Raw genomic sequence first — 56,166 nt, 5'->3', positions numbered from 1 at the left:
TCACCGTCGCCTTTCCCTCGCGCTGGGGCTTATCGACGCCCCCAGGCATGCGGCGCCACACCACCGCGGCGGCCACGAGCAGCGTGGCCCCATAGATCACAAAAGGTATGCGCAGCCCCAGGGGTGCGAGCGCCGCACCCACCAGCGGGCCGATGATGCTGCCCAGGAGAAAGGCCGAGGCGTAGGCCGAAGAACAGCGGCCCCGGATCTGCGGCGGGGCGAGCGCCACGATGAGGCTCATGGCCGAGACCGTGAACATCGTGGACCCCACCCCGGCGAGGCCTCGAAGCGCGAGGATCTGCCAGTACTCCCGGGCCAGAGAGAGCGCAGCGGTGGTCAGCGCCACCAGCACGAGGCCGGTGATATACACGGCGCGGGAGCCCAGGGCGTCGATAAGCCTGCCGGAGGCCGGGGCGAAGATCAGCCGAAAGAACGCGAAGATGGAGACCACCGCGCTCGCGGCCGCCATACCCACGTCAAAGGTCTGGGCATATTGCGGGATGATCGGGGCGATGAGGCCGTACCCCAGAGCGATGAGGAAGGCGGCGCTGACGAGCACCCGGATTTCCCCGGGAATCGTGATGATTTTTTTGGCCATAGCGCCTCTAACCCTAGACCTTCGCGCCATAGCACGGTATTATTAGAACATAAGTTCCCCAATTCTCTCCTTCCCGTCCCCTCCTCCCCCTATGGTTCATCTCATGAAGAAAATCGGCACCGTCACCCCCCTCACCCATCCCGACCTCAGCGTCACGCTGGCGCAATACCTGCGGGAGCACCACAGCGATCTCCTCGCCCGCCTCCGCGCTATCATGCGCCATCCGCGCTGCCTCGCCCGCAGGCAATCCGGGCAATCGTTGTGGCGGCCGCCGGTGCAGCGTCTGCCCGATCCCCTCTCCGGCGGGGAACTCAACGTGGCGTTGAGCCGGCATCGCATGGGGCCGCGCGCCCGCGCCCGGATTCGCGGTTTCAATCCCCACCACGAGGCCGCCTACCTACTCAGCCTGCGGTTTAGCCGGGCCGACGGCCTCCCCGTCCACCCCGCCGCCGCGGAGGCGTGGGTACGCGCGCTTCTGCCCGAGGGGACGATCACGGCGGTGCATGAATTCCCCGGGGAATCCGCGCCCACCTACCGCTGGTGCGTGGACGGCCGCTTCTTCCCGCTCGACTCCCCGTCCTCCCTCTTCACCGAGGCCTCCGCTGCCTGATCCGGCCGCTCCTCACAGATCGTAGGTTTCCACCTGGGCGTAGCGGGCCACCTGCTCCATGAAGGCGCTATCGTGGCAGGTCATCACCACCGCCATTCCGGCACCAATATACTCGGCCACGATCTGATGCAGGCGCTGCTTGCCTGGGCCGTCACACCCCACGTCCGGTTCGTCCAGGGCAAGCACCCGGCGGCCCAACTCCGCCGCCCCCAGCACCTGCACGCAACGCAGATCGCTGGCGCCCAGGTCGAGGGGGTGCACCTGCGGGTCTATTCCCCAGCGCTCACACACCCGGGCCCGCCCCACCATGCGCTCCGCCTGCGTATCCAGCACCTGATCCCGGCTGCACTGAACGGCCAGGGCCACCCTGCCCGTAGGAACGGTGGGCGAGCCGCCATCGAGCCCGGCGATGGCCCGCAACAGGGAGGTCTTTCCCGCCCCGTTGGGGCCGCGCACCCAGGTCACCCCGCCACAGAGCACGGAGAGATCGTGAGGACCGCTGCGGAAGCGCTCTCCGCGCCGCACCTGCACGCCCCGAAAGCGCTCGCGCCGAGAACCCGGCGCCACGGAAGGCGGAAGCGTGAGGCTTCGCTGCGGAGCCCGGTCATGCAACTCCGCTCCATCCCACCACAGCACCGGCCCCGGCAACTCCGGCGCCGCCTCATATCCCACCAGCAGGAGGGCCCGGCCACGGCGCGCCAGATCACGGCACAGCCGCACCACGGCCCGGCGCGATTGTGCATCGAGCCCGGCCAGGGGATCATCGCAGATCATGGCCGTGATCCCCGTGGTGTCCTCGGCCGCGAGCACCGCCGTCCTCGCCAGCGCCAGCCTGCGTGTCTGCCCACCCGATAGCGTCTCCGGGTTCGCCCACGCCAGATCGCTCAACCCCAGGCGCGCCAGCACCTCTTCCACCGCGTTGCTCATGCGCTCTCGGGACACCCCGCGCTGCTCCAGGCCAAAGGCCACCTCTTCCCTCACGGTCTCGCGCAGGCCGCTCAGGGCCCCTTCCACGTCCTGCGCCACCAGCACCCCCGCCCCCTGCGCAGCGGTGACCTCGCGCGCCAGCGTGGTCAGGCCGCTACCGGAATCCCCCACCACCTGCGTGATTCTCCCCGGAAGCAGGTATCGCTCCGCTAATTCCCCAGCCGCCGCGCTCATAGTAGGTATCCTCCCGCCACCACGGCGACGCACACCCACGGGGCGAGCCACCGGATGAGCCGCTGCGCCCCGGAATCCGGCACCGGGCACAGCACCGTTCGCGGCCCCTTGCGCCCTACCCCGAGCGTTTCTAGGGTCTCCGCGCTGTGCGCGGCCCGCACCATCAGGGTGGTCATCAGCGGCACCACCACCCGAGGAAAGATCGCCCACCCCCGCGTGGATCGCCCCGCCAGGGCGTTAGCCTCCCTGATTCTTCTTATCGAGGCGCGAGCCTCCGGGGCCAGGTGGAGCGTGGCCCCCACCACGTATCCGAGGGAGGCCGGTACCTTCGCGGTCTGGAGCGCCTTGGCGAGGTCGGCCACCCGAAAGGAAACGGTGGCGGCCAGCACTACCGTCACCAAAGCGAGGAAGCGCACGGTGAGCTCTGCGGCCACCAGGAGGCCGTCGCTAGTCAGAAGCGGCGCTACGCGGTGCTGCCCGTGCGGGGCATGGATAAGAATCATCGAGGCGGCCACCGGCGCGCTGAGCGCCGCACCCCACAGGGGCACGCGGCTCACCCGACGCAAAGGCGATCCCTCCCACACCGTCGCCGCCGCGGCATACCCCCAGGCCAGGAGGATGCAGGCCACGGAAACCCAGAAGGAATTGATCCCCACCACCAGTATCCACGCACCGGCGGCCAGGGAAAGGCTCGTGAGGGGGTGCACCCTCGGCCGCGTCCTAGTCACCCGCGCCCCGCAGTTGCGCCACCGTGCGCCGAGGCAAGGCCCCGATGGTCTGGCGCACCAGCAGGAAAACCAGGGCCTTATCCAGGGGATCGGAAATAAAGGACTGCAAGGTCACAGAGCCCAGCAGGCTATTGCCCATCGCCCGGAAGGCGGAAACCAGCGCCCCCGTGCCCACCCCGGCGGTGCCGCCGTACACGAAGGCCGCCACCGGGGCCGCCACCATGCCGCACACGATTCCCACCAGCGCTCCAGACAGCACCGTGGCCCACCAGGTGCGCACCACCTTCTTGTTGTTGAACACCCAGCCGGCCAGGCCCCCCACCAGCGCGCTCGCCGCCGCGAAGGGCAGCGCCGCGGGATTAATCAGGCCCCACACCACGGAACTCAGGGTGCCCGTGGCCACCCCCACCAGCGGCCCGGCCAGGGCCGCCACCAGGACGGTGCCCAGGGAGTCCAGGTACAACGGCACGCCCACGCTGCCCACGACCTCCCCCACCACGATGTTGAGCACCAGGGCCATCGGGATCAAGGGCAGCGTGCGCGCGGGCACCTCGGGCAGCGTGGCCGCCAGCAGGAGCGCCGCCCCGCCCACGTATCCGGCCAGGGTCATCAGCGCTGGCGCGGAGCCACCCACCGATTCCCAATCGGCCGGGCGGGCGAGAACCAGATACAGCCAGGTAGCAGCGATGCAGACCACGCCCGCGAGGGCGAGGAAACGGCGTGACAGACTCATCGGCGAGGAAACTCCCTTGTGCAGACGCAAGAGGAGCCCCGCCCCTATGTCACCTCGGGGTGGTGCTCACGTATTTTCAGCCAATACCCTAACATTCCCGCAGCAGTGCCGCCGCGCGCAGCAGCTCCCGGTGCGCGCCGTCCACATCGGCTTCCTCGATCAGCAGCGCGTTGGGCGGCAGCCCCCAGTGCCCCCGGGCATCCGCCACCGTGGTGCCCCGCAGCAACGGGGACTGCGCCTCAACGTCTATCCGCGTGAGCCGCACCCGCGAGGCGACGGTACCCAGCCCGATCATGCAGGAAAAGAGATCGTGGATCTGTGCCAGATAGCCCTCGCCCTGATCCCGATGAAACTCAAAGTAAAAACGCAGGAGTTCCGGCAGGTCACGGGCGATACCCGCGCTCCCCAGGGCCGCCACCACGGCGTCAAGGGAGGAGGGATCGAGGGTAAACCGCTCCGTCACCCCCAGGGAGCACACGGTGATGGGGGCTGTGGCCTGGGCGAAGGCCCGCTTGGCGGCGTGCGGATCCACCCAGGAGTTCCACTCCGCGGTGGGGGTGGTGTTGCCGGGATAAAAGTACGCCCCGCCCATGAGCGTGACCTGCTCGCGCGCTCCCCACAGCGCCAGGTGGGTGGCGGGGCCCACCACCATCACGTGCGCCCGAGGATAGCCCGCCCACAGGTCACGCCAGGTCTGGTTGCCGTCTTCCGGCGCCATCTCCGGGGCTCGAAGGTAGCCCAGGCCCGTGGGGCCGTGCGTTTCCGGTGTGGTCACCAGATCCACGGCGATCGGGGCCGCCTCACCCGCCGCCACGGGCACGTCCGTCACCCCGCAGCGGCGCAGGATGTAGCGGCTATTGATCGCCGCCTGCGCCGCCGTGGTATTGCCCGCCGTGCAGGTCACCGCGCATAGCTCTATCTCCCCGGCGCGGTGGAGGGCGGCGAGGTACATCAGCGCCAGGGCATCATCAATCCCGGTATCGCAGTCCAGGAGGATCTGGGGGACTATTCTTCCTCCTCCCCGTACTCCTCTTCTTCGTATTCTTCATCACCGTAGTCCTCGTCGTCGAAGGGAAGGAGTTGTTCCTCCCAGCTCTCAGCCTGATCCACGGCGAGGGAAAGCACGTCGAAGAGGCGATCAAAGTCCGTGAACTCACCGAGCTCCAAAACCTCCTCCTCGCCCAGGTCGGCCCCCTCACCGATGGTGTCAAAGAGGCGCTGGCGATCCTCCTCGTTGAGCATGGCCTCACCATCGGACTCCCACAGTTCCTCGATGGCCTGATCCACCAGATCGTCGAAGGTCTCTCCCGCGCTGATGAAGCTCACGCGCGCGGTGGGGCGACCGTCGATAAGCTCCACGAACACCTGCACCTCGGAGTTCTCCGCCACCTCGGCGCGCACCAGATTGGGTTCCAGGGCGTCTTGATAGAACTCCAGGTCACCGATCCGCTCGTCGGTGCCCTCCAGGAGATCGCGCAGGACGGTGACCACCTGATCGGTGGCGATGTGGTGGGCCACGGTGTCCACGGCGTCCTCCACCGAAAACACCACGGAGACGAGCACGGCCTCGAAGTCCTCGTCGTCCTCGTCCACGTCGGCGGCGGCGATGTACACGTTGGCGGCGGGCAGCAGGGCGTCGATCTCCACGAACTGGATCTCCACCTCGGAGGTGATGGGAACAAAAAGCACCTCGCCCCCCACGCGGGACTCGATGCCATCGGCATCAAGCGCGGCGGCGATGTCCTCAAAGAAGCTCATGGTCTTGCCTACCTTCCCAACGACGAGGATTGAACACGCACCAGCCTAGCCCGCTTGCCGCACCCACGCCTGTTACTCGCGTTTACCCAGTTCATGCGCCTCAACCCGCCCGTCTTCCCCGGTGCTCTACGGTGGAGGGCATGGTAAACCTCGTTGATCGCGACACCACGCTCTGCATCTCCCTGGCGGCGCGCCCCTCCAACCACGGCGTGCGCTTCCACAACTGGCTCTATGCCCAGTTGGGGCTCAATTACTTCTATAAATCCATCGCTCCGGAGGACATCACCGCCGCCGTGGTGGGGATCCGGGGTTTGGGAATCCGCGGGGCCGGAGTCTCCATGCCGTACAAGCAGGAGGTCATACCGCTGCTGGATTCCCTGGATCCCTCTGCCGAGCGGCTGGAATCCGTCAACACCATCGTCAACGAGGGCGGCCACCTTACCGGCTATAACACCGATTACCTCGCGGTGAAGTCCCTGGTGGAAACGCACCGGATCGATCCCGCGCTTCCCGTGGCGCTGCGCGGCTCCGGCGGCATGGCCTCCGCCGTGGCCACCGCCCTGTCCGACGCCGGCTTCCACGGCACCATCGTGGCCCGCAATCATCTCACCGGCACCCGCCTCGCGTCCCGGCTAGGGTGGGAGTATTCCACCGAGGTGCCGGGAGAGGCCGCCTTCCTCGTCAACGTCACGCCCCTGGGCATGCGCGGGCCCGAGGAAAGTACGCAGGCGTTTAGCGACGCCGACCTCGCCCACGCCCAGGCGGTCTGCGACGCCGTGGCCATGCCGGTGACCACCCCGCTGATCTGCCGCTCCCGCACGCTGGGGCTGCCCGTCATTCACGGTGGGGAGATCATCGCGCTCCAGGCGGCGGAGCAGTTCGCGCTCTACACCGGGATCACCCCCACCCCCGCGCAGGTGCGCGCGGCCGAGGAATACGCGGCCTCCCAGGAGGCTCTCGACGCCACGGCCTAGCCTCACCAGCCCACCACGATTTATCTTAAGGAGAAGCACCGCATGTCCGATCTGTCCGCCGAGGCTCCCCGCAATCCCGCCGCCCGCGCCCTGGTCACGGGCCTTGACCGCGCGGTGCGGATTCAGGCCTCCACCATTGAGGCCTACGTCGGTCGCCTCCGCCGCAAGCACCCCCAGGCCTCCACCGAGGAGATTCAGGAAACGTTGGACAAGCACTTCCTGCGGCTGGTCTCCGGCTCCGGGGCGTCCGCGGGCGGGGCGGCCGCCATCCCCGGCGTGGGTCTGCTCACCGGGGCCGCCGCGCTGAGCGCCGAGTCCCTGGTGTTTCTGGACGCCGCCGCTTTCTACGCCGTGGCCAGCGCCCACGCGCAGGGGGTGGATATTCACGATCCCGAGCGCCGCCGCATGATCGTGATGATGTGCCTGCTGGGGGCCTCGGGCACCGCCGTGGTGGACGCGCTCCTGCCGGCCGGCACCGATCGGCTTTCCATTCCCAGCGTCTCCCGCCTCTCCGGTTCCGCGCTGGGGCAGATTAATAATCGCCTCCTGCGCACCGTGCTCAACCGCACCACCAAGAAGATGGCCGGGGCCTGGGTGGGCAAGCTCATGCCGCTGGGCATCGGAGCGGTGGTGGGATTGCTGGCCAACCGCAAGATCGCCAAGCGCATGATTCGGCACACCCGGGAGGCCCTCGCGGAGCTGAAAGCCTAAAAAGTTCTGTTCACAATCCCCACATTTGGGGGAGGCTACCCCCGCTATGACGTGCGAGGACCGCCCTCATGACGGAGTGTACCCCAGACATTTTCAAAGATCATTACAGTAGATGGTTAAAGTCGAGTACGCGAGTACAACCCATCAATGAAATGAGGCGAGTAACTGCCGTGAGCAGCGCTAGCAACTTCGGCCAAAACCAGTGGCTGGTTGACCAGATGTACCAGCAGTGGCAGAAGAACCCGCAGTCCGTGGATCAGGAATGGCGCGATCTCTTCGCCAAGCAAGCAGGCACCCCGGCCCCGGAAGAACCCGCCGCGAAACCCGCCACCGCAGTCAGCGATACACGCGACCACAACGGCGGCTCGGGGGATACCTCCGCTCCCGCGACGCCCACCAAGGCCCCCGGTTCCCGAGTTCCGCGCAGCGGTTCCCCCGATCGGCCCAAGCCGGTGCGCACCAAGCCGGTTTCCCCGCTCGCGGACATTAAGGATCTCCCCGAGGCCGGCTCCGCGCCCCTGAAGGGCACGTTTAAGGCGATCGCCAAAAACATGGAGGAATCCCTGACGATTCCCACGGCCACCACGGTGCGCGACATGCCCGCCCGGCTCATGTTTGAAAACCGCGCCATCATCAACGATCACTTGCGCCGCACCAGCGGCGGCAAGATCTCCTTCACCCATATCATCGGCTGGGCGCTCGTCAAGGCCACCCAGATTCATCCCTCGATGAACGTGCGCTATGAGCTTAACGACGCCGGCAAGCCCACCGTGGTCAACCCCGAGCACATTAACCTGGGCCTGGCCATCGACCTTCCGCAGAAAGATGGTGCCCGCGCCCTCGTGGTGGCGGCCATCAAGGAAACGGAAAAGATGAACTTCCACGACTTCGTGGAGGCCTACGAGGACATCGTGGCACGTTCGCGCAAGAACAAACTCACGATGGATGACTTCCAGGGCGTGACCATCTCCCTGACCAACCCCGGCGGCATCGGCACCCGCCACTCCATTCCCCGCCTGACCAAGGGCCAGGGCACCATCATCGGCGTGGGTGCGATGGATTACCCCGCGGAGTTCGCCGGGGCATCCACCGATCGCCTGGCGGAGCTGGGCGTGGGCAAGCTCGTCACCATCACCTCCACCTACGATCACCGCGTGATCCAGGGCGCAGAATCCGGCGAGTTCCTGCGCGAGATGTCCCGCCTGCTAGTGGACGACGAGTTCTACGATGAGATCTTCGAGGCCATGGGGATCCCCTACTCCCCCATGCGCTGGGCCCAGGACGTGCCCAACCAGGGCATCGACAAGAACACCCGCGTGATTCAGCTCATCGAGGCCTACCGCTCGCGCGGTCACCTCATCGCGGACACCAACCCGTTGCACTGGCAGCAGCCGGGCCTGCCGGTGCCGGATCACAGCGACCTCAACATCGAGTCCCACGGCCTGACCATCTGGGACCTGGATCGCATCTTCAACGTCGGCGGCTTCGGTGGCAAGGAGACCATGACCCTGCGCGAGGTGCTTTCCCGCCTGCGCGCCGCCTACACCCTCAAGGTGGGCTCCGAGTACATGCACATCATGGACAAGGACGAGCGCCACTGGCTTCAGGATCGCCTGGAGGCCGGTATGCCCAAGCCCACCACCGCCGAGCAGAAGTACATCTTGCAGAAGCTCAACGCCGCCGAGGCCTTTGAGAACTTCCTGCAAACCAAGTACGTGGGCCAAAAGCGCTTCTCCCTGGAGGGCGCGGAATCCCTCATTCCGCTCATGGATGCCTCCATCGACACCGCCGCGGGCCAGGGCCTCGATGAGGTGGTCATCGGCATGCCGCACCGCGGCCGCCTCAACGTGCTCTTCAACATCGTGGGCAAGCCCCTCGCCCAGATCTTCAACGAGTTTGAGGGCAACATGCAGCAGGGCCAGATCGGCGGCTCCGGTGACGTGAAGTATCACCTCGGCGCCGAGGGCGAGCACCTCCAGATGTTCGGCGACGGAGAGATCAAGATCACCCTCACCGCCAATCCCTCCCACCTGGAGGCCGTGGATCCGGTGATGGAGGGCATCGCCCGCGCCAAGCAGGACATCCTGGATAAGGGCGAGGACGGCTACTCCGTCATGCCGCTCATGCTGCACGGCGACGCCTCCTTCGCCGGCCTCGGCATCGTCCAGGAAACGCTCAACCTCGCACAATTGCGCGGCTATACCGTGGGCGGCACCGTGCACGTGGTGGTCAACAACCAGATCGGCTTCACCACCACCCCGGATTCCAGCCGTTCCTCCTACTACTCCACCGACCTGGCCAAGGCCTACGATTGCCCGGTGTTCCACGTCAACGGCGACGACCCCGAGGCCGTGGTGTGGGTGGGTAACCTGGCCACCGAGTACCGCCGCCGCTTTGGCAAGGACGTCTTTATCGACCTCATCTGCTACCGCCGCCGGGGCCACAACGAGGCCGATGATCCCTCGATGACGCAGCCCACGATGTACGCCCAGATCGACAACCGCCCCTCCGTGCGCGCCCAGTACACCGAGGATCTCATCGGGCGCGGTGATCTCAACACCGAGGAAGCCGAGGCCGCCGCGCGCGACTTCCACGACCAGATGGAATCCGTGTTCAACGAGGTCAAGGAGGGAGAGAAGAAGGGCACCCAGGAGCAGACCGGCATCACCTCCTCCCAGCAGCTCACCCGCGGCCTGGACACCTCCATCAGCCGCTCCGAGCTGGTAGAGATCGGCGAGGCCTACGCCAAGCCTGCCGAGGGCTTTGAGTTCCACCGCCGCGTAAAGAAGGTGGCCGAGCAGCGCGCCGCCTCCGTCCGCGAAGGCGGCATCGACTGGGGTTGGGCCGAGCTCATCGCCTTCTCCTCCCTGGCGAACTCCGGCAAGCTGGTGCGCCTGGCCGGTGAGGATTCCCGCCGCGGCACCTTCACCCAGCGCCACGCCGTGCTCTTTGACCCCCATACCGGCCAGGAGGCCAATCCCCTGGCCGATCTCGCCGCTGCCAAGGGTCAGGGCGGCCGATTCCTCGTGTACAACTCCGCGCTGACGGAGTACGCCGGCATGGGCTTCGAGTACGGCTACTCCGTGGGTAATCCGGACGCCGTGGTGGCCTGGGAGGCGCAGTTCGGTGACTTTGCCAACGGCGCTCAGACCATCATTGACGAGTATGTCTCCTCCGGGGAGGCCAAGTGGGGTCAGCTGTCCTCCGTGGTGCTGCTCCTCCCCCACGGCTACGAGGGCCAGGGGCCGGATCACTCCTCCGCCCGCATTGAACGCTTCCTGCAATTGGCCGCCGAGGGCTCCATGACCATCGCGCAGCCCTCCACCCCGGCCAACTACTTCCACCTCCTGCGCCGTCACGCGCTGGGCACCATGAAGCGCCCGCTGGTGGTGTTCACCCCGAAGTCCATGCTGCGCAACAAGGCTGCGGTGTCCGCGCCGGAGGAGTTCACGGAGGTTACCTCCTTCCGCTCCGTGATCAACGATCCCAATAAGGTTGATCTTTCCGGTGCTGCGGTGGGTGATACCGAGAAGGTGCGCACCATCTTGTTGGTCTCCGGCAAGCTCTACTGGGAGTTGGAGAAGCGCCGCGCCAAGGACAAGCGCGAGGACGTGGCGATCGTGCGCGTGGAAATGCTGCACCCGATCCCCTTTAATCGCCTGCGCGAGGCCTTCGCCTGCTACCCGAACGCCCAGGAGATCGTGTTCTGCCAGGACGAGCCCGCCAACCAGGGCCCGTGGCCGTTCCTCCACGAGCACCTGCCGGAGTTGATCCCCGATCTGCTGCCCATGCGTCGCGTATCGCGCCGCGCGCAGTCCTCCACCGCCACCGGCATCGCCAAGGTGCACCAGGCGGAGCAGGAGCAGTTGATTAACGAGGTGTTTGGGAAGTAACCCCACCCCTCATAAGGGGCCGGAGAGATTTTCTCTCCGGCCCCTTAACTTTATTCGCGCAACGCCCTAGATCGTGGCGTTATCCCGGTACCATTGCTCCGCCGTGGCCGCGACGTCCCCCGATTCCTCCGCCTCCTCCACCAGGGTTTCCACATCGTGCGTGGTAATCAAGCGGGTGAGGCGATTCATCTCTTTGAGCCCCTCCCGGCCCACGCTCAGCTTGCAGAACACCGGCAGGATGTTCTGCGGCAGCACCTCTCCCTCCGCCACGTCCCGCGCGCAGCCCTGGGCCGGGGAAGGATCAGGCACGCCGTATTCGTAGCCCAGGGTGCCCATCACGGTCTCATACGTGAGTTGCAGTCCCTCCTGGGAGTTGGGGTTGCTCTCTCCTCCCTCAAGCTGCTCCGCGAGTTCCGCCGCCTGCCGGGGCGAGGAGTGCGTGAGCAATTCCCCGGTGCAGCCCACCACCATGTCCACCGCCGGATCGCGCAGCCATTCGAGGCGATCCTCTCCCCTGCGCTCCTGCGTGTCCACGGTGGCGGCCACGTTTTCCTCCGCCATCGCCAAGCGGTAGAGATGCGCGAGGGCTTGTTGCTCCACGGAGTCGCTGGCGGCCGCGATGTGAACCACACCCGGCGTTTCCTGCTGCGCCTCGGGGTTTTCCGGTTCCGCAGCGGAGCAAGCAACGCAGGCAAGCGCCACGACGGGCGCGATGAGGGGGACGACAACGCCCCTGCGCGCTAGGGCACGAGAGCCAGAAAAACGGGGCGAAGAGGCGGCGCGGCGTGTCATGCCGCGTAGTTTACCCGCCTCGGTTTTATCGTCCGGGGGTTATTCTACCCGCGGGGCGGTGCCCAGGTTCATCCCAGCGATGGCGTCGCGCGCCTGGGGTGCCAGCTGCGGCTCGCAGAGGACGTCGTAACGCCCCGCCACGATCCTGGTGGCGGAGGTGAAGTCCCGCTGCCCTCGGCTCATGGCGTAGGGCACCGCCGCCATGATGATGCCAAAGAACACGCCCATCACGATGCCGGTGAGGATGGGGGATAAAAAGTTCGATTCAAAGATGCCCAGCAGCAGTCCGATGAAGATGCCTATCCAGGCGCCGGAGAGAGCGCCGCCGCCGATCACGCGGCCCCAGGTGAGCCTGCCGGTGACGGATTCCACCTGCATGAGATCCACGCCCACGATGGTGAGTTTCTCCACGGGGAAGTTCTCGTCGGAGAGGGTATCCACGGCCTTTTGCGCCTGGTCATAGCTATCAAAGCTGCCCACCGGCCAACCGGAGGGACGCTGGTACGGGTTTAGGGCTGATTGCGGTGTGGTCACGGTAAAAGTCCTTCTGTGTTTTTCCTGTTCACGCACTTCAACGCCGCCAGAGGAACAAAAGTTCCCCCGGCCCACCCCTGCGGTAGACTCTGCATCTATGAGTGCAGTCACCCGCGTATATTCCGGCAGGCTTTCCGGCATGGTGGTGCGCGGCCCAGACATGGACGCCATCGGCCGGGTGCGTGACGTGGTGGTCAACATCCGCCCCGAGGGCCACACCTCCCGCGCCCTGGGCCTGGTGGTGGAGTTGGTCAACAAGCGCAAGATCTTTGTCCCCATGCTGCGCATCGCGGCCATCGAGCCAGGTGACATCACCCTGGCCACGGGATCGGTATCCATGCGTTCCTTCCAGCCCCGCACCGGGGAACTCACCGTGATGGGCGATCTGGTGGGCTCGAAAATACACACGGACGAGCCGGAGTTAGAACATTTGCACGGGCGCGCGGTGGAGATCGCGGACGTGGAGTTGGAGCGCACCCGCACCCGTGATTGGGTGCTCTCCCGCGTGGCCGTGTTCGGCGCACGCCAGGGCTTCCGGTCCCGGGAACTCTTCACCGTGGGCTGGCAGTACGTTCACGGCATCACGGCCGCGGGCGTGGGCCGCTCCGATAACCTGGCCGATACCATCGCCTCCTTCGAGGACATGCGCCCGGCGGACGTGGCCAATTATCTCCATTCCCTGCCCTCCACGCAGCGTAATCAGCTGGCTAACGAGCTTGACGACGACCGCCTGGCCGACGTCCTGCAAGAAATGCCCGACGAGCGCCAGGCGGAACTCCTCGAAACCCTCGACATCGAGCGCGCCGCCGATGTGCTCGAAGAGATGGACCCGGACGACGCCGCCGACATCCTCCAGGAGCTTCCCGATAACACCGCCGAGGTGCTGCTGGAACTCATGGACCCGGAGGAGTCCGCCCCGGTGCGCCGCCTGATGAGTTTCTCCCCGGACACCGTGGGCGCGCTCATGACCCCGGAGCCTTTGATCCTCAGCCCTCAAACCACCGTGGCCGAGGCCCTGGCGCTCGCCCGCGATCCCGAGCTGCCCACCTCCCTGGCCTCCCTCATCTTCGTGGTGCGCCCGCCCACGGCCACCCCCACGGGGCGGTATCTGGGCTGCGTCCATCTGCAAAAGCTCCTCCGCGAGCCCCCGTCCACGCTCATCTCGGGGATCCTCGATCCCGATCTCCCGCCGCTGTATGCCGACGACGATCAAGAAACCGCCGCCCGGTACTTTGCCACCTATAACCTGGTGTGCGGCCCGGTGATCGACGAGGATAATCATCTGCTCGGCGCCGTGGCCGTGGACGATCTGCTCGATCACCTGCTTCCGGAAAACTGGCGCGAGCACGGCCTTCGCCCAGCTCATCGCGGCTAAACCACTCCACTCATACTTCCCCCTCACGCCCCAAGGAGACCCATCATGGCTGAGCGCGAGCGTATTCACTTCCTCGATACCCCGGTGGCCAGGCCCCAGCGCAAGTTCCTCAACATCAACGATGATGCCGTGGGGGCGATGGCGGAAAAGGTCGCCCGCTTTTTTGGCACGGGTAAATACCTCATGTGGCAGACCGTGATCGTGATCGTGTGGATCGCCCTCAACGTCGGTGGCTTCTGGTGGAACTGGGACGCCTATCCCTTCATCCTGCTCAACCTTGCCTTTTCCACCCAGGCGGCCTACGCCGCCCCGCTGATTCTTCTGGCCCAGAACCGCCAGGAGGACCGCGATAAAATCACGCTCAACAACGATCGCCGCCGCGCGGAGCAGACCAAGGCCGATACGGAGTTCCTGGCTCGGGAACTCGCCGGCGTGCGCCTGGCGGTGGGCGACATGGTCTCTCGTGATTACCTGCGCCACGAGTTAGAGGACGTGCACGCCCTGCTGGAGCGCATCGAGGCCAAACTTGATGACGCCGCCGCCCAGGCCATGGATTCCCCGGCCGATCTCCGCGAGCCCACCCAGGGCGATCTGAGCGAGGAGGCCCGCCCCTAGCGGGGAGTAAGGTGTGAGGTGATGTCTACCCTGAGCGAATCTGAAGTACGCAAGGCGCTCTCCCGCGTGGAGGACCCGGAACTGGGCAAGCCCATCACGGAGCTGGGCATGGTGAAGTCCATCGCCATTGACGGCAATGAGGTGGCCGTGGAGATTTATCTCACCATCGCGGGCTGCCCCATGCGGGACACCCTGCAAACCAATACCCGCGCTGCGGTGGCCGAGCTTCCCGGCGTGGAGTCCGTGGTGGTCACCACGGATGTGATGAGTGACGAGCAGCGCCGCCAGCTGCGCGCCACCCTGCGCGGCTCCGGCAGCGAGCCGGTGATCCCCTTTGCCCAGCCGGAATCCACCACCCGGGTATTCGCGGTGGCCTCCGGCAAGGGCGGGGTGGGGAAGTCCTCCGTGACCGTGAACCTGGCAGCGGGTCTTGCCGCCAAGGGCCTGCGCGTGGGTATCGTGGACGCCGATATCTATGGTCACTCGGTGCCGCACCTGATGGGCTCGGATCAGTCCCCCACCGTGATGGAGGAGGATATGATTCTCCCGCCGATCGCCCACGGGGTGAAGTTCATCTCCATCGGACAGTTCGTGGAGGGCAACGCCCCAGTGGTGTGGCGCGGCCCCATGCTGCACCGCGCTATCCAGCAGTTCCTCAGCGATGTGTTCTGGGGTGATCTGGACGTGCTGCTCCTCGATCTGCCCCCCGGCACGGGTGACGTGGCGATCTCGGTGGCGCAGTTGGTGCCCAACGCGGAACTGCTCATCGTGACCACGCCGCAGGCCGCGGCCTCGGAGGTGGCCGAGCGGGCGGGGTCGATCAGCCAGCAGACCCGGCAGCGAGTGGCCGGGGTGATCGAGAATATGTCCGCGATGGTGCTGCCCGATGGCTCCACGATGGAGGTCTTTGGCTCCGGCGGGGGCGAGAAGGTGGCCAGCCGGTTGAGCACGCTCACCGGGGGAAGCGTGCCGCTGCTGGGGCAGATTCCCCTTGACCCGGCGCTGCGCGTGCACGGGGATACCGGAACCCCGGTGGTGTTGAGCGAGCCAGATTCCCCCGCCGGCCGGGCCTGCGCGGCCCTGGCGGAGAAGTTGGCGGTGCGGCGGCAATCCCTGGCCGGGCGTCCCCTGGGTTTGGGCGTCACGCACGGCCCCAAGTAAAACCGGGGAAAGTATCTACATAATATCGGCCCAGTTAAACTCCCCGCCCGTAGCGGCGGGGGGAGCCGGACGATGTGAGGGTGCGGCCGCAGAGGCGGGGCGGGCTGGGGTGTCCGGGGCACTGGGAGCTGCGGTCCCCGTGGACTCCCCATTTTTGCGCCGGTGCGCCTTCCCCTCGGTGTCTTGGGCCATGATCTTCTTGGGGTCAAAGGAGTCCATGAACTCCTCGTCTCCGTCGAAAAGCGCCTTGGTCAGCGCCGCGCGCGGCCCCATGCGCTGCCACTTGGCCACCTCGGAGATGGGCTTGCGCAGCTCCTCAAACTCCGCCCCCAGGTCTCCGTTGAGTTCCGCCTTGGCGTTATGAACGGCTTTCCGCGCCGCGTAGATCGCGGCGCGGATGTCCTGGATCAACCCGGGCAGGCGCTCCGGGCCGATCACGATGAGCCCCAGAATGAGGATCGCGAATATTTCCGTCCAGCCGATGCTCGAAAACACTACTCGATCACCGCAGCCCAGTGTTCTTGCGCATGGTGCGCACAAAGACCTCTAACTTATCCAATACCGTCTCCGGCTGCGGCGTCGGCACCGCCTCGGCTCCGGGCCCCGGCAAGCAGGCCCCTTTGGCGATGTCGTGGAGCCTGCCCAGAAGTTCGCGGGGCGGGCGGACGTCGGCGGTCCAGTTGGCCTGGTGCAGGGCCTCGGCGGCGAGGCGCTGCCGGTGAACCTCCCCTCGGCATTCCCCGCAGTGCACGAGGTGGACGCGGGCGCGGTGAAAGGCGACGTCGCATAGCTCGCCGTCCACGAAGGCCGCCACAACCTCGGGGTTTAGATGATCCACCGAGGCAAAAACGCGGGGGCGTTTCTTGCGTGGCTGCCCGCCGCGGTGCTCCCGCTCGTGTGTATCAAAGCTCATGGTGCTCAACGCTACCCCTTTTTCCTTGGTTAGCGCTGCGCCATCGGTAGCAAAAGCCGCGCGTCCTCGCTTCCCTCCGCCGCGTTTTCCAGGCTGGCGCGCAGCTGCGAGCGGCCCCGGTGAATACGCGAGCGCACCGTGCCCATCTTCACGCCCAGGGTGTCGGCTATCTCCTCGTAGCTCATGCCCACCACGTCGCAGAGCACCACGGCCACGCGGAAATCGGGGGCCAGTTGATCCAGGGCCTCCTGAAGCACGGGGTTGAGGTGGTTGACGTGGTAGGCCTGCTCGGGCGTCATGTCCGTGCCCGGCACGCGCTCGTAGTCCTCCGGCAGGGCCTCCATGCGGATCTTGTTGCGGTGACGCACCATGTCCAGGAAGAGGTTGGTGGTAATCCGGTGCAGCCAGCCCCGGAAGGTACCCGGCTGGTAGTGCTTAAGGGAGCGGAACACGCGCATGAAGGTCTCCTGGGTGAGATCCTCGGCGTCGTGCTGATCGCCGCTGAGGCGGTAGGCCAGACGGTACACGCTGTCGGCGTGCTCGGCCACGAGTTCCCCCCAGGAGGGCATGTCCCCCGTTCCGGCGTCAAACGCGGCGGTGCCCGTCAATGCCTCGGTGTCTTCCACGGTATCGGCAGGCATGGCGTTATCGTCGCGTTCGTGCGTCATCATGGCCTCTATCTTGCCAAGCCGATCTCCCAAAGGCCATAGAGGCCCCGTAGAGATCCCTGTGAGGCCTTCCCACCGCCGCGCGGTGACACGGCTCCACCCCGCGCGCCCTGCCCCAACACGGCAACCCGGCCCCTTAAACTGTGAAGCGTGACTGAAACAGCCTTCGATTCTCTCCGAGACTTCATCAACGCGCTCCCCTCCCAGGATGAGGGAGCGGAAGCGGGCGTCGATAAGGCCATCGCCGCCGCCCGCCGCGACGCCGAGGAGTACGGGCTCAGCGCCCCCGATCACCTCACCGGCATGGTGCTGAGCACGCTAACGGCCGCCGCCGGCGGGGAGAAGCCCACGGGAGCCATCGCCTTGACCCCGGCCCTGGCGGTGGTGGGGCTGTATCTGCTGCGCGGCATGCCCCGCCAGGGCACCGTGACCTGCATCGACCCGGAGGCCGAGCACCAGCGCCAGGCCAAGGAGGCCTTCCGCGCGGCTGGCTTCCCCCCCGCGCGCGGCCGCTTCCTTCCCGCGCGGCCCCTTGACGTGCTCTCCCGCATGGCTCCGGCGAGCTATCAGCTCGTCTATGCCGAGGTCGATCCGGTGGATCTGCGCGCGGTCATCGACGCCGCCTGGCCGCTGCTCACGCCTGGGGGAACGCTGGTGCTCGCGGATGCGCTTCTCGACGCCACGGTGGGCGATGCCTCCCGCAAGGATCAGGCCACCGTCGCCGCGCGCGCCGCCCAGGAGCACCTGGGCTCCTTGGGCGAGCAGGCGCTCATCTCTCATCTCCCCTTCGGGGCCGGAATGACGCTGGTCACGCGCCTTCCTTAGATTCTCCGCGGGTTCCCACCACGCCCCCATGCAGGAAATCCCCGGCGTGACTATCCTCGGGCGGCATGGGAACGGAAAGGCATTTTCCCTCACAACGGCACACCATTTTCCAGAACTCTTTGATGACGGCTCTTCTGGACGGCATTTACGATGGTGAAATGACCGTGGGCGAGCTTCTCGGCCACGGCAATTTTGGCATCGGCACTTTTGACGCCCTCGACAGGGAAATGATTGTGCTCGATGGGGTGTGTTATCAGGTACGCGGCGATGGCAGCGCCCAGCGCGCCACCCTGGATCAGCGCTCCCCGTTCACCGTGATGACCAACTTTGTTCCCCACATCACCGGCACTCCCCCGCCGGGGCTGCGCCGCACGGAACTGGCGAGTTTTATTGACGAGCTCCAGCCCAGCGAGAACTATATGTACGCGGTGCGGATCACCGGGACGTTTAGCGAGGTCACGGTGCGCACCGTGACCAAGCAATCTAGGCCCTACCGCCCCATGGTGGAGGCCACCGGCGATGACACCGAATTGCGTTTCCGCGACGTCACGGGGGTGATCGGTGGCTTCCGCACCCCGGTGTATGAAAAGGGAATCGGGGTGCCCGGCTGCCACGTGCATTTCCTGGATTCCCGGCGCGAGACGGGCGGGCATGTTTTAGATTTCACCCTGGCCTCCGGGGTGGTGGAATTATGCCCCGGCACGGATCTCTCCCTGGGGCTTCCCCTCACCACCGATTTCTCCCGGGCCATGCTCGCCCCAGAGGACTTAGACCACCAAATCCACACCACCGAAATCAAGCAATAACCGTCCCCTTAACCACCCCCAATTCACGAAAGGCGTTTCCCACCATGAGGACCGAACATTACCGTCCCGAACTCCACCTCACCGCCGAGACCGGAGTGCTCGATGCCCCCGCCGCCGTGCTCCTCGACGGCGATACCTGGCACGTCTTTCACCAATACCGCCCGCACCCCGAGGCCCCCTCCCGCTGGGGCCATCAGTTCTCCGAGGACACCCCCTACGAGTGGGAGGAGTGCGATGACGTGCTGGCCCCCGCAGAGGGGGAATCCACGGTGCGTGCGGGGTCCGTGGCCGCCATCGACGGCGGGCTGAACCTCTACTTCACCTCCGTCACCAAGCAGAACGGCTCCCGCCAGACCACGGAGATTCACCTGGCGCGCATAGATAATCTCCCCGCCACCACGGCCGATCTCTCCGAGGATCCCCTGGCCGTGGATTCTCAGGTGCGCCGCCTGGGGCCCGTGGTGGGCGATAAGACGGGGGCGCAGGCGGGCATCGTCAACTTCCGTTCCCCCTGCGTGGTGCCGGACTGGGTCACCGACGAGGATCGCAGCGAGGGGCACGCGGGTTGGCTCATGCTGGCGGTGACCGGCACGATGGAGGAACCCGGATTGGCCATGCTGCACTCCCAGGACGGCCAGGAGTGGCTGTTCCAGGGCGCGCTGCGCTTCGAGGGCGCCACGGGGATCGACCCGCAAGCCCGCATCGTTTCCCCGCGCATCCTGCGCCTTCGCGACGAGGTAGACGGCCGCATCCGCGACGTCTTGCTGGTGACCCTCGAAAGCGAGGGCATCGACGTCTCCGGCTACCTGGTGGGCCACCTGCACGAGGCCGTTTTCACCGTGAGCAGCCCGTTTAACCGCATTGATTACGGCCATGACTTCACCCGCCCGCGCAACACCACCTTCACCGTCGGCACGATGGAGGAGGACGATCGCTTTGACCGCGCGGCCATCGTCGGCCAACTCAACGGCGTGGGCCGCCTGGACGACCCCACCACCCACCGCAGCCTGGCCACCGAGGGCTGGGCCAACGCCATGTCCATCCCGCGCGTGACCACCCTCCAGGGCGGGGTGCTCTTCCAAACCCCCGCCGCCGGACTGGTGGAACAGATCACGCACACCCAGCGCGCCCAATCCTGGACGGGGCTGTCCGAGGTACCCGAGGGTTCCTCCGTCACGGTGGAGCTTATCGACGCCGCCGGGGCCCCCGCCGCCCGCATCTCTCACCGTGGCTCCACGCTGGTGCTGGATCGCTCCATGAACCCTCATCACACCGGGGACGCCCCGGCCTCCGCGCCCCTCGCGGAGGGAGACTCCGACTCCCTGACCATCATCGTGGACGGCTCCACGGTGGAGGTCTTTGCCGACGGCGGGGCCGTCTCCATGGCCAGCCGCGTGTACATCGAGGGCGGCTGCTCCGAGATCCGCGTGCAAGAATCCGGCTCCGCCCGGGTGGAGCGCAGCTTCCAGCGCTCCGCGGGTTCCCTGGATACCTCGCGGCTGCCCGACTGGGCCGAGGATGAACTAGATGCGGAGTTCTAGGCTCCCTCTGGCCGCCGCCGCTCTCCTTGTTCTTTTCTCCTCCCCGGCGAGCGCCGCCGAGGGGTTCGTGCGCATTGATGACCCCCACCCGGCACCTCGCCGCCAACGATACCCAACGCCTGGAATCCGAAACCTCCGACATCGGTCTGCCGGACTCTGTGGCCCAGGTGAATTACGTGGTGGTGGATCACCTGGGTTCCCCTTTCAACGATGCCCTGGTGGACTGGACGGAGGAACATCGGCCTGATCTGCTGCCCCAGGGCGGTGGCGCGGGAGGTACCTGGGCTCCGGGCAGCCTCATCGTGGCCGCCGACATGACCGACCGATCCATGGGCATCTACTGCGCCGACCAGGTGTGCGAGGATCTTCATCTTAACGATCATTCCCACCTTGAGTCCGCCCTCTCCGCCATGCGCCCCGCTCTCGGGGAGGAGGATATAGCCCAGGGTTTCCTGGATGGTCTCGATGCCGCCGCCGGGCCAGTGGATGACGAAGGCGTTTCGTGGCCAATCCTCGGGGCGATCGCGGGCGGCGTGACCGGCCTCGGGGCGCTGCTCCTGGGTCTTTTCCGCCGCAGAAGCACCCGCACCGCCAAGACCCGCTATGCGGAGCTGCGTTCGGACTACGCGCACCTGGCGCTCACCGTGCCGCACGGCACGGAGGAACTACGCGGGCTGAGTTCTCCCCTGGCCTCCGACGACCTGCGGCAACGCTGGGAAACCTTGACCACGCGGTTTTCCGCCCTCCCCCAGGAGATTGATTCCTGGGGGCTCTCTTCCGGGGCCTCCGATAAGCAATTCCGCCACCACAGCAAGGACATCGCCCGAGCCCACTCGCTCATGGTTTCCCTGCGCCGGGCCAGCCAACAGATCACGCTCCTGGCCAAGATCGAGCGCGGCGATGTCACCGCGCGCGAGGCGGAGGTGATCCGCCTGGAAAAGGATATTGAGGGCGCCCTCGACCACGCCAAGGATTCACGGGTGCAAGGCCTTTCCCGCCGCGCCGCGGAGTTACGCGCCGATCTCTCCGGCGAGGACTTCCCCGAGCGCTACGCAGCCCTGCTCCGCGACTACGCCGAGGTTATCCGCGATATACGGGACACAGACATTGCCGAAACCTCCGATACGCACCGCGTTCCCCAGCTGGGTGATTCCCAGTGGCGGCCGGGCTACGGGGTGCATTCCTTTGTTCCCTTCATGCTGGTGCAGAGCTGGTATCTCAGCGATACCGCCACCAGTTCCTCCACCTCTACCACCACGGTGAATACCACCTTCAGCGGTGGCTTCGCCGGGGGCGGCGGCTCCTCTAGTTTCTAGCGTGCCACCCGGCCCAGGCGGGTGATGGTGGCGCGGGCCGTGACCGTCATCGTGGGGGGCAGGGCGGCGATCCGACGCTGCAACTCCATCGGCTCAATGTGCCGCGCCGAGGGGCTCATGCCGATCTGCGCCGCGATGGAATCCTGATCGAGCGTCATGGGGAACTCGATGGTGCGGGGCTCCGCCACCGGCGCAAGGTGCCCGGCGGCCTGCTCGATGAGGCGATCCACCTTGCCCTTCTCCACGTCAATGATGCCCAGCGGCTCACGCAACTCCGCCAGGTGGCCGGTATCGGCGGTTAGCACCACCGCCTCCCCGCACTCGGTGAGCACCCGGGCGAACTCCTCCGCGTTGCGTGGGGCAAAGATCACAGTAATCACGTCCACCGAGGAATCCCGCAGCGGCAGGCGCGACCACGCATCGGCCACCACCGCCCCCACCCTGGGGTGACACTTGGCCAGGTGCTTGGCGGCGGGCATGGATACGTCAAGCCCCACGCCCCGCGCCCCCACCACGGTATCGAGGGTATGCGAGAGGTAATATCCGGTGCCCGCGCCGACCTCACAGATCACGGGCTCCGCGTCATCGGGCACCCGGGCGGCGTCGAGGGCATCGTCTACGGCGTGCGTCACCGCCTCCACGAAGGGCGCGAAGTGACCCCGGCTCAGGAAGGTCTCGCGGTTGCGCACCATGTCCATGTCATCGCCGGTATGGCGCAGCCCCGATCCCCCGGCGAGCGTGACGTACCCCTGCCGGGCGATGTCATAACTATGCCCAGACTCGGATACCAAGCGGCGAAAGTCATCGACCCCGCGCAGGGGCGTCCCATCAATGGGATCGGCCAAAACATCAATCACATCGTGCAGCATGTGGGGCGGCTACTCCTGTCCGGACTCGTGGGGTGATTCCTCCCACAGGATATAGGGTGACGGTTCTCTTAGGACTCAGCGGCCTGACTAAGCAGCTCTCCCAGCTCCGCGGCTTCCTCCCGCGTCATTTCCACCACGAGCCTTCCGCCCCCATCCGAGGGGATACGCATCACGATCTTGCGGTTTTCCACCACGGCTTCCATCGGACCGCCGCCAGTACGCGGCTTCATCGCTGCCATTTCACCAAGGCTCCTTGTATTTTTCTTCAGGTACCCCAACAAGCCTAGTCACTTTCCACCCGCTCTCGCTGGGCGGCCCTATCCTCCAATGACTCAATGCGCTGCCATAAGGACTCGATCACGGCGTCCACCTGATCGGGACGATACCCGCGAACCACCACGTCAAAACGCACATCATCGAGGTCACCCCGATCTAGGGCCTCCTGGTTGTGCTCCCGCACCCGGGCGCCCTCCACCATCGGCCCATCTACCTCGCCGCGCCCAAATATCCGGCCCCAGGCCCAGGTGCCCACCACGGTCAGGGCGCACAAAACCACAATCAGCAGTATCCACATCACAAAGGTCACGGGGCAGGGCTCCTCGTCTCTGGGGTCAACACGGTAGAAAGCGGGGCGCGCTGGGGAACCGGAGTCTCCCCCACCCCGGCGCGCTCCAGGATCGTGGCGGCCACCACATGCGCCATCGGCCCGAGCTCGGCCAGCGGGCGATTCCTGTGGTGACGCACCCCCAGATCCACCTGGGCGATGGCCTCACTGCCGTGACGCCGGGCGACGTCGATAAGCAGCCCCGCCTCCACCCCGTAGCCCGCCACGAATGGAAGTTCCAGGGCGGCGCGGCGGCGCAGGGCATACTCCCCGCCAAGCGGCTGCTGAACGGTCTTGAAGTGCGGAAACAACGCGGCCAGGAGCGGCTTGGCCGTGAGTTCCGTTACTCTCCCGCCCGAGCCCTCCTGCCCGTGCAGGGCACGCACATAACGCGCCTTCACCATCTGCACGCGAGGGTCGGCAAAGGGGCCACTGAGCGCCCGCACCATGCCGGGCTCCACCGCAGTGAGATCCGCGTCCAGGAACACCACAATCTCCCCGCTCGCGGCCGCCACCCCGCGCCACAGTGATTCTCCCTTGCCCGGCACCGGGGGCACCTCAGGGAGCGCCTCCCGCCAGTTCACCACCGTGGCCCCGGCCTCGGCGGCGCGCCGCGCAGTGGCGTCCTGAGAATCCGCGTCGATCACCAGCACCTCCCTTGGCCGATCCGCCAAAGCCGCGCGCACCACCCGCGCCACCGTGGACTCCTCGTTGAGCGCCGGTATCACCACACTCACGTGATCGAGCCCGTCCCGCGCACTCATGCCAAACCTCGCATGGTGGATAGCGGGGCCATCGACCCCTGGATGGCCGCGATCATGCGGATCACGTCCAGGGTCTGCGCCACCTCGTGCACCCGGAATGCCGCCACCCCGTGCTGAGCGGCCCAGGCGGTAGCCGCAAGCGTGCCCGCCACCCGCTCACGCACCGGACGATCCACCGTCTCCCCCACAAAGTCCTTGTTTGATAGTGCCATGAGCACCGGCCAGCCGGTACCCACCAATTCCTCTACCCGACGCAGCAACTCCAACCCGTGAAAGGAGTTCTTGCCGAAGTCGTGGGTAGGGTCAATGAAGATTTTTTCCCGCGGGACACCACAGGACACGGCGCGCTCGGCCAAGGCCGTGGTCTCCGCGATCACATCGGCCACCACGTCGTCATAATGCACCCGGTGCGGGCGGGTGCGCGGCGTGGCCCCGCCCGTATGCGAGCATACGTAGCCCACCCCGTGCGCGCCCGCCACCTCCACGAGCTCTGGGTCTGCGCCCGCCCACGTGTCATTCACCAGCCCGGCGCCCGCCGCGATGGCCTCCGCAGCGACCTCCGCGCGCCAGGTATCCACGGAGATGAGGGCCGCGGGGTGCCTACGGTGCAGCTCCGCGATCACCGGAATAATCCGCCGGGATTCTTCCCGCGCGTCCACGAGCGGCCCCGGCCCCGCCTTGACACCGCCGACGTCGATGATCGAGGCCCCCTGCTCTAGCATCTCCTCCGCGCGCGCCAACGCCTCCTCGTGCCGATACGTGGCGCCCTTGTCATAAAAGGAATCCGGAGTGCAATTCACGATCGCCATGACCTGCGGAATAGCCGGGGTGCCTTCCGTGCGGCTCATTATTTTCCGTCTCCCCGCCTCGCACCGGCCTCCGGGGGCACGCCCGCGACCTCACCATGTACCCTGCGAATGTGCTCCACGGCTTCGGATACGGAATCCGTGACCAGGAAGAGATGGGCGTCATCGGGAGCGATCATCTTCTCCTCGACCAGGCGATGCCTTATCCACTCGATCAAGCCACCCCAATATTCCGTGCCCATGAGCACGATGGGGTAATTGCTCATCTTTCCGGTTTGCACCATGCACAGCACCTCAAAAAGCTCATCCAGGGTGCCCAACCCGCCCGGCAGGCACACGAACCCCTGGGAATACTTGAGGAACATCACCTTGCGTACAAAGAAGTAACGGAAGTTTAACCCCACGTCCACCCACTCGTTGAGGTGTTGCTCGTGCGGCAACTCAATGCCCAGCCCCACGGATAACCCACCGGCCTCCTGAGCGCCACGGTTCGGAGCCTCCATCAGGCCCGGCCCACCGCCGGTAACCACCGCATAGCGTGCCTTGGCCAGCGCGCCCCCCAGCTCCATTCCCAGGGAGTAATACGGATGATCCTTAGCCACGCGAGCGGAACCAAAAACGCTCACGGCGGGGGGAAGATCGGCCAGGGCATCGAAGCCGGAGACAAACTCCGATTGGATACGCAAAATCCGCCAGGGATCGGCATGCATCCAATCATGATCTGCCCGCAGCTCTAAAAGACGCTGATCGTAGGTGGATTCCTGATCCCCCGTGGAGCGCAGCAAGAGCGGGCCGCGCAGGGTGCGCCTTTCCCCCTTATTCCCGCCGTGCTTCCCCGCGCTTTCCCCCTTCGCTCCGTTCTCCGCGTTCTCCTCCTTCATCCCAGCACGGGGCGAGGCAGGCGAGGGGGCAGAGAACTCATCAGCGGGGTCAAGATTTTTCATCTGAGAAGGCACTTGTTCCATCTTGTCTGACACAACCTCCGAACCTAGCCGATATGTCTTTTCCATGTGGTGATCGCATGGGACACGCACCCGTGTTGCACCGCGGGTACTCCGGCCATCTACGCCGCTTCGTCTCCCGGCTCACCCGTGAGATACCTGTGCAGCACCTCGGATACCGCACTGATCTGTTCCACCGGGCACTGTTCATCCTTTTTGTGGGCGTACCCGGGATCACCGCAACCAAAGTTCACGGCGGGGATCCCCAGTTGCCCAAAGCGAGACACGTCAGTCCAACCGTATTTTGCTCTTACCCTTCCCCCCACGGCCTGCACGAGATCCTGCGCCGCCGGAGCGCTCAGCCCCGGCGCGGCGGCACCCGCCACGTCATCGACCTCATAGCTTAGATTCTCTTCCCCTTCGATTCCTAGAACCTCAAGCAGATGTTCCATCGCCTGCTCGCTGGTGCGGTCGGGAGCGAAGCGGAAGTTGACAAAGAACCATGCGTCGTCGGGAATCGTGTTGTTCGCCACGCCCGCCTCCATGCGCACCACGTTGAGGCCCTCGCGATACACGCACCCGTCCATCTCCACGGCCTCACGCGGGGTATAGTCAGCAATCCTTCCCAACACCGTACTGAGCCGGTGCACGGCATTATCTCCCAGCCACGCCCGGGCCGAGTGCGCACGGGTACCTGTAGCCCGCACCCGTAACCGAATAGACCCCTGGCACCCGGCCTCAATCACGCCGCCGGAGGGCTCGCCCAGGAGGGCGAGATCGCCGCGTAGCCACTCCGGGTACTCCTTTTCAATATGCCCCAGACCGTTGAACTCCGTAGCCACCTCCTCCCCCTCATAAGCGATAAAGGTGAGATCATGGCGCAGGTTCTCCGCCGTGGCCAGGGTGGCAAAGGCCTGGGCATAGACCGCCAGGCCGGACTTCATGTCCACCGTCCCGCAGCCAAAAAGCGTATCGCGCCCCTGGGCGTCCTCCCCCCTACGGTGGGGAACGTTATCCGCCAGCGGCACTGTGTCAAGGTGACCCGCCAGAATCACCCGTGACCCCAGCCCACGGTGGGTGCGGGCCAGCACATTGTTGTTGTAGCGCAGCACCTCTACCTCGGGCGGCAGGGTGGTGCGCAGGGCCTTTTCCAGGGCGTCCGCGATGTCTGTTTCCTGGTGCGAGGGACTCGCGATGTCCACGAGCGCCGCGGTGAGCGCGATGGGATCGCCAGTGAGATTGAGGCGGGCGGGGGAATCTGGTGAAGCGTTCATGCCCATCGAGGGTAGAGGGCGGGTGGGACACGCGTCGGCCTTTTCACCCCCTTGTTCCTCCCCCGTTATCGAACAAAAGGGGGTACCCGGTGGGAGACGGTCACGCGGCAGTTATACAGTTTGTGCATGTCCGCCTCGATAAACACCGGCCTGGGCCACGGCCTGCGCACCCGACACCTCACCATGATGGGATTAGGTTCCGCCATCGGCGCCGGGCTCTTTTTGGGCACCGGGGTGGGAATCCGCACCGCCGGGCCCGCGGTGCTCATTGCCTACCTCATCACGGGCATTATCACCGTGCTCATCATGCGCATGCTCGGGGAAATGGTGGCCGCGCGCCCTTCCTCTGGTTCCTTTTCCGACTATGCAGAACAGGCCTTTGGCCGATGGGCCGGATTTAGCGTGGGCTGGTTGTATTGGTTCATGATGGTGATGATTATGGGCGCGGAAATGACCGGCGCCGCCGCCATCATGGCCTCCTGGTTTGGGGTTCCGGCATGGATTCCCGCCCTCGTTTCCGTGGTGATTCTCGCCGCCGTCAATCTCCTTTCGGTGCGGGGTTTTGGAGAATTTGAGTTCTGGTTCGCCTTCATCAAGGTGGCGGTTATCATCGCCTTCCTGGTCATCGGTGCCTTGCTGATCTTCGGGGGCCTGCCGGGCCACAGCTTCGTGGGCACCCAGCACTTCCTGGGCGAGCACGGGTTTATGCCGCACGGTTGGTCTGGGGTGGCGGCGGGCCTGCTCGCCGTGGCCTTTGCCTTTGGCGGCATCGAGATGGTCACCATCGCCGCCGCCGAATCCGAGGACCCGCAACGATCCATCACCACAGCAGTTAATTCCGTGATCTGGCGCATCGGTATTTTCTATATCGGTTCGGTGCTCGTCATCGCTTTTCTTCTTCCCTTTGACACCCTGGGCGGGGCGCAAAGCGCCGCGGATTCCCCTTACACGCTGGTCTTGGAACAGGCACAGATTCCCGGCGTGGTGGGCTTCATGGAGATAGTGATCGTCGTCGCCCTTCTTTCCGCCTTCAACGCGCAGCTCTACGGCTCCTCACGCCTGTGCTATTCCCTGGCCAAGCGTGGCGACGCCCCCGCGATCTTCGCGCGCACCGGAGACAACCAGGTACCCACCCCGGCTCTTCTGCTCTCCGTGTTCTTCGCCTTCGTCTCGGTGGGCCTGCAATGGTGGAATCCCACCGGATTATTGGACTTCCTGCTCAACGCCGTGGGCGGTTGCCTGGTGGTGATCTGGGTATCCATCATCGCCTCCTATCTGCGTCTCCACCCGCAGCTCGCACGCAACGGGGAAATCTCAGGGGTCCAGATGTGGGGCTACCCGTGGGCGGCCTGGGGCACGCTCCTCTCCGTGGCCGCCATCGTGGCGCTTATGCTTGCCGACGCCGCCGCCCGCACGCAGGTATATGCCGTGCTGGTCATTTGCGGCGTCATCTTGGCGATAGCGTTTCTCACGCGCCGACCGGCTACATTAAACGGAACCGATCATCACTAACGTAGGCAACTCGCAGCAAAAGGATCACTCATGACTACTCAGAATGACGCCACGCAGTTGGGGAGCGGGCTCAAAACCCGGCACCTCACCATGATGGGGCTCGGTTCTGCCATCGGCGCCGGACTCTTCTTAGGCACCGGCGTGGGTATCCGCGCCGCCGGTCCCTCGATCCTTCTCGCCTACATCATCGCCGGGGCTGTGGTCATGGCCGTGATGTACATGCTCGGGGAGATGGCCGCCGCCCGACCCGCCCCCGGTTCCTTTGCCACCTACGCCCGCGCCGCGTTTGGCCCGTGGGCTGGCTTCACCCTGGGGTGGCTCTTCTGGTTCATGATGATTATGGTGCTGGGCGCGGAAATGACCGGCGCCGCCGCCATCATGGCCTCCTGGTTTGGGGTGGATCCCTGGATACCGGCGCTCGTCTGCGTCACCCTTTTTGCCGTGATTAACCTGGCCAAGGTGAGCGGGTTTGGCGAGTTCGAGTTCTGGTTCGCCTTCATCAAGGTCAGCGTGATTATCCTCTTCCTCATTCTGGGGGTTCTCCTGATCTTCGGTCTCCTCCCCGGCCATGACTTCGTGGGCACCCAGCACTTCCTCGGCGATGGTGGCTTCATGCCCCACGGGATTCCCGGGCTGGCGGCGGGGCTGCTTGCCGTGGCCTTTGCCTTTGGCGGCATCGAGATTGTGACCATCGCGGCGGCGGAATCGGAAGACCCGCAGCAGGCCATCAAGACCGCCATTCGCTCTACCCTCTGGCGCATCGGCCTGTTTTACCTGGGTTCCGTTTTGGTCATCACGTTCTTGCTTCCCACCGCGCTCATTAATGCGGCGGAAACCGCTGCGGAATCGCCTTTTACCCAGGTGCTCAAGATCGCGGATATTCCCGGCGTAGTGGGATTCATGGAGGCCGTGATTGTGGTTTCCCTGCTCTCCGCCTTCAACGCGCAGATTTACGCCAGCTCTCGCATGGCCTACTCCCTGGCCTCTGAGGGCAATGCCCCGGCCGCCCTGGGCAAACTCAGCAAGGATAACGTGCCCTTTAACGCCGTGCTGCTTTCCATGGTTTTCGCTTTTGCCTCCGTAGGCTTGCAGTGGTGGAACCCCACCGGGCTGCTGGACTTCCTGCTCAACGCCGTGGGCGGCATTCTCATCGTCATCTGGATCATGGTGGCGGCTAGTTACCTCAAGCTCCACCCGCAATTAGAGCGCAGCGGGGAGATCACTACCGTGCGGGTCTGGGGCTACCCCTGGCTGGGCTGGGCCACCATTGCGGCGCTCTTGGCCTTCGTGGTGCTCATGCTCTTCGATGACGGCTCCCGCGCGCAGATTTTCTCCGTGCTCATCATGATGGCCGCGCTCATTGTGCTGTCCTTTCTCACGAACCGGGGTTCTACTCAGGTAGGTTCAAAGGCATGACTTCTGCTTCAGCTCAAGGAATAGCAACCCTCACCCACGACGGCACCGTGCTTGACGTGTGGTTCCCCGCCCCCCAATTGCACGACACCCCGCTGACGGCGGGCACCGACCGCCTCGATGAGGCCCCGGCGCACCTCACCGCCCTCACCGGCCCGGACGAGGATCGCGGCGTGGCCCGCGTGGCGGTGGAAACCCGCATCGCTTCCCTGGACGAAGCCCCCGCCGATGCTTACGACGCCTACCTGCGCCTCCACCTGCTTTCCCATCGGCTCGTTCGGCCTCACGGGCAAAACATGGACGGTATCTTCGGCCTGCTGGCCAACGTGGTGTGGACTAATTACGGCCCCTGCACTCCCGCCGATTTCCAGATGGTGCGCGCCCGCCTCGCCGCTCGCGGCCCGGTGACCGTGTACTCCGTGGACAAGTTCCCGCGCATGGTGGACTACGTGGTTCCCACCGGCGTGCGCATTGGCGACGCCGACCGCGTACGCCTGGGCGCTCACCTCGCGGAGGGCACCACCGTCATGCACGAGGGGTTCGTGAACTTCAATGCGGGCACCCTGGGGAACTCTATGGTGGAGGGCCGCATTTCCGCCGGCGTGGTGGTGGGCGACGGCTCCGATGTGGGCGGCGGTGCCTCCATCATGGGCACCCTTTCTGGCGGAGGCAAGGAAGTGATCTCCATCGGTGAGCGCTGCCTACTGGGTGCTAATGCCGGTGTAGGTATCTCCCTTGGCGATGACTGCGTGGTAGAGGCCGGCCTCTACGTCACGGCCGGAACCAAGGTTTCTGTGTTTGGCGCGGTGGCCCAGGCCGCGGGGGTGGAAGAGGGGTCCTCCGTGAAGGCCTCCTCCCTGTCCGGAGCCTCCGGCGTACTCTTCCGCCGGAACTCCGTCTCCGGCGCGGTAGAGGCCACGCCATACACCTCCTCCGTCTCCCTCAACGAGGAACTGCACGCCAACTAAAACGCGGCGCGCCCCACGGCTGCCTCCCGGTGATCCCCCACCAGGAGGCAGCCTTTTTCATCTCCACACAGCAGAACTACCCTAGACACAATGACAAGTATCATTTACACTTTGCCCTGTATCTAAGGCAGGAGGCAGCACAACATGACAGACCCGCCCACCAACCTGGTGCGCAAGTATCGCCGGTGGAACGAACTCTCCCAGGCGGAACTCGCGCAGCGCGTCAGCGTCTCGCGGCAGACCATCGCCAACATCGAGCGCGGCAATTACTCCCCCTCGGTACACCTAGCCCTGGCGATCTGCCGCGAACTCCACCAGACCGTCGAACACGTTTTTGGCGGAACCGCAGCCCCCCAATCCCCAGCAAAGGAGACCCCTCGATGAGTTACGCAGACTTTGTTATTCAGCGCAATGAGAACCTGGTCGATGATGAGTTTGAGCGCGCCATGCTCCATAAGTCCTCGACCGTGGCGCTGGCCTATAACGACTGGCTCTGTCTAGGCAGTGCCGTCGTACTGGCGTGGTTATTGCCTGGACACTACGCTTATGCAAGCCTCCTAGCCATCATACCCATGGCATTTTCCCAGATTATTGGTGTGATGTGGCTACGTAGATCCACGCCTCGCCCCCGTTCTTCAATGCCGTCCCAAAAGGAAATCATTCTACAACTACTCGCTTTTAGTGCCATAGTGGTGGGGGTCTTTCAAAGCGCTGGCTGGCCCAAAGATCCTTTTAGCTTCATCATCCCTTGCATCGGCGGCCTCGCTGGCACCTACTATGCCTACAAGCGCTCCGAGGAGCGCCGCGAGAAGGATCGCAGGGCCCTTGATCGCAGGCTCGGAGAGGAGTCCGAGGAGGATTAGACCCGCGCCACGGGTTCTTGTTCCTGCACCACGGTCACGGCCGGGGGCTTGCTGCGGAACGTCCAGAGTTTGTTGAGCACGAAGTTCACCGGCATGGCCACCACGATGGAGATCGCCGTGGCCCAGTAGAACTTGGTGCGCAGGCCCGTGGAGTCGTCGAATATATCGGAGGGCAGGGCAAACGGCGAGGTGGGGTTCATGAGGAAGGTGGCCACGATGCTGCTCACCACCAGGGCGCTGAGCCCGGTGAGGAGGAAGGGGAAGAATCCGCGCCACCAGCTTCGGGTGTTCACGCCTCGGAATGTCCACATGCGGTTGAGTTGGTAGTTCCAGGTGTTCGCAAAGAGGAAGCCGATCACCATGAAGATGTGGAACCATCGGATATGAAATTGCGTGCCCAGCAGATTCAAAAAGGCATCGTGCTCGGAGATACCGGCCGTCCACCCGGCGATCTTCTTGGAGAGCGCGGTGACCAGGAGGTTCACCAGGGTGCCGGAGCCGCCGATGATTCCAAAGGTGAGGAATTGCCGGACGTTCCGGGAAAGGCGCTCGGAAGAGCTGGCTGGGTGCACTGAGATCGGGCCTCGATTCCGCAAGAAAATTGGGTGTATGTAGGGCGTGACCGATCTATTTTAGCCGCATGGGGCCTCAAGAACCTAGCCTGAGTCGGTTCGCGGCGGCGTCGATGCGCTCGTCGGTGGCCGTAAGGGAGATTCGCACGTGTTGTTTGCCCGCCGGGCCGTAGAAGGCGCCGGGGGCCACGAGGATTCCACGCTGGGCTAACCAGTCCACGGTGTCCCAACAGTCCTCCCCCCGGGTGGCCCAGAGGTACAGGCCCGCCTCGGAGTGCTCGATGGTGAAGCCGGCGTCGATAAGCGCACGCAGCAGCGTGGCGCGGCGGGAGGCGTAGCGCAGCTTTTGTACCTGCTCGTGGCCGTCCTCGTCCAGGGCTGCGGTCATGGCGACCTGGATCGGGTAGGGCACCATGAGCCCGGCGTGTTTGCGCACGAGGGTCAGCTCCGCGATGAGCCGCTCATCGCCGGCGAGGAATCCGGCGCGGTAACCCGCCAGGTTGGAGGTCTTGGAGAGGGAGTGGATCGCGAGGAGGTTGCGGTGATCGCCGCCGCAGACCTCGGGGTGCAGCAGGGAGAGAGGCGGGCGATCGTCGTCCCAGCCCAGGCCCAGGTAGCACTCGTCGGAGGCCACGATCACGTCGCGCTCGCGCGCCCACTGCACCACCTTGCGCAGGTGTTCCACGCCGAGTACCCGCCCGGTGGGGTTGGAGGGTGAGTTGAGGAAGAACAGGCCCGGGGTCTGCGGCCCGAGGGCCACCGTGGAGTCGGTGCGCGCGGTGGAACAACCCGCCAGGAGCGCGCCCACCTCGTAGGTGGGGTACGCCAGTTCTGGGATCACCACGGTATCGCCCGCGCCGAGGCCCAGGGCGGTGGGGAGCCAGGCGATGGCCTCCTTGGTGCCCACCACCGGCAGCACGGCGGCCTCGGTGAGGTCGGTGATCCCATAACGGCGGGCGGCGGAACTCACTATCGCCCGGCGCAACTCCGGGGTACCTATCGTCTGGGGGTAGCCCGGGCGGGCGGCGGCCTCCGCCAGGGCCAGTTGAATGCCCGGCGCCACCTCGTCCACGGGGGATCCCACGGAGAGGTTCACGATCCCCTCGGGGTGCTCGGTGGCTTTCTTCTTCGCGGGTGCCAGGGAGTCCCAGGGGAAATCGGGGAGGGTGTTTCCCAGCGGGGTGCGGGTCATAGCGGGCCTTCTCTCACAGAGGGGTTAGTCGGCGTTTTGCGGCGGGAGGTTGGCGATCAGGGGCGGATCGAAGTCCTGGGGGCCGAGTTTTTGTGCCCCGCCCGGAGAGCCGAGGTCATCAAAAAAGGCGGCGTTGGCGTCGTTATAGTCCAGCCATTCGTCGGGGACATCGTCCTCGTAGAAGATGGCCTCCACCGGGCAGGCGGGCTCGCAGGCACCGCAATCGACGCACTCGTCGGGGTGGATATACAGGGAGCGCTTGCCCTCGTAGATGCAATCCACCGGGCACTCCTCCACGCAGGCGCGATCCATGACGTCCACACAGGGCTGTGCGATTGTATAAGTCATCGTGTATCGGGTACTCCAGTTACGGGAAATCGTGCGCCGCCCCGCCAGAGGCAGCGCCGGAAACGCAGTGACAACTGCCTAGTATGTCACCTCCGCAGCACCAGCGGCCAACCGCCTCCGATCATTCCGGCCAGCAGCAGGGCCATGCTGCGAATATTATTGCCCACCAGCTGATCCCCGCTCACGGCCACCCACATCGTCAGGGCCACGTACCCCAGCAGCCACGTCCACAGCGGTATGCCCGCCACGGCAGCGTTGCGCGTCCACAGCAGCGCCGTGCGGCTGAGCACGCGATTAAACAGCAGCGCCACCAGGATCATGTAGGGGAAGGGCACCTTAGTTCCGCCGGGCAGGATGATCCAGGTGCCCAGGTACATCACCTCCAGAAGCACGGAGACCAGCGCGGCGATCGCCAACCACATCAGGCCCAGGGCCGCCTCGCCTCGGGAGAAGTCGGTGCGGGTAATCGGCTCGTTCTGCTCGCTCATGCGCGCCCCTCCCACCAGCGCTGGCCTTCGATCTCGGCGCTGCCCTGCCCCACCACGTAGTGCTCCTTCCAGGTCATCGGCTGGGCGATGAGATTAGATAGGGCAAAGACCTGGGCGGCGGGGCCGGGGTGGCGCAGCGTGGCGTAGGCCGCGTGGGTGTTGGTGGTGCTGGTGGAGCCGTCGGCAAGCCATAGCTGGGTAGCGTGCGCGCGCATGGCCGCAGCCTTGGCCGCCATCTCCGTCTCCGTCATCTCCACGGCAAAATCCGCGTGCTCCACGGATGCGATCTCCCCCGGGCGGGCGGGACGCCAGCCCGGGGGGATGGATTCGATGGCCTCCATACCCGCCTGCCATTCCTCCTCCAGCGTGACCGCCCAGAGGATTCCCGGCACCGTGACCCGCCGCGCGGCCGCGTGCGTGATCTGGTGGGCGCGGATATGATCCGGGTGCCCGTAGCCGCCGTCGGGGCCGTAGGTGAGAACCAGGTCGGGGCGCAGCCGGCCAAAGATCTCCGCGAGGTCCTCCTCGGCCGCGGCCCCCGAGGACACGAAGGCGCGCGGGTGCTCTGCGGCGGGGGTTCCCGCCATGCCGGAGTCCCGGTATCTTCCGGCCCCGCCCAGAAAGATTCCCCGAACCCCCAGGTGCCGCAGCGATTCCTGCCACTCCATGATGCGGAACCCGCCCAGTTGGTCGGCTTCTTCGGCCACCAGGTACGCGTAGGTCTCCCCGATCACCTCGCCCTGCTCCCCCAGAGTGCAGGTAACCACGGTGACCTCCGCCCCCAGGCGCGCCAGCCGGGCCAGGGCGCCGCCCGTCCAGATCGCCTCATCATCCGGGTGGGCATGCACCGCCACCACGCGCTTTCCCCGCAGATCCATCGTCATGGGCCCTCCTCATCGTTTCTTCCACTGTGCCGCCGTGGCCAGACCCTGCCACTGTTCCGGGGCCTCGGGTAGGCCCTCCACCTCCGGCCCGGCCACCATCAGGCGGGTTTCCCGCAGCAGCGGCACGCTCAGGTGCTCGGTTTCTTCCACCGCGCGCAGCGCTTCCGGCGCCTCCGCTCCGGCGAGCACCGCGCCCACCGTCTCCTCGGTTTCCGGGGAGCAATACCCGGAGAGGTTACTCCCCCGCACCGCGTCGGCGGGGCAGGCGTATCTGCTGGCGGCCTCGATCGCATCTGGTTCGCTGGCCCGCCAGGCCACCACGGCGTCCACCTCCCCCTCGCCCAGGGAGTGCGCTGCTGCCTCGTTGAGGTCGGCGTTGACCGCCTGGGCCTGCACCCCCAGCCGCACCAGGCTATCGGCTAGCCCACGCGCGGCCGCCGCGGCCTGGTTATCGGTGGGGTCCGCCGCGATGCGCAGCGGCTGGGCGGCCGAGCGCTCGCGCAGGAGCGCCAGCGTTTCCTCCGGCGCCTCCGGCACCCGGCGCTCCGGTACCGAAAGGTCGGCGCTGCGCCCTGCCGCCAACCGGGCCAGGGCGGGAGCGTCGATCAGCGCGGAGAGTGCCTCGCGCAGGGGGGCGTCGGCAAGCGTGGGCGAGGAAACGGACATGGTGAGGGCCAGTTCCCGGCCCGTGGTCATGCTGTGCACGCGGCTCTCCGGCACCAGGGAGAACGCCTGCGTGGAGGTCTCCGCCGGGGTGATGTCCAGGTAGCTGAGCTGATGGCTGCGCAGCTGATCCGCGCCCTCGGTGGTGCCGCGCACCGGGCGGAAGATGAGCAGTTCCGTCACCGCCGGATCGCTGCCCCAGAATCGATCGTTGCGGCTTAGCTCCACGGTGCCGCGGGCGCGATCCACCGTGCGCACCATGTACCGTCCGGCCGAGGCCGGGATGGTCTCCCGCATGCCGCTGTCAAAGCCCATGTTCTGCATGAGATGCGCCGGTAACAGGTGCCGGAACAGGCCCTGCCACTGCGCCACGGGCCGGGTGAAGTCCACCTCGACGGTCTTGCCGCCCCCGGTGGTGCGCACGTTGGCGATCGCCTGGTACCCCGCCTCCCCGCGCACTCCCGGCGTGGAGCGCATGGCCTGCCACAGGTACACGAAGTCATTGCCGCTGACCGGGGTGCCGTCGGACCACTGGGATTCCGGGGTGAGTACGTAGCGCACCGTCTGCGCCGCCTGGGGGGCGGGGTCAATCTGCTCGGCGGAGACCACCAGGTCAGGGTTGGGGTCACCCGCCACAAAGGCGGAGGGCAACACCAGATCCGCCAGGGAATCCACAAAGGGGGTGGAGTCCGCCAGCAGGTGCGGGTTAAAGCCGTTGCGCAGGGGGTCAATGCCCACGCTTATCGACGTCCGCTGGGGTTCCTCCCGGGCGGAGCGCGCCACCGCCGAGGTGGTGGGCGCGGCCGTGTCCTGCGCCGTGTCCACCACCGGGGGCGGGCTGGGATTCGCCGCGCATCCCGCCACGACGCACGCCGCGCCCACCGTGAGCGCCACCCACGCGCGCTGTTGTTTTTTCACGAGACTCACGCAAACCCAAGCTAGCGCACGCGGGCTTCGCGTTACTTGTTGCGCGCCTTTTCCCGGGCCCGTGCGCGGCCGCGCTCCGTGGCACCCAGCACCACCTTGCGCACGCGCAGCACGTCCGGGGTCACCTCCACGCACTCGTCGCCGCCGCAGAACTCCATCGCCTCGTCCAGGGAGAGGGTGCGGGCCTTGGCCAGCGTGACGGTGGCGTCGGCGGTGGCCGAGCGCATGTTCGTCAGCTTCTTTTCCTTGGTGATGTTGATGTCCATGTCCTCGTCGCGGTTATTCGCGCCCACGACCATGCCCTCATAGGTCTCCGCGCCCGGCTCCACAAAGAAGTCGCCGCGATCGGCCAGCTGGGTCAGGGCGTAGGCCGTAACCTGCCCGGAGCGATCCGCCACCAGGGAACCATTGGGGCGATCCTTGATCTCCCCGGCCCACACGTCCATGCCATCGGAATAGGAGTTGGCGATGCCGGTGCCGCGCGTCTCCGTCATGAACGTGGTGCGGAAACCGATCAAGCCCCGGGCGGGCACGCGGTACTCCATGCGGATCCAATCCGAACCCGGCGTGGTGTCCATCGCCTGCATCTGGCCCTTACGCGACGCCATGAGCTGAGTCACCGCGCCCTGGTGCTCGGCGGGAATGTCAATCACCATGATCTCGTAGGGCTCGTGCAACTTGCCGTCGATGGTCTGGGTGACCACCTGCGGCTTGCCCACGGTCAGCTCGAAGCCCTCGCGGCGCATGGTCTCCACCAGCACGGACAGCGCCATCTCGCCGCGGCCCTGAACCTCCCAGGCGTCGGGGCGCTCGGTGGGGAGCACCCGAATGGAAACGTTACCGATCAGCTCCTGATCCAGGCGGGCCTTGACCAGGCGGGCGGTGAGCTTATCGCCGCCGCCTCGGCCCGCCATCGGGGAGGTATTCACGCCGATGGTCATGGAGATGGCGGGCTCGTCCACCGTGATGCGCGGCAGGGCCACCGGGTTCTCCAGGTCAGCCAGGGTATCGCCGATCATGATCTCATCAATGCCGGAGACCGCCGCGATGTCCCCCGCGATCACCTCGTCGGTGGGCACGCGGTTCACGCCCTCGGTGCGCAGCAGTTCCGCGATCTTGACGTCCTTGGTGTGCTGGTTTCCCTCCTCGTCGTAGTGAATCCAGGCCACGCGCTGGCCCTTCTTCAACGCGCCGGAATGAATGCGCACCAGGCCAATGCGGCCCAGGAAGGAGGAGGAATCCAGGTTGGTCACGTGCGCCTGCAAGGGGCCGTCCAGGGTGGCCGTGGGCTCCGGGAGGACGTCATAGATCACGTCAAAGAGCGCCTGAAGGTCCTCCGCCTCCGGCACGTTACCGTCACCGGGATTATCCGTGGAGGCCTTACCCTCTCGGCCGGAGGCGTAGAGCACGGGGAGATCAAGAAGCTGCTCGGCGGCTGCGGCGGCCTCCGGATCATCCAGGCCCGCGGCGAGTTCCAGCAACAGATCCTGAGACTCCTCCACCACGGCGTCGATCCGCGCATCCGGGCGATCGGTCTTGTTCACCAGGATAATCACGGGCATCTTGGCCGCCAGGGCCTTGCCCAGCACAAAGCGGGTCTGCGGCAGCGGCCCCTCGGAGGCATCCACCAGCAGCACCACGCCGTCCACCATGGACAGCGCTCGCTCTACCTCGCCGCCGAAATCCGCGTGACCGGGGGTGTCGATGACGTTAATGATGAGGTCATTGCCGTCCTTGCCCAATCCCTTGCGGCGAATGGCGGTGTTCTTGGCCAGGATGGTGATGCCCTTTTCCTTTTCCAGATCGCCGGAGTCCATCACGCGATCGGCCACCTCCTCGTGATCGCCAAAGACGCCGGACTGCTCCAACATGGCATTAACGAGGGTGGTCTTGCCGTGATCCACGTGCGCGACGATGGCGACGTTACGGAACTCTGGATGGCTCACTACGGGGGTACTCCTAGCACAAAAAGGGAATATGTGAACTGAAGAAAGGTTACTCCCTGCACGCCACAGGCGCACCTTGGCGTTCCGCTTACTCACAGTATCGCCCAGTATGCCCCCAGAGCCTCCAGACCAGGGCGGGGAGACAAAACAGCGCCACGGTACTAGAGTGACACTCGTTGATTTCCCCGACGGAAGGTTTCCGCCCCGTGTTGCTCTCTCGCCGCCGCCTCGCCGCTGGCCTCACCGGACTGGTCACCACGCTCGGCCTCGCGCTGAGCGCCCCCACCGCCGGGGCCGTTACCCTGCCGGTGCCGCCGCTGCCGGAGGGCCCCCTCTACCTTCCCAGCCAGCAGCAGGTGCAGCAGGCCCGCGATTTCGCCGCCCAGCCCTGGCTACCCGAGGACATCTCCTCCGCGATCCTCGCGGCGGCGGACTTCTACGAGGGCACGGGGAACTCCGAGGGAGCGGTGCCCCTGCCGGAGAACGCCCCCCACATCGCGCAGTTTTACTGGCCCACCGTGGCCGGTAACTGCATCGGCGGGCAGATGAACTCCGTGGGCACCGCCATCGGCGTGCCCGGCCCCGCGCAGATCCCCGCCCCCGGCGCGGGCGAGGGACAAACCGCCTTCCTCTTTACCGGGCTGGGCACCAAGGCCGCCACGGCGGAGCAAAAGGACATGGCCGTGCATTGGTTCAACCTCAACACCCTAGCCTCCGGCACCACGCCGTTGGGCAACCACGGCATCAACCCCCAGGGCCCCGCCACCCTCTCCGCCACCGCCGATACCGGCAAGGGAACGATCGTGGCCGTCATCGCCGGATCGGTGAGCACCGAGGAAGGCACCTGCACCTACGCCCCCACGGCGGGCATCGTGAATAACCCCAAGAACCCCGCCGCCACCGCCGCGACCCCCGCCTAGGGGTTTCTTCCGCAAGGTTTCTTCCGCTTTAGCGACGCCCCCGAGGCCCCTTGCCACGGCGGCTCGGCTGCCCGCTCGGTGACGGGCCGGTAAAATCAGCGTCCATGACAGCGGATCTCCACCCCGTCAAGCAGGAAACCTTTGACCTCGCGGCCAAGATCAACATTGACCCCAAGGGCTTTGAGCGCCGCGTGGATCGCTTTGAGATCGCGGACTGGGGCCTTTATATGGCGCGCGGGGCCAACCACCCGCGCTTTGGCTACCTGGAATCCTGGCTCCTGCCGGAATGGAACCTGCGCGCCAATATCTTTCACTTCCGCCCCGGCGTGGAGGCGCGGCAGCACCTCTACATCGACGTAGCCCGCATCACCCACGAGGCAGGGGTGTGGCACACCAGGGATCTGTACGTGGATCTGGTGAGCAACCCTCCCGCTCCCCTAGAGGTGCTTGACCTCGACGAACTCGCCGCCGCCACCCACGCCGGGCTCATCGGCCCCGAGGAGGCCGAGCTTGCCATGCGCGCCACCGTGGCCGCCGTGGCCGGAACCAGCAGGCACGGCGAGGATCCCCAGGCATGGCTCGGGGCCCAGGGGGTAGAACTCGCCTGGGCCCCTCAGGTGCGGCTTAGTGCTGCGGAGGAGTGATCGGCTCCTCCGTGACCACCACTCCGTCCGCGTCCGCGTAGAGGTAGTGGCCGGGCACAAAGTCCACCCCGCCGAAGTGAACCGTGACGTTGCGCTCCCCGGTACCGTCCTTGCTGGACTTGCGCGGGTTGGTGCCCAGGGCCTTGCAACCGAAGTCCAGTTCCGCGATCACGGCGGAATCGCGCACGGCCCCGTTGACGATCACCCCCGACCAGTGATGATCCCGTCCGGCGGCGGCGATGAGATCACCCACCAGGGCGGTGTGCACGGAGGCGTCACCGTCGATCACCAGCACGCCGCCCTCGCCCTCCTCGTTGAGAGTCTGCTTGACCAGGGCGTTGTCCTGGAAGCACCGGATGGTGGTGATCTTGCCGCAGAACTGCGTGCGGCCCCCGATGGTACGGAGTTGCGTATCACAGCTACGCACGGATTCCCCGATGATGTCCACGAGGTCTGCGGTGGGAATAAACTGCGTCATGGTTTCCTCAATCCTTCTCTCAAGCTCTTACTCGGCCGTGGGGCACCAGCGGCCATAACGTAAAAACAGTGCTTGAGCGCGGTTAATCTCCGCTCAAGCACTGTGAATAACTCTCCGTTCCGCCTCCTCATCGCGGCGGGTGGAAAGAGCCGTTAAGGAGGCCGGACGCCGGTTTTAGTGGAACTGGCCTTCCTCCGTGGAGCCCTTGAGGGCGGTGGTGGAGGAGTTCGGATCCACGGTGGTGGCGATGGCGTCGAAGTAGCCCGCGCCCACCTCGCGCTGGTGCTTGACGGCGGTGAAGCCACGCTCCTTCGCGGCCTCGAACTCGCGGTTTTGCAGGTCCACGAAGGAGGTCATGCCGTTGCGGGCGTAGCCGTGGGCGAGGTCGAACATGGAGTAGTTCAGGGCGTGGAAGCCGGCCAGGGTGATGAACTGGAACACGAAGCCCATCGCACCCAGCTCCTTCTGGAACTTGGCGATCTCATCCGCCTCCAGGTGCGCCGACCAGTTGAAGGAGGGCGAGCAGTTGTAGGCGAGGAGCTGATCCGGGAACTCGGAGCGCACGCCCTCGGCGAACTTCTTGGCCAGCTCCAGATCCGGGGTGCCCGTCTCCATCCAGATGAGGTCTGCGTAGGGAGCGAAGCTCTTGGCGCGGGCGATGCAGGGCTCCAGGCCGTTCTTGACGTAGTAGTAGCCCTCGGCGGAACGCTCGCCGGTGAGGAACTCGTGGTCGCGCTCGTCCACGTCGGAGGTCAGCAACGTGGCGGCCTCGGCGTCGGTGCGGGCGACGATCACGGTGGGCACGTTGGCGACGTCGGCGGCCAAGCGGGCGGAGGACAGGGTGCGGATGTGCTGCTGGGTGGGGATGAGCACCTTGCCGCCCAGGTGACCACACTTCTTCTCGGAGGCCAGCTGATCCTCCCAGTGGGTGCCGGCGGCACCGGAGGCGATCATGGCCTTTTGCAGCTCGTAGACGTTGAGGGCACCGCCGAAGCCGGCCTCGGCGTCCGCCACCACGGGGACGAGCCAGTTGTCCACGGAGTCATCGCCCTCAACGCGGGCGATCTCATCGGCGCGCAGCAGGGCGTTGTTGATACGGCGCACCACCTGCGGCACGGAGTTGGCCGGGTAGAGCGACTGATCGGGGTAGGTGTGGCCGGAAAGGTTCGCGTCGCCCGCGACCTGCCAGCCGGAGAGGTAGACGGCCTTCAGGCCAGCGCGCACCTGCTGCACGGCCTGGTTGCCGGTGAGCGCGCCCAGGGCGTTGATGTACTCGCCACCACCCTTGTTGATCTCCTCCCACAGGATCTCAGCGCCACGGCGAGCCAGGGTGTGCTCCTCGATGACGTTGCCCTGGAGCTTGGCTACCTGCTCAGCCGTGTAGTCACGCTGAATTGCAGACCACCTGGGGTTTTCATCCCAATCCTTCTGAATTTCCTCGGCTGTACGGGCTTTGCCGGTAGCGGTCATAATCGCACCAACTTCCTAACGTGGGTCTTGAAAAGCGGGGGTACTGCCGGGCACTCTCACAGGACTCTGCGAGGAGCGCCCTTCACACCACATCTGGTGGCGTGCTTCACAGAATGGCAGGGTTGACGGCCTACGTCAATGGATCCGGCCGATATTTTTCACAACGGGGGTAACGGAACGGACTCGAAAAATAGCGATAATGTTAGTTCTTCCATCAAAAAACACCCCCACCCCACCCTGTGACCCAACCCATAAAACCGCCCGTCAGGACCCTTACTATTCTACCGGAAACTTCCTCACCTACCCCCGCTCCCCAGCACCCCCACCCCCGATCGGACCGGGGGTAGCGCGCAGAAAAAATCCGCCAGCCACTTTTCATGGTGACCTCACCCACATACGATGTTCCACCAAGCGGCGATCACGTCGCCCTTGCCATTCGTTCACCAGACCATTGAGGAGTTCCCCGATGCCCACGACCACGGCTCTTAGCACGAAGGACGACCGCGTCCAGGTCGCCGGAATGGACGTTGCCCGTGTCCTCCACGACTTTCTCGTCGAAGAGGTACTGCCCGAGATCGGGGTAGACGCAGACGCCTTCTGGCAGGGATTCGCAGCCATCGTGGCGGACCTCACCCCCCGCAACAAGGAACTCTTGGAGCGCCGCGAGGAACTACAGCGCCAGCTCGACGAGTACTTCCGCGCCAACCCCGGCCGCCCCGATCCTCGGCAGCACGAGGAGTTCCTGCGCTCCATCGGCTACCTTGAGCCCACGCCGGAGAAAGCGGAAATCCGCACCGAGAACACCGACCCCGAGTTCTCCGAGATCGCCGGCCCGCAGCTGGTGGTTCCCGTGCTCAACGCGCGCTTTGCCCTCAACGCCACCAACGCCCGCTGGGGTTCGCTCTACGACGCCCTCTACGGCACCGACGTCATCCCCGAGGAGGGCGGCGCACACCGCTCCGGCCCGTACAACCCCGTGCGCGGCGCCAAGGTCATCGCCTGGGGACGCGCCTTCCTCGATGAGGTCGTGCCCCTCGACGGCGCGAGCCACACGGACGTCGAAAGCTACAGCGTGGTGCGCGGCAGCCTGTGCGCCCGCGTGGACGGCGAGTGCATCCCGCTGAAGAATCCCAAGGCCTACAAGGGCTTCGTGGGAGACTTCGGCGACCCCTCCTCCATCATCCTGTACAACAACGGCCTGCACATCGACATTCGGATCAACCCCGCCTCCCCGGTGGGCAAGACCGACCGCGCCGGAGTGGAGGACATCGTGCTGGAGGCCGCCACCGCTACCATCATCGACTTCGAGGACTCCGTGGCCGCGGTGGACGCCACCGATAAGACCCTGGGCTACCGCAACTGGTTCGGGCTCAACACCGGCTCCCTCAAGGAAGAGGTGACCAAGGGTGATAAGACCTTCACCCGTGCCCTCAACCCGGACCGCACCTACATCTCGCGCACCGGCTCCCAGACCGTGCTCAAGGGGCGCTCCACCCTCCTGGTGCGCAACGTGGGCCACCTGATGACCAACCCCGCGATCCTCATCGACGGCGAAAAGATCTACGAGGGCATCATGGACGCCGTCATCACCGCCGCCTGCGCCATCCCCGGCACCCGCAAGGACAACCCCCTGCGCAACACCGTGACCGGCTCCATCTACATGGTCAAGCCCAAGCAGCACGGCTCCCAGGAGGTGGCCTTCACCAACGAGCTCTTCAGCCGCGTGGAGCAACTGCTGGGCCTGGAGCCCAATACCCTCAAGGTGGGCGTGATGGACGAGGAGCGCCGCACCTCCGCCAACCTCGACGCCTGCATCCAGGCCGTCTCCCAGCGCCTAGCCTTCATCAACACCGGATTCCTCGACCGCACCGGCGATGAGATCCACACCTCCATGGAGGCCGGCGCAATGGTGCGCAAGGCGGACATGCAGACCGCCCCGTGGAAGCAGGCCTACGAGGACAACAACGTGGACGTTGGCCTGGAACGCGGCCTCTCCGGCCGCGCGCAGATCGGCAAGGGAATGTGGGCCAAGACCGAGCTGATGGCGGAGATGGTGGAGCAGAAGATCGGCCAGCTCCACGAGGGCGCCAACACCGCCTGGGTGCCCTCCCCCACCGCCGCCACGCTGCACGCCACCCACTATCACAAGGTGGACGTGCGCGCGGTGCAGCAGGAACTGGTGGCGGCTGGCCGCCGCGATACCTTCGCTGACCTGCTCACCGTGCCGGTGGCGCAGAATCCCTCCTGGTCGCCCGAGGAAATCAAGGAGGAGGTGGACAATAACTGTCAGTCCATCCTGGGCTACGTGGTGCGCTGGGTGGAGCAGGGCATCGGCTGCTCCAAGGTGCCGGATATTCACAACGTGGACCTCATGGAGGATCGCGCCACCCTGCGCATCTCCTCCCAGCTGCTGGCCAACTGGCTGCGCCACGGGATCATCACCACCGAACAGGTGGTGGACTCCCTCAAGCGCATGGCCGTGGTGGTGGATAAGCAGAACGAGGGCGACGCCGCCTACCTGCCCATGTCCCGCGACTATGACTACTCCATTGCCTTCCAGGCCGCCAAGGATCTGATCCTCAAGGGAACGGAGTCCCCCGCCGGGTACACCGAGCCGATCCTGCACGCCCGACGCCGCGAGTTCAAGCAGCGCGAGGGCATCGCCTAATCTTCCTGATCCGTTTGCTCCATTAAGTGCAGAGTACCCCGCCGACCACGGTATTTTCCTGGTCGGCGGGGCGCTTTTATGTTCCTCTTATTCCTCCAATTCCGGATTGGAGCGTCCTGGGTTTTGTTCCTCGATAACATCAACAAGGATGAGGGCCACGACCCCGATACTCATAAGAGTTCAAGGAGCGTGGCAGGCAACTGCGTCTGTCCAAGACAACGAAACAAAACCCAGGGCACTTCAATACTTAGAAGAACACGCAGTGATCACTGATCCGCTCCGGAGAGCGATACATCTTTATCCGACGTCACCTGCAGCCCCACAGGCAGAGCACTTCCTCGATCAACCGGGAAGCACAACGAAACCGCAGCCTCGAGAGCATCCGCCACGCACTATGTTTCAGAGTTAATCCAATCTATGACCGAAACCGCCTGCATGACCGAGGTGCGAGCATAGCTTGGTATCGCAGTAGTCAGTGCTGCCGCTTCTCCTGCAAACAGAACTCTGCCACCAACGCGCGCGGAACCCCACCCGTTGTTCAAAGGGGTGCCGGCCCATCGAGAAACGTTTGGTTTTATTTGACCAGGAAAAACACCTTCACCCTGTCTGACCCATCCTAAGTTCTCATAGCCACAGGCACAGACTACCGCCTCGACTCGGTAAGAATTACCAGAAGTATCTTTGAGGTCGACAGCGTTTCGAGCCTGTTCCCCTATACCTTCACCGCAAGCCAGCATAAGACTCCCTGTATGAAAGCCTTCTTGTAGGGTTTTCGCGCTCTGTACAGGCATGGCAGTCACATAGTGACGTATCCAATCTGCTATACCATTTAGGAGTGCGCACCTTAAGGGGGCGATCAACGGTGACCAGATCTGATTAGCTAGATCAACCATCCGGCCGATCATCTTTTCCCAGACAGAATAGCCATTTTCGGCTAGTTCATAGTCAAGCAAGAAGCGGTCAGTTCCGTTCTTACAAATATATTCCCTAAGACGTCCAGGGTTCCAGCCAAGAGAATTTGCGCACCAAGTAGCGTATTTTCTAAAATCCTCCACACTATGAGAGTGAGACCGAAACTCACTTGACGAAATCTCACTCGGTGCATTTATCTGGAGCGAAGTACGTACGCCGGGCAACTGCCCACTGGGACTGAGCATGACTGCCTTCACTCCTTCGAATAACGCTAACCGTGCTGCGTCAACAGCAGAAAGACCAGTTCCTAAAATGCCGATGCGGGAAGCGGGGTGCACTTTCAACCACGCCAAAAACCCAGGGTCATAGGGGCTAGAAAAGACTGGAGCTGCCCCACGATATGATCGACATGATGGAGGGATCCGCGGCACTCTCTGATTACCAGTGATGACAACGAAATCAGCCTTAAAGAAACCGTGATGCCCGGTATGAATAATAATAATAGGGTCTGTAGAATCCTCTACACAAACTACTGAATCAGGTATGAACCGAAGACAATCACGGGAAGTGCTAACCTCTCGAAGTAGGGCCTGCTGGAGATAGTGACCATATTTTTCTCTCGCAGGAAAAATAGAACTGGATTCTAGTGTTCCGCATCCCAAGAACCGAGCAAAGTCTTGTGGATCCTCGGCGTCTATCGACATTACCGAAGTGCTTGTATTACATAGCATACGCTCATCAACTTGACCAAATGCGAGATGTTTTTGAGGAGGTGTCGCGTCAAAAATAGTGAGTTCAATATGGGAATAGGTAGAAAACACTCGCCGCGCGATTGTTGCAGCCGAAACGCCCGCGCCAATAACTGCAACTCTGACCGTCATCACATAACCTTTCCGGCGGTGACGGTGTACAAGTCACCACGGGAGTCCAATTCTTCGAGAGATTTCAGATCAGCCTCAACAGCATTGCGATCAGAGGAGCCAAGAAAGACCATGCCAAACGCTCCCGTTGTTACACGATTCGAGTTATCGACATACGAACCAACCTTCGGAAGATGTGAAATTCTCCGGACGGTTGGGAAATTCTGGATAAGATCCCAGTGACACTGTTGAAGCACTCCGTTCGATTGCGGAGTAGGCATAAGCCAAGCAACGCACCCCTCAGAATTTCCAGCGAGTACTTCCCGCTCGGCTGCCGGTAAACCATTCGTTAGCATAGAGGCGAGAACACTTATCTGGCTGAAACCTCGGGCGGGAAAGTAGACCTCATCAGGCACCTCAGGCCCCATACAGCGACCGTTATATTCAATTAGAACCCACCGCCCCTTAGACCACCTCAACTCCACGTGCGAAGCGCCAAACCTTACCCCCAAAGCATCAAGGAGAGATAGAGTGTATTCTAGCGCTCCGGAATAGTGGCCGTCCCCCGGGTCAACCGTGATCGCCGAATATATATGGGGAGCACCTGACCCCTCTTTAATGCCATAACGAAAAACTTCGGTCACTAAATGACAACCTTCGCTTGTGACTAGATTAACAAAATACTGAGGACCCTCTACATACTCCTGAATAACCACAGAAGGTGACTTTTCTCCAAGCAAAGTAGTAGAGCTGTGAATTGTATTTATTGCTCGAATGGTTTCAGACTCTGTCTTGCAAAAGTAGACGTGATCACTACCACCACTGCCCACAGGCTTAACAACACAGTCCTCAACAAGGGACGGGTCTAGGGAAAATCCACCCTGTACGGAAAAAGGAGTGATGGTAACAGATTTCGGGGCATGTAGGCCATGCTGGTGAGCAACCTCAATCACCCCTTGCTTATGGCGGCGGTGCCAGATCTTTTCCCTACTATTATGTGGTAGCTTCAGCTCAGCTGAAATCCACTCAGCCAGAGATACTCCCGACTCACTTCCAGGAACAACAAGGTCATATCCCTCTTGGACGCATTCATGGAGTAAGTTCAAAGCCCAAGGATCGGATATTCTCCCGTCTTCGTCTGCCGAAATGACATGAGGCAGGTTGACAGTCACAACCGTTGCACCCCTTTGACGCAGGGCTGCAACTAGTTCAGTGCCGCTTGAAGAATCATCAACTACTAGTATCTTCACTGGTTCTCCTTGTTCCCCACATTGCTTGACTTATGGCGATCACCATAATGAGCGCTAGTACCGTCAACTGAAAAGGATCAACTTGAGTTCCCAATGCAACCTCGGAAGCCATTACCACAGCCGGAAGGGTAGCGATGATCAGTGCTGAGGTGAGCGAAGACGCCAAGGTGATTCCCCACCGCAAGAGCAGGATGGGGAGAGTAATACAGGTCGCTGACAACAGGACGATTGACAGGGTAGAGCCTCGAATCATCTCCGCCTCCACAGACAAGAAGGCCACAAGGCCACTGATAATCCAGGCTAGATGAAACCTTACTGCCGCAATTTCGAATACGCTGTTCCCTTGCTCGACGGCCCAGCGTGATGAGTGCAGAACTCCTACCGCCGAAATTCCTGCACCTACGGCCAAAGCGAAACCCAAGTAGGACTGTGATGAGATGCCTTCCGTTCCGAGAAAGAAAAAACAGAGAGCCAGCACCACTACCCCCAATGTTGATAGCAAAGAACTACTAAACCTTCGTGCCTTCCAGGCCGTAATCATTGCAACAATGAAAGGACCTATCCCTGTTTCTATGACACTGGCTGCAGTAGTCTGAATCAAGGTGGTGGACACGTAAAATAGACAGAATGCGCCGGCTGTGAATAGGTTAAGACTTACTATAGTTGCCATCTTCATGGGCCGCCGCCATACTCTCGTTTCTCGGGATTTTTTACAGTAGAAAGCTACGTAGAACACAGTAGATATGACTGCCGCAATCAAAAATGCTGAAAACGTAATAAACGTAGATATTTCTGGTTCTACTTTTGCTCCGACTATCGCAGTGCCGATTCCCTGCCATAGGACAGCTATGGCCACGATTATCGCCCCTACACCTGCCCTACTTGATCCACTCATAAAGCCTTCCTTTTCAGGCGCCCGTAGCCAATTCAATAGATGGCGCATAGCCATTCTGAATATTCCTGGACAAATTTATTTAACATGACTCCAGATGCTCCATCTATTCAAACGGAACAAAACCTGGGGAACTTCACCCCCACCCCGGCACGGCGTCGATAAGGTTGCGCGTGTACTCCTGCTCGGGGTGCCGGAAGATCTGCTCGGTAGCCCCGCGCTCCACGATCTTCCCGCCGCGCATGACCACCACGTCATCGGCGGTGTGGCGCACCACGGCGAGGTCGTGGGTGATAAAGAGGTAGGAGAGCCCTAATTCCTCTTGCAGGCTGCCCAGCAGGCTGAGCACCTGATCCTGTACCACCACGTCCAGGGCGGAAACCGCCTCATCCAGCACGATCACCTCCGGTTCCAGCGCTAACGCGCGGGCGATGGCGATGCGTTGGCGCTGCCCGCCGGAGAGTTCGTTGGGGTAGCGTCGCGCCACCGAGCGCGGCATGGCCACCATCTCTAGGAGTTCGCCTACCCGCTGCGCGCGCTGCTTGCGGCCTATGCCGTGGATCTTCATCGGCTCCTCGATGCAGCGCTGAATGGAGTACATGGGGTCCAGCGAGCCGTAGGGGTTTTGGAACACCACCTGCATGCGGCGACGCATGTCGAACTTCTCGCGGCGCGAGAGTTCGTCGAGGTTTTTGCCCTTGTAGCGCACGATCCCGGAGGTGGGTTGCAGCAGGCCCAGAATCATGTTGGCCACGGTGGACTTGCCGGAGCCGGATTCCCCCACCACCGCCGTGGTGGTGCCGGTGCGCACGTAAAAGGAGACGTCGTCCACGGCGCGGTTCTTGCCAAAGTCCTTGGTCAGGTGCTCCACGCTGATCACCTTCTCCTCCCCCGGACGGTGGCGTGGCTCACCGGGGGTGCCCACGGCCGGGGCGGCCTGCACCAGGCGCTGGGTGTAGGGGTGCTGCGGGTTAGCCAGAATCTCGCGGCTGGGCCCGGATTCCACCACCTTGCCGCCGTTCATCACCACCAGGTGTTCGGCGCGCTCGGCGGCCAGGCCGAGGTCATGGGTGATAAAGAGCACGGCGGTGCCCAGTTCCTTGGTTAGGGTCTCCAGGTTATCCAGGATCAGTTTTTGCACGGTCACGTCCAGGGCGGAGGTGGGTTCGTCCGCGATGAGCAACTTGGGCCGCGCCGCTAGGCCCATGGCGATGAGCGCGCGCTGGCGCATGCCGCCTGAGTATTCGTGCGGGAACTGCTTGGCGCGGCGGGCGGCGTCGGTCAGCCCGGCCTCCTCCAGCAGGGCCACCACGTCGTGTTCACCGGGGACTTCGTTGATCTGGTAGCCCACCCGCCACACGGGGTTGAGGTTGCTCATGGGGTCCTGGGGCACCAGGCCGATCTCCCGGCCGCGCACCTGCTGCCATTGCTTTTCCGTGTGGTGGGTGACGTCCGTGCCGTCGAAGGTCACGGTTCCGGCGGTGATCTGAGCGCTCGGCGGCAGCAGGCCCATCGCGGACATGGCGGTGGTGGATTTGCCGGAGCCGGACTCCCCCACGATGGCCACGGACTGGCCGGGGTACACCGTGAGGTTCGCGCCCTTGACCGCGTGGACGTCACCGGCGGCGGCGTGGAAGGTGATGTGGAGGTCGCTGATCTGTAGCAGCGGCGTGGGGGTGGTCTTAGCGCTCATCGCTTCCTCGCCTTCGGGTCGAGGGCGTCGCGCACCACGTCGCCCATCATGATGAAACTCAGCACGGTCAGCGCCAGGGCGCTCGCGGGATAAAACAGCACCATCGGTTTGGTGCGCAGGCTGGCCTGGGCGGCGGAAATATCCCCGCCCCAGGACACCACGGTGGTGGGCAGCCCGATGCCCAGGAAGGATAGCGTGGCTTCCGCCACGATGAAGGTGCCCAGGGCCACCGTGGCGTAGACGATGATGGGGGCCGCCGAGTTGGGAACAATGTGGGTGAGGAGGGTTTTCCAGCCCGGCTGCCCCATCGCGCGGGCGGCGGTCACGTATTCCTCGTTTTTCACGCTCATCACGGTGCCGCGCGTGATGCGCGCGATGCTCGTCCAGCCGAAGAGTCCCAGCACGATCACCACCGTGAGAATGGTGCGGTGATCCCGGAACATCTGCATAACCACGATGGCCGCCAGCACCAGCGGCACGGCAAAGAACACGTCCGTGAGGCGAGAAAGAATCGTGTCCGCGATTCCGCCGAAGTACCCGGCCACGGCCCCCACGGTGGTGCCGATGAGCACCACCAGCGCGGTGGTGAGGGTTCCCACCAGCACCGAGGCCCGCGCCCCATACACGGTGCGGGCGTAAATATCGCAGCCCTGGCGGTCAAAGCCAAAGATGTGGCCGGCCTCTGGGCCGTTCAGGGAGCGGGCGAGGTCGCAGGCGCGGGGATCGGCGGAGCTAAAAAGCTGCGGGAACAGCGCCATGAGCACGGCCCCGGCGATCAGGGCGGCGCTGATCCAAAAGAGCGGACGACGCCGCACCTGCCGCCAAGCCACCGCCCACTGCGAGGCGGGAGGATTGTGGGTTGCTCCGGTGGCGTCCGATTCCTCCCTGGGGGTTTCTGCGTCCGCCACAAAATGCTCTTGGTAGGGGTAATTAGACATAACGAATCCTCGGGTCGAGCACGGCGTACAGGATGTCCACCAGCAAATTGGCCAGGATATACACGATCACCAGCACCGTGGCGATGGAGACGACGGTGCTGGGTTCCCCCTTGAGAATGGCCTGATAGATCGCGCCGCCCACGCCGTTGATGCCAAAGATGCCCTCGGTGACGATCGCGCCGCCCATCAGAGCACCCAGATCGGCTCCCAGGAACGTGACCACCGGAATGAGCGAGTTGCGCAGCACGTGATGCGTCATCACCCGGCGCGAGGTGATCCCCTTGGCCTTGGCGGTGCGCACATAATCCGCCTCAAGGTTCTCGCTCACCGATTGCCGCGTGAGCCGCAGAACGTACGCGAAGGAGAGGGAACCCAGCACCACCGCCGGGAGGATCAGCGCCACGAGGGATTCGTTGCTGCCCACCGTGGCGGGGAGCAACTCCCACTTCACCCCCACGAAGAATTGCAGCACGAAGCCGATGACGAACGACGGCACCGCGATGACCAGGAGGGAGAGCACCAGCACCGTGGAATCAAAGAGCCCGCCCTTGCGCACCCCGGCGATCACGCCGAAGAGCACTCCCAGCACGGCCTCGAAGATCAGGGCCATGACGGCCAGGACGATGGTCACGGGGAAGGCCCTGGCCATGACCTCGGTGACCGGCTGCCCGGAGAAGGTGGTGCCAAAGTCCAGGGTGAATATGCCCCCAAGGTAGAGCAGGTACTGCACCAGGAAGGGCTTATCCAGGTTGTATTCCTCCTCGATGGCCTGGCGGGCGGAATCGCTCAATCCGCGATCCCCGCCCAGGGCGGCCACGGGATCGCCCGGCATGAGGAACACCAGGGCGTAGAGCAGGAAGGTGGCCCCAAAGAACACCGGGATCATCTGGAGCAGGCGGCGGCCCACGTAGCGGGTCATGATTCGATCCTCCTTACCTTCTCCAAAGCAGGCAGGGAGGTCCAGGTAAACACGACGTCGCTGACGTTTTCGCTGTACCCGCCCACCGTGTTGGAGTACCACAGCGGAATGGTGGGGAGATCCTTGAGCAGCTGCACCTGGGCGAGGTTGTAGTGCTCGTTGGCCTCCTCCATCGTGTCGGAGGCCTTTCCCAGGGCGATCTGCCTATCTACCTCCGCGTTGGAGTAGTCGGTGTCGTTGGAGCCGCCCGTGGTGCTGAACGTGGCCACGAGGAAGTCGCTCAACAAGGGGGTATCGCCCTGCCACCCGGCGCGGAAGGCGCCGCTGGTGGTGCGATGGCCCACGTCATCGCGCAGGGACTTGAAATCTGGGTAGGACTTGCCCAGGGCCTCGATGCCCAGGGCGTTGCGCAGCTGATTGGTCACCGCCTCCACCCAGGCCCGGTGTCCGCCGTCGGCGTTGTAGCCGATGGTGAATTCCCCGGTCCACGGGGAGAGGGCGTCCGCCTGGGCCCACAGCCGCTTGGCCTCCTCGGGGTTATACTCCAGCACCTCCGCCCCGGGGAGGTTATCCGCGTGCCCGGGAATGGTGGGCGAGGTGAAGTCCGTGGCCGGGGTGCGCGTGCCCTCGAAGATGAGGTCCGTGACCTGCTCGCGGTTGATGGCCAGGGAGATCGCCCGGCGGCGCAGGGCGCCCTCCTCCCCGGCAAAGTGATCCAGGCGTTCGGGGATCGCAAAGCCCTGGAAGATCGCGGCGGGTTGGTTCACGGAGCGCCCCTCCAGTTCCTCCTCCCGGGTGGCAAAGGCGGAGTCCGGCACGGCGTCGAGGACGTCGAGGTTATTGGCCAAAAGGTCGGCGTAGGCCGCGTCGAGGGAGGCGTAGAAGAGGAACTTCACGCCGTCATTGTGCACCTGCCGGGCGCCCTGGTAGTGCTCGTTGGGGATCAGCGTGATGCTGTCATAGTGCGTCCACTTGTTCATGCGGTAGGGCCCGTTGCCCACGGGGTTTTGGCCAAAGGCCTCCATGTCCGCAAAGGCGGAGTCCGGCAGCGGGAAGTACGCCTGGTAGCCCAGTTGGGTGGGAAAGTCTCGCTGTACTTCCTTGAGGGCCACGGTGAAGGTGTAGTCATCCACCACTTGCACGCCGGGGAGTTCCGCGATGCCCTCCTCGTATCCTTCGATTCCCTGGAAGGCGTACTCCAGGGTTTGGGAGTGCTCCACCACGTAGTTCCAGGCCCGGACGAAATTCTGGGCCTTGACCGGGGTGCCGTCGGCAAAGGAGGTCTGCTTGAGCCGGATGGTGTAGTGCTTGCCGTCCTCGGACTCGATGGACTCCGCCACCTCGTTATAGGGCTTGCCCTGCGGATCGTAGGACACCAGCCCGGAGTAGAGGAGTTCTATCACCCTGCCGCCGCCGGTCTCGTTGGTCATGCCGGGGAGCAGGGGATTTTGGGGTTCTGACCCATTGGCGGTGATGTAGTCCGTGGGGTCCTCGGAGCCGCAGGCCGCTAATCCCCCTGCCGCTATCCCCATCGCCGCCAGCAGGGCGATGATCCTTCTTCGAACCATGCTGCCTCCTTACACGTTTTTTAGACAGCATAGTCTGTGAAGGCTAATACACCTATAATTCCCCTGCTATGTAGATAACAACAAGGGGAAAACCACGTCCCTGGTTAGCGGGGCGATCTCCGGGGCGCGGGAGTCCAGGGGATAAAACCGCGCCTCCTCGATCTCCGCGCGCACCTCGGGAAGCGCGCCGAGCGTGCCCCGCCACGCATAGGCCGCACACTCCACGGTGTGCTCCGGCTCGTTGGCCGCCGGGGCGCGCAGCGTGCCCAGGGAGTCCAGATCCTCCGCGCGCAGGTCAAGGCCCAGTTCCTCCCGAATCTCGCGGCGGGCCGTCTCCACCGGGGGCTCCCCCGGTTCCCTCTTGCCGCCGGGGAACATGAAGGACTCGGTGCCGCGCTTGCGCACCGTGAGCGCCTCCCCCGCCTCGTTGCGCAGCACCACGGCGGCGATATAAATAACCCGCCCCTTATCCATTGTTCATCCTCTCGTCGAACTCCATTCCCGCTATCTCCCGAAAGTGCCGACGCTCCTGCTCGGCCCACATCTCCCACCACGGCTCGTAAAAGGGATCGCGCGCCAGGGCGCGGGCGCGGCGCACCGGCTCCGGGGCATCCACCCACACGGTACGCGCCTCGCCCCGGCGGCGGGCCGCCGCCACGGAGGCCGGGGTGATCGCCCCCACGCCCTCGATAATCAGGGATTCCCCCGCCGGGAGCGCCACCCACTCGCCGGGGCGGTCGCGCTCCCAATCCCAGCGGCGATACCCCGGCGCGCTCGGACGCAAGACCTGCTCGGCCACCATGCGCGCCCCGGCCTCTAGCCCGCCCCAACCCGGATACCACTCGTCGAGGTGCAGCACCCGGTGCCCCAGGCGCTCCCCCAGCGCCTCGGCGTGCGTAGTCTTGCCGGAACCGGAGGGGCCGTCGATAAGCCACGTGCGGATCATGCCACCCCCAGCAGGCGGAACGTACCGGCCGCCCAGGCGCAGCCGAGCGCCACGGCGGGCAGCAGCGCCCACACCAGCAGCGCCGCCGCGTCGCGCCGCCCCACGGTGGAGGGGCGCGCCCAGGTGCGCTTGACGCCCGCCCGCCCAAAACCGCGCGCCTCCATCGCCACCGCGAGCTTGGTGCCGCGGCGCAACGAGGACACCAACAGGCCAAAGAACAGGGTCAACGCCCCGCGTATCCGGCCATGATCGGCCACCCCACGCGCCCGGCGGGCCCGGCGAAGGGAAAGCGCATCATCGCGCACCAGGGTGAGCAGGCGGGTCGCCGCCACGGAGGCGATGACGAAGCGGGCGGGCAGGCGCACCACCTGGGCGAGGCCATCGCCCAGATCCGTGGGATCGACTCGAGCGGACAGCACCATCACCGGCAGCCCCAGTGCCAGCACTCGCAACACCACGGCGAGGCTGAGGCTCAGCGAATTATCGGTGATGTGAATGGCCAGGAAGGAGAAGTATTCTCGGCCGCCGGGGCGCGCGTATAGCAGCATGGAAATCCCGGTGACCGGGGCGATGAACAGCAGGGGAACGCTGCGGCGCAGCAACGCGGCCCATCCCACGCCACACAGCGGAGCGAGGAGGAACGTGGCCGCGATGGCCACGAGCGCGGAGAGCCAGTCCAGGCTGAGCAGCAGCGGCGTGGTGGATACCATCATCGCGGCCACGCGGGTAACGGGGTTGACGCCGCTTAGCAGGTTCATCGCCGGTCCCCCTTGGCGGTTGAGGTAGCGCGCGCGGGCATCTCCACGTGGTGATCGCCCAGGGTGCGCACGAAGTCCGCGTCGTGCGTGATGGAGAGGATCGTGGTGCCGCCCTCGGTGAGTTCGCGCAGCAGCAGCGTGAGTTCCACAAAGGTGGCCGCGTCCTGTCCAAAGGTCGGCTCGTCAAGAACCAGCAGCCGGGGCCCGCCCATCAGCGCCGTGGCCACGGACAACCGGCGCTTTTCTCCCCCGGACAGGGTGTACGGATTCGCCTTGCGCAGGTGGCTCAGGCGCAGCCGCTCCAAGAGTTCCTCCGCGCGTTCGGCGGGCCCGCCCACCAGCAGATCCTCCTCCACCGTGCGGGCCACGAACTGGTGCTCGGGGTTTTGAAACACCGTGCCGATCCGCCGCGCCAGATCCCGGGAGCGCCAGCGATGCGGCGGGGTGTTCACCCCCTGGGAGAGGTCGGGGTGCAGGTGTAGCCGCCCTGCGCGCGGGGCGTCC

Annotated in this window: 57 protein-coding genes (2 of these 57 only partly in view); 19 read left to right on the top strand and 38 right to left on the bottom strand. The window is 64.7% G+C overall.

Annotated features, from left to right (window positions below; translation table 11 throughout):
• A protein-coding gene (locus Cocul_RS08790; RefSeq protein WP_055122906.1) for an MFS transporter crosses the window boundary here: on the bottom strand, positions 1–598 show its 5' portion. 578 nt of this gene lie to the left of the window's left edge; the window shows 598 of its 1,176 coding nt (coding positions 1–598); it begins with the start codon at positions 596–598; its stop codon lies beyond the left edge, outside the window.
• Between the two features lie 103 nt (positions 599–701).
• Here Cocul_RS08790 and Cocul_RS08785 point away from each other — a divergent pair, with 103 nt between their 5' ends.
• The gene (locus Cocul_RS08785) at positions 702–1,208 is read left to right on the top strand and encodes a hypothetical protein (protein ID WP_055122905.1); all 507 of its coding nucleotides are present in this window, start codon (positions 702–704) and stop codon (positions 1,206–1,208) included.
• A 12-nt stretch (positions 1,209–1,220) separates the two neighbouring features.
• Here Cocul_RS08785 and Cocul_RS08780 read toward each other — a convergent pair whose 3' ends face one another.
• From Cocul_RS08780 to Cocul_RS08760, 5 genes are all read right to left on the bottom strand, one after another.
• Positions 1,221–2,369: an ATP-binding cassette domain-containing protein gene (locus tag Cocul_RS08780; protein ID WP_055122904.1), complete on the bottom strand. Its 1,149-nt coding sequence runs from the start codon at positions 2,367–2,369 to the stop codon at positions 1,221–1,223.
• Positions 2,366–3,076 (bottom strand): energy-coupling factor transporter transmembrane component T family protein, encoded by a 711-nt coding sequence (locus Cocul_RS08775; RefSeq protein ID WP_055122903.1) that lies wholly within the window; start codon positions 3,074–3,076, stop codon positions 2,366–2,368. The genes Cocul_RS08780 and Cocul_RS08775 overlap by 4 nt, the downstream gene beginning before the upstream one ends.
• A 13-nt stretch (positions 3,077–3,089) precedes the next feature.
• Positions 3,090–3,830, bottom strand: a complete 741-nt coding sequence (locus Cocul_RS08770) for a hypothetical protein (protein ID WP_055122902.1) — start codon at positions 3,828–3,830, stop codon at positions 3,090–3,092.
• Between the two features lie 88 nt (positions 3,831–3,918).
• A complete protein-coding gene (locus Cocul_RS08765; RefSeq protein ID WP_055122901.1) occupies positions 3,919–4,839 on the bottom strand; it encodes a nucleoside hydrolase in 921 nt (306 codons plus the stop codon).
• Positions 4,836–5,588 (bottom strand): hypothetical protein, encoded by a 753-nt coding sequence (locus Cocul_RS08760; protein ID WP_055122900.1) that lies wholly within the window; start codon positions 5,586–5,588, stop codon positions 4,836–4,838. Before Cocul_RS08760 ends, Cocul_RS08765 begins: the two co-directional genes overlap by 4 nt.
• A 140-nt stretch (positions 5,589–5,728) precedes the next feature.
• On the opposite strand from Cocul_RS08760, the gene Cocul_RS08755 reads away from it, so the two are divergent.
• From Cocul_RS08755 to Cocul_RS08745, 3 genes are all read left to right on the top strand, one after another.
• Positions 5,729–6,562 (top strand): shikimate 5-dehydrogenase, encoded by an 834-nt coding sequence (locus Cocul_RS08755; RefSeq protein ID WP_055122899.1) that lies wholly within the window; start codon positions 5,729–5,731, stop codon positions 6,560–6,562.
• Between the two features lie 42 nt (positions 6,563–6,604).
• Positions 6,605–7,273: a hypothetical protein gene (locus tag Cocul_RS08750; protein ID WP_055122898.1), complete on the top strand. Its 669-nt coding sequence runs from the start codon at positions 6,605–6,607 to the stop codon at positions 7,271–7,273.
• 170 nt (positions 7,274–7,443) lie between these two features.
• Positions 7,444–11,166, top strand: coding sequence for a multifunctional oxoglutarate decarboxylase/oxoglutarate dehydrogenase thiamine pyrophosphate-binding subunit/dihydrolipoyllysine-residue succinyltransferase subunit (locus tag Cocul_RS08745; RefSeq protein WP_055122897.1), 3,723 nt, complete (start codon positions 7,444–7,446; stop codon positions 11,164–11,166).
• A 66-nt stretch (positions 11,167–11,232) separates the two neighbouring features.
• Here Cocul_RS08745 and Cocul_RS08740 read toward each other — a convergent pair whose 3' ends face one another.
• Entirely contained in the window at positions 11,233–11,958 is a 726-nt protein-coding gene (locus Cocul_RS08740; protein ID WP_150114431.1) for a hypothetical protein, read from the bottom strand.
• 39 nt (positions 11,959–11,997) lie between these two features.
• Positions 11,998–12,492 carry a YflT domain-containing protein gene (locus Cocul_RS08735; RefSeq protein WP_055122895.1) on the bottom strand — a complete coding sequence of 165 codons (495 nt, stop codon included), beginning with the start codon at positions 12,490–12,492 and terminating at the stop codon, positions 11,998–12,000.
• 97 nt (positions 12,493–12,589) lie between these two features.
• Here Cocul_RS08735 and Cocul_RS08730 point away from each other — a divergent pair, with 97 nt between their 5' ends.
• Genes Cocul_RS08730 through Cocul_RS08720 form a run of 3 tightly spaced genes read left to right on the top strand, consistent with a single transcriptional unit; the run spans position 12,590 to position 15,643 of the window.
• Entirely contained in the window at positions 12,590–13,867 is a 1,278-nt protein-coding gene (locus tag Cocul_RS08730; RefSeq protein ID WP_055122894.1) for a magnesium transporter MgtE N-terminal domain-containing protein, read from the top strand.
• 45 nt (positions 13,868–13,912) lie between these two features.
• Positions 13,913–14,482 carry a DUF1003 domain-containing protein gene (locus Cocul_RS08725; protein ID WP_055122893.1) on the top strand — a complete coding sequence of 190 codons (570 nt, stop codon included), beginning with the start codon at positions 13,913–13,915 and terminating at the stop codon, positions 14,480–14,482.
• A 21-nt stretch (positions 14,483–14,503) separates the two neighbouring features.
• The gene (locus Cocul_RS08720) at positions 14,504–15,643 is read left to right on the top strand and encodes an Mrp/NBP35 family ATP-binding protein (RefSeq protein ID WP_055122892.1); all 1,140 of its coding nucleotides are present in this window, start codon (positions 14,504–14,506) and stop codon (positions 15,641–15,643) included.
• Positions 15,644–15,658: 15 nt separating this feature from the next.
• On the opposite strand, the gene tatB is transcribed toward Cocul_RS08720, so the two are convergent.
• From tatB to sigE, 3 genes are read right to left on the bottom strand one after another with little or no spacing between them, the layout of a single operon-like run.
• Positions 15,659–16,138, bottom strand: a complete 480-nt coding sequence (tatB, locus tag Cocul_RS08715; protein WP_055122891.1) for a Sec-independent protein translocase subunit TatB — start codon at positions 16,136–16,138, stop codon at positions 15,659–15,661.
• A gap of 7 nt (positions 16,139–16,145) precedes the next feature.
• Positions 16,146–16,556, bottom strand: a complete 411-nt coding sequence (locus Cocul_RS08710; RefSeq protein WP_055122890.1) for an anti-sigma factor — start codon at positions 16,554–16,556, stop codon at positions 16,146–16,148.
• A gap of 29 nt (positions 16,557–16,585) precedes the next feature.
• Positions 16,586–17,227 carry an RNA polymerase sigma factor SigE gene (gene sigE, locus Cocul_RS08705; RefSeq protein WP_055122889.1) on the bottom strand — a complete coding sequence of 214 codons (642 nt, stop codon included), beginning with the start codon at positions 17,225–17,227 and terminating at the stop codon, positions 16,586–16,588.
• 147 nt (positions 17,228–17,374) lie between these two features.
• Between sigE and Cocul_RS08700 the strand changes: the two genes are divergently transcribed.
• The 4 genes from Cocul_RS08700 to Cocul_RS08685 all read left to right on the top strand — a co-directional run bounded on the left by Cocul_RS08700 (position 17,375) and on the right by Cocul_RS08685 (position 21,712).
• Positions 17,375–18,049, top strand: a complete 675-nt coding sequence (locus Cocul_RS08700; protein ID WP_055122888.1) for an O-methyltransferase — start codon at positions 17,375–17,377, stop codon at positions 18,047–18,049.
• Positions 18,050–18,114: 65 nt separating this feature from the next.
• Positions 18,115–18,855: an acetolactate decarboxylase gene (budA, locus tag Cocul_RS08695; RefSeq protein ID WP_055122887.1), complete on the top strand. Its 741-nt coding sequence runs from the start codon at positions 18,115–18,117 to the stop codon at positions 18,853–18,855.
• A gap of 44 nt (positions 18,856–18,899) precedes the next feature.
• Positions 18,900–20,396, top strand: coding sequence for a GH32 C-terminal domain-containing protein (locus Cocul_RS08690; RefSeq protein ID WP_055122886.1), 1,497 nt, complete (start codon positions 18,900–18,902; stop codon positions 20,394–20,396).
• Between the two features lie 77 nt (positions 20,397–20,473).
• On the top strand, positions 20,474–21,712 hold the full coding sequence (locus Cocul_RS08685; RefSeq protein ID WP_055122885.1) for a hypothetical protein: 1,239 nt from the start codon (positions 20,474–20,476) through the stop codon (positions 21,710–21,712).
• Here the strand turns inward: Cocul_RS08685 and Cocul_RS08680 are convergent.
• The 7 genes from Cocul_RS08680 to dapE all read right to left on the bottom strand — a co-directional run bounded on the left by Cocul_RS08680 (position 21,709) and on the right by dapE (position 26,970).
• Positions 21,709–22,581, bottom strand: a complete 873-nt coding sequence (locus tag Cocul_RS08680; protein WP_055122884.1) for a methyltransferase domain-containing protein — start codon at positions 22,579–22,581, stop codon at positions 21,709–21,711. The two genes, Cocul_RS08685 and Cocul_RS08680, sit on opposite strands and share 4 nt — an antisense overlap.
• Positions 22,582–22,649: 68 nt before the next feature.
• The gene (locus tag Cocul_RS11535; RefSeq protein ID WP_069723608.1) at positions 22,650–22,820 is read right to left on the bottom strand and encodes a DUF3117 domain-containing protein; all 171 of its coding nucleotides are present in this window, start codon (positions 22,818–22,820) and stop codon (positions 22,650–22,652) included.
• Positions 22,821–22,864: 44 nt separating this feature from the next.
• Positions 22,865–23,167, bottom strand: coding sequence for a DivIVA domain-containing protein (locus Cocul_RS08675; RefSeq protein WP_245622189.1), 303 nt, complete (start codon positions 23,165–23,167; stop codon positions 22,865–22,867).
• Positions 23,164–23,949, bottom strand: coding sequence for a glucosyl-3-phosphoglycerate synthase (locus Cocul_RS08670; protein ID WP_055122883.1), 786 nt, complete (start codon positions 23,947–23,949; stop codon positions 23,164–23,166). The genes Cocul_RS08675 and Cocul_RS08670 overlap by 4 nt, the downstream gene beginning before the upstream one ends.
• Positions 23,946–24,797: a dihydropteroate synthase gene (gene folP / locus Cocul_RS08665; RefSeq protein ID WP_245622187.1), complete on the bottom strand. Its 852-nt coding sequence runs from the start codon at positions 24,795–24,797 to the stop codon at positions 23,946–23,948. Before folP ends, Cocul_RS08670 begins: the two co-directional genes overlap by 4 nt.
• Entirely contained in the window at positions 24,797–25,699 is a 903-nt protein-coding gene (locus Cocul_RS08660; RefSeq protein WP_245622185.1) for an LOG family protein, read from the bottom strand. The genes folP and Cocul_RS08660 overlap by 1 nt, the downstream gene beginning before the upstream one ends.
• Positions 25,700–25,818: 119 nt before the next feature.
• Positions 25,819–26,970: a succinyl-diaminopimelate desuccinylase gene (dapE, locus tag Cocul_RS08655; RefSeq protein ID WP_150114429.1), complete on the bottom strand. Its 1,152-nt coding sequence runs from the start codon at positions 26,968–26,970 to the stop codon at positions 25,819–25,821.
• A 126-nt stretch (positions 26,971–27,096) separates the two neighbouring features.
• Here dapE and Cocul_RS08650 point away from each other — a divergent pair, with 126 nt between their 5' ends.
• The 5 genes from Cocul_RS08650 (at position 27,097) to Cocul_RS08630 (ending at position 31,726) form a co-directional block, all read left to right on the top strand.
• Positions 27,097–28,482: an amino acid permease gene (locus Cocul_RS08650; RefSeq protein WP_055122881.1), complete on the top strand. Its 1,386-nt coding sequence runs from the start codon at positions 27,097–27,099 to the stop codon at positions 28,480–28,482.
• A gap of 30 nt (positions 28,483–28,512) precedes the next feature.
• Positions 28,513–29,898 carry an amino acid permease gene (locus Cocul_RS08645; protein ID WP_055122880.1) on the top strand — a complete coding sequence of 462 codons (1,386 nt, stop codon included), beginning with the start codon at positions 28,513–28,515 and terminating at the stop codon, positions 29,896–29,898.
• Positions 29,895–30,863 carry a 2,3,4,5-tetrahydropyridine-2,6-dicarboxylate N-succinyltransferase gene (gene dapD / locus Cocul_RS08640; RefSeq protein WP_055122879.1) on the top strand — a complete coding sequence of 323 codons (969 nt, stop codon included), beginning with the start codon at positions 29,895–29,897 and terminating at the stop codon, positions 30,861–30,863. Before Cocul_RS08645 ends, dapD begins: the two co-directional genes overlap by 4 nt.
• A 144-nt stretch (positions 30,864–31,007) precedes the next feature.
• Entirely contained in the window at positions 31,008–31,247 is a 240-nt protein-coding gene (locus Cocul_RS08635) for a helix-turn-helix transcriptional regulator (RefSeq protein WP_055122878.1), read from the top strand.
• Positions 31,244–31,726, top strand: a complete 483-nt coding sequence (locus Cocul_RS08630; RefSeq protein ID WP_055122877.1) for a sulfite exporter TauE/SafE family protein — start codon at positions 31,244–31,246, stop codon at positions 31,724–31,726. Before Cocul_RS08635 ends, Cocul_RS08630 begins: the two co-directional genes overlap by 4 nt.
• Here Cocul_RS08630 and Cocul_RS08625 read toward each other — a convergent pair.
• From Cocul_RS08625 to typA, 7 genes are all read right to left on the bottom strand, one after another.
• Positions 31,723–32,298: a GtrA family protein gene (locus Cocul_RS08625; RefSeq protein ID WP_055122876.1), complete on the bottom strand. Its 576-nt coding sequence runs from the start codon at positions 32,296–32,298 to the stop codon at positions 31,723–31,725. The two genes, Cocul_RS08630 and Cocul_RS08625, sit on opposite strands and share 4 nt — an antisense overlap.
• Before the next feature lie 76 nt (positions 32,299–32,374).
• Entirely contained in the window at positions 32,375–33,490 is a 1,116-nt protein-coding gene (gene dapC, locus Cocul_RS08620) for a succinyldiaminopimelate transaminase (RefSeq protein WP_055122875.1), read from the bottom strand.
• 24 nt (positions 33,491–33,514) lie between these two features.
• Positions 33,515–33,838 (bottom strand): ferredoxin, encoded by a 324-nt coding sequence (gene fdxA, locus Cocul_RS08615; protein ID WP_055122874.1) that lies wholly within the window; start codon positions 33,836–33,838, stop codon positions 33,515–33,517.
• 86 nt (positions 33,839–33,924) lie between these two features.
• A complete protein-coding gene (locus Cocul_RS08610; RefSeq protein ID WP_055122873.1) occupies positions 33,925–34,326 on the bottom strand; it encodes a hypothetical protein in 402 nt (133 codons plus the stop codon).
• Positions 34,323–35,210, bottom strand: coding sequence for an N-acetyl-1-D-myo-inositol-2-amino-2-deoxy-alpha-D-glucopyranoside deacetylase (gene mshB / locus Cocul_RS08605; protein ID WP_055122872.1), 888 nt, complete (start codon positions 35,208–35,210; stop codon positions 34,323–34,325). Before mshB ends, Cocul_RS08610 begins: the two co-directional genes overlap by 4 nt.
• 9 nt (positions 35,211–35,219) lie before the next feature.
• A complete protein-coding gene (locus Cocul_RS08600) occupies positions 35,220–36,800 on the bottom strand; it encodes an ABC transporter family substrate-binding protein (protein WP_150114428.1) in 1,581 nt (526 codons plus the stop codon).
• Between the two features lie 32 nt (positions 36,801–36,832).
• Entirely contained in the window at positions 36,833–38,746 is a 1,914-nt protein-coding gene (typA, locus tag Cocul_RS08595; protein WP_055122870.1) for a translational GTPase TypA, read from the bottom strand.
• Positions 38,747–38,952: 206 nt separating this feature from the next.
• On the opposite strand from typA, the gene Cocul_RS08590 reads away from it, so the two are divergent.
• On the top strand, positions 38,953–39,666 hold the full coding sequence (locus Cocul_RS08590; RefSeq protein ID WP_055122869.1) for an Rv1157c family protein: 714 nt from the start codon (positions 38,953–38,955) through the stop codon (positions 39,664–39,666).
• A gap of 104 nt (positions 39,667–39,770) precedes the next feature.
• Positions 39,771–40,310: a ribonuclease FAU-1 family protein gene (locus tag Cocul_RS08585; protein WP_055122868.1), complete on the top strand. Its 540-nt coding sequence runs from the start codon at positions 39,771–39,773 to the stop codon at positions 40,308–40,310.
• On the opposite strand, the gene rraA is transcribed toward Cocul_RS08585, so the two are convergent.
• Both rraA and aceA read right to left on the bottom strand, forming a co-directional pair.
• Positions 40,291–40,788, bottom strand: coding sequence for a ribonuclease E activity regulator RraA (gene rraA, locus Cocul_RS08580; protein ID WP_055122867.1), 498 nt, complete (start codon positions 40,786–40,788; stop codon positions 40,291–40,293). The genes Cocul_RS08585 and rraA overlap by 20 nt on opposite strands.
• Before the next feature lie 174 nt (positions 40,789–40,962).
• Positions 40,963–42,258 (bottom strand): isocitrate lyase, encoded by a 1,296-nt coding sequence (gene aceA, locus Cocul_RS08575; protein WP_055122866.1) that lies wholly within the window; start codon positions 42,256–42,258, stop codon positions 40,963–40,965.
• A 466-nt stretch (positions 42,259–42,724) separates the two neighbouring features.
• Here aceA and glcB point away from each other — a divergent pair, with 466 nt between their 5' ends.
• Positions 42,725–44,926: a malate synthase G gene (gene glcB, locus Cocul_RS08570; RefSeq protein WP_055122865.1), complete on the top strand. Its 2,202-nt coding sequence runs from the start codon at positions 42,725–42,727 to the stop codon at positions 44,924–44,926.
• A 392-nt stretch (positions 44,927–45,318) separates the two neighbouring features.
• Here the strand turns inward: glcB and Cocul_RS11975 are convergent, their stop codons facing one another.
• The 11 genes from Cocul_RS11975 to Cocul_RS08530 all read right to left on the bottom strand — a co-directional run.
• The gene (locus tag Cocul_RS11975) at positions 45,319–46,719 is read right to left on the bottom strand and encodes an FAD/NAD(P)-binding protein (protein ID WP_082422253.1); all 1,401 of its coding nucleotides are present in this window, start codon (positions 46,717–46,719) and stop codon (positions 45,319–45,321) included.
• Positions 46,719–47,948, bottom strand: coding sequence for an ATP-grasp domain-containing protein (locus tag Cocul_RS11970; RefSeq protein ID WP_082422252.1), 1,230 nt, complete (start codon positions 47,946–47,948; stop codon positions 46,719–46,721). Before Cocul_RS11970 ends, Cocul_RS11975 begins: the two co-directional genes overlap by 1 nt.
• On the bottom strand, positions 47,929–48,897 hold the full coding sequence (locus tag Cocul_RS12885) for a DMT family transporter (protein ID WP_245622183.1): 969 nt from the start codon (positions 48,895–48,897) through the stop codon (positions 47,929–47,931). Before Cocul_RS12885 ends, Cocul_RS11970 begins: the two co-directional genes overlap by 20 nt.
• A gap of 79 nt (positions 48,898–48,976) precedes the next feature.
• A complete protein-coding gene (locus tag Cocul_RS08565) occupies positions 48,977–50,533 on the bottom strand; it encodes a dipeptide ABC transporter ATP-binding protein (RefSeq protein ID WP_055122864.1) in 1,557 nt (518 codons plus the stop codon).
• Positions 50,530–51,471 (bottom strand): ABC transporter permease, encoded by a 942-nt coding sequence (locus Cocul_RS08560; RefSeq protein ID WP_055122863.1) that lies wholly within the window; start codon positions 51,469–51,471, stop codon positions 50,530–50,532. The genes Cocul_RS08565 and Cocul_RS08560 overlap by 4 nt, the downstream gene beginning before the upstream one ends.
• Positions 51,464–52,390, bottom strand: a complete 927-nt coding sequence (locus tag Cocul_RS08555) for an ABC transporter permease (RefSeq protein WP_055122862.1) — start codon at positions 52,388–52,390, stop codon at positions 51,464–51,466. Before Cocul_RS08555 ends, Cocul_RS08560 begins: the two co-directional genes overlap by 8 nt.
• Positions 52,387–53,958, bottom strand: coding sequence for a peptide ABC transporter substrate-binding protein (locus Cocul_RS08550; protein WP_055122861.1), 1,572 nt, complete (start codon positions 53,956–53,958; stop codon positions 52,387–52,389). Before Cocul_RS08550 ends, Cocul_RS08555 begins: the two co-directional genes overlap by 4 nt.
• A 66-nt stretch (positions 53,959–54,024) precedes the next feature.
• Positions 54,025–54,432, bottom strand: a complete 408-nt coding sequence (locus Cocul_RS08545; RefSeq protein WP_055122860.1) for an NUDIX hydrolase — start codon at positions 54,430–54,432, stop codon at positions 54,025–54,027.
• Complete coding sequence (locus tag Cocul_RS08540) at positions 54,425–54,904, bottom strand: nucleoside/nucleotide kinase family protein (protein WP_055122859.1); 480 nt, start codon at positions 54,902–54,904, stop codon at positions 54,425–54,427. The genes Cocul_RS08545 and Cocul_RS08540 overlap by 8 nt, the downstream gene beginning before the upstream one ends.
• Entirely contained in the window at positions 54,901–55,662 is a 762-nt protein-coding gene (locus Cocul_RS08535; RefSeq protein ID WP_055122858.1) for an energy-coupling factor transporter transmembrane component T family protein, read from the bottom strand. The genes Cocul_RS08540 and Cocul_RS08535 overlap by 4 nt, the downstream gene beginning before the upstream one ends.
• Positions 55,659–56,166, bottom strand: partial view of an ABC transporter ATP-binding protein gene (locus Cocul_RS08530; RefSeq protein ID WP_055122857.1) — the 3' end only. The gene runs 848 nt beyond the window's last position; the window shows 508 of its 1,356 coding nt (coding positions 849–1,356); its start codon lies beyond the right edge, outside the window; it ends in the stop codon at positions 55,659–55,661. The genes Cocul_RS08535 and Cocul_RS08530 overlap by 4 nt, the downstream gene beginning before the upstream one ends.

The organism is Corynebacterium oculi, from assembly GCF_001412105.1.
Taxonomy (GTDB): Bacteria; Actinomycetota; Actinomycetes; order Mycobacteriales; family Mycobacteriaceae; genus Corynebacterium; species Corynebacterium oculi.
Note: the sequence above shows the minus strand (reverse complement) of the source record. Positions and strands in the feature narration are given on the sequence as shown.

Excerpts from the sequence above, each read along its gene's own strand:
- Cocul_RS08785 (WP_055122905.1), top strand. The coding sequence starts at position 702 with ATGAAGAAAATCGGCACCGTCACCCCCCTCACCCATCCCGACCTCAGC.
- Cocul_RS08780 (WP_055122904.1), bottom strand. The coding sequence starts at position 2,369 with ATGAGCGCGGCGGCTGGGGAATTAGCGGAGCGATACCTGCTTCCGGGG.
- Cocul_RS08770 (WP_055122902.1), bottom strand. The coding sequence starts at position 3,830 with ATGAGTCTGTCACGCCGTTTCCTCGCCCTCGCGGGCGTGGTCTGCATC.
- Cocul_RS08760 (WP_055122900.1), bottom strand. The coding sequence starts at position 5,588 with ATGAGCTTCTTTGAGGACATCGCCGCCGCGCTTGATGCCGATGGCATC.
- Cocul_RS08755 (WP_055122899.1), top strand. The coding sequence starts at position 5,729 with ATGGTAAACCTCGTTGATCGCGACACCACGCTCTGCATCTCCCTGGCG.
- Cocul_RS08750 (WP_055122898.1), top strand. The coding sequence starts at position 6,605 with ATGTCCGATCTGTCCGCCGAGGCTCCCCGCAATCCCGCCGCCCGCGCC.
- Cocul_RS08740 (WP_150114431.1), bottom strand. The coding sequence starts at position 11,958 with ATGACACGCCGCGCCGCCTCTTCGCCCCGTTTTTCTGGCTCTCGTGCC.
- Cocul_RS08730 (WP_055122894.1), top strand. The coding sequence starts at position 12,590 with ATGAGTGCAGTCACCCGCGTATATTCCGGCAGGCTTTCCGGCATGGTG.
- Cocul_RS08725 (WP_055122893.1), top strand. The coding sequence starts at position 13,913 with ATGGCTGAGCGCGAGCGTATTCACTTCCTCGATACCCCGGTGGCCAGG.
- Cocul_RS08720 (WP_055122892.1), top strand. The coding sequence starts at position 14,504 with ATGTCTACCCTGAGCGAATCTGAAGTACGCAAGGCGCTCTCCCGCGTG.
- Cocul_RS08710 (WP_055122890.1), bottom strand. The coding sequence starts at position 16,556 with ATGAGCTTTGATACACACGAGCGGGAGCACCGCGGCGGGCAGCCACGC.
- sigE (WP_055122889.1), bottom strand. The coding sequence starts at position 17,227 with ATGATGACGCACGAACGCGACGATAACGCCATGCCTGCCGATACCGTG.
- budA (WP_055122887.1), top strand. The coding sequence starts at position 18,115 with ATGGGAACGGAAAGGCATTTTCCCTCACAACGGCACACCATTTTCCAG.
- Cocul_RS08690 (WP_055122886.1), top strand. The coding sequence starts at position 18,900 with ATGAGGACCGAACATTACCGTCCCGAACTCCACCTCACCGCCGAGACC.
- Cocul_RS08685 (WP_055122885.1), top strand. The coding sequence starts at position 20,474 with ATGACCCCCACCCGGCACCTCGCCGCCAACGATACCCAACGCCTGGAA.
- Cocul_RS08680 (WP_055122884.1), bottom strand. The coding sequence starts at position 22,581 with ATGCTGCACGATGTGATTGATGTTTTGGCCGATCCCATTGATGGGACG.
- Cocul_RS11535 (WP_069723608.1), bottom strand. The coding sequence starts at position 22,820 with ATGGCAGCGATGAAGCCGCGTACTGGCGGCGGTCCGATGGAAGCCGTG.
- Cocul_RS08670 (WP_055122883.1), bottom strand. The coding sequence starts at position 23,949 with ATGAGTGCGCGGGACGGGCTCGATCACGTGAGTGTGGTGATACCGGCG.
- folP (WP_245622187.1), bottom strand. The coding sequence starts at position 24,797 with ATGAGCCGCACGGAAGGCACCCCGGCTATTCCGCAGGTCATGGCGATC.
- Cocul_RS08660 (WP_245622185.1), bottom strand. The coding sequence starts at position 25,699 with ATGAAAAATCTTGACCCCGCTGATGAGTTCTCTGCCCCCTCGCCTGCC.
- dapE (WP_150114429.1), bottom strand. The coding sequence starts at position 26,970 with ATGAACGCTTCACCAGATTCCCCCGCCCGCCTCAATCTCACTGGCGAT.
- Cocul_RS08650 (WP_055122881.1), top strand. The coding sequence starts at position 27,097 with ATGTCCGCCTCGATAAACACCGGCCTGGGCCACGGCCTGCGCACCCGA.
- Cocul_RS08645 (WP_055122880.1), top strand. The coding sequence starts at position 28,513 with ATGACTACTCAGAATGACGCCACGCAGTTGGGGAGCGGGCTCAAAACC.
- dapD (WP_055122879.1), top strand. The coding sequence starts at position 29,895 with ATGACTTCTGCTTCAGCTCAAGGAATAGCAACCCTCACCCACGACGGC.
- Cocul_RS08635 (WP_055122878.1), top strand. The coding sequence starts at position 31,008 with ATGACAGACCCGCCCACCAACCTGGTGCGCAAGTATCGCCGGTGGAAC.
- Cocul_RS08630 (WP_055122877.1), top strand. The coding sequence starts at position 31,244 with ATGAGTTACGCAGACTTTGTTATTCAGCGCAATGAGAACCTGGTCGAT.
- dapC (WP_055122875.1), bottom strand. The coding sequence starts at position 33,490 with ATGACCCGCACCCCGCTGGGAAACACCCTCCCCGATTTCCCCTGGGAC.
- fdxA (WP_055122874.1), bottom strand. The coding sequence starts at position 33,838 with ATGACTTATACAATCGCACAGCCCTGTGTGGACGTCATGGATCGCGCC.
- Cocul_RS08610 (WP_055122873.1), bottom strand. The coding sequence starts at position 34,326 with ATGAGCGAGCAGAACGAGCCGATTACCCGCACCGACTTCTCCCGAGGC.
- mshB (WP_055122872.1), bottom strand. The coding sequence starts at position 35,210 with ATGACGATGGATCTGCGGGGAAAGCGCGTGGTGGCGGTGCATGCCCAC.
- Cocul_RS08585 (WP_055122868.1), top strand. The coding sequence starts at position 39,771 with ATGACAGCGGATCTCCACCCCGTCAAGCAGGAAACCTTTGACCTCGCG.
- rraA (WP_055122867.1), bottom strand. The coding sequence starts at position 40,788 with ATGACGCAGTTTATTCCCACCGCAGACCTCGTGGACATCATCGGGGAA.
- aceA (WP_055122866.1), bottom strand. The coding sequence starts at position 42,258 with ATGACCGCTACCGGCAAAGCCCGTACAGCCGAGGAAATTCAGAAGGAT.
- glcB (WP_055122865.1), top strand. The coding sequence starts at position 42,725 with ATGCCCACGACCACGGCTCTTAGCACGAAGGACGACCGCGTCCAGGTC.
- Cocul_RS11975 (WP_082422253.1), bottom strand. The coding sequence starts at position 46,719 with ATGACGGTCAGAGTTGCAGTTATTGGCGCGGGCGTTTCGGCTGCAACA.
- Cocul_RS12885 (WP_245622183.1), bottom strand. The coding sequence starts at position 48,897 with ATGGCTATGCGCCATCTATTGAATTGGCTACGGGCGCCTGAAAAGGAA.
- Cocul_RS08565 (WP_055122864.1), bottom strand. The coding sequence starts at position 50,533 with ATGAGCGCTAAGACCACCCCCACGCCGCTGCTACAGATCAGCGACCTC.
- Cocul_RS08560 (WP_055122863.1), bottom strand. The coding sequence starts at position 51,471 with ATGTCTAATTACCCCTACCAAGAGCATTTTGTGGCGGACGCAGAAACC.
- Cocul_RS08555 (WP_055122862.1), bottom strand. The coding sequence starts at position 52,390 with ATGACCCGCTACGTGGGCCGCCGCCTGCTCCAGATGATCCCGGTGTTC.
- Cocul_RS08550 (WP_055122861.1), bottom strand. The coding sequence starts at position 53,958 with ATGGTTCGAAGAAGGATCATCGCCCTGCTGGCGGCGATGGGGATAGCG.
- Cocul_RS08545 (WP_055122860.1), bottom strand. The coding sequence starts at position 54,432 with ATGGATAAGGGGCGGGTTATTTATATCGCCGCCGTGGTGCTGCGCAAC.
- Cocul_RS08540 (WP_055122859.1), bottom strand. The coding sequence starts at position 54,904 with ATGATCCGCACGTGGCTTATCGACGGCCCCTCCGGTTCCGGCAAGACT.
- Cocul_RS08535 (WP_055122858.1), bottom strand. The coding sequence starts at position 55,662 with ATGAACCTGCTAAGCGGCGTCAACCCCGTTACCCGCGTGGCCGCGATG.